The 55,869-nt window shown below is 72.1% G+C and carries 52 protein-coding genes, 3 tRNA genes and 2 pseudogenes (1 of these 57 only partly in view); 31 read left to right on the forward strand and 26 right to left on the reverse strand.

Annotated features, from left to right (window positions below; genetic code table 11):
* The coding region (locus tag ACFYO8_RS12160) for an RICIN domain-containing protein (protein ID WP_354866750.1) at window positions 1-701 on the reverse strand (701 nt) is incomplete at its 3' end.
* A 205-nt stretch (window positions 702-906) separates the two neighbouring features.
* Here ACFYO8_RS12160 and ACFYO8_RS12165 point away from each other — a divergent pair.
* The 6 genes and pseudogenes from ACFYO8_RS12165 (at window position 907) to ACFYO8_RS12190 (ending at window position 6,157) form a co-directional block, all read left to right on the forward strand.
* A pseudogene (locus ACFYO8_RS12165) lies at window positions 907-1,528 on the forward strand (class I SAM-dependent DNA methyltransferase).
* Between the two features lie 59 nt (window positions 1,529-1,587).
* Window positions 1,588-1,929: a DUF1330 domain-containing protein gene (locus ACFYO8_RS12170; protein WP_354866748.1), complete on the forward strand. Its 342-nt coding sequence runs from the start codon at window positions 1,588-1,590 to the stop codon at window positions 1,927-1,929.
* Window positions 1,930-1,931: 2 nt separating this feature from the next.
* The gene (locus ACFYO8_RS12175; RefSeq protein ID WP_354866746.1) at window positions 1,932-2,969 is read left to right on the forward strand and encodes a P1 family peptidase; all 1,038 of its coding nucleotides are present in this window, start codon (window positions 1,932-1,934) and stop codon (window positions 2,967-2,969) included.
* Between the two features lie 351 nt (window positions 2,970-3,320).
* Entirely contained in the window at window positions 3,321-4,028 is a 708-nt protein-coding gene (locus ACFYO8_RS12180) for an excalibur calcium-binding domain-containing protein (RefSeq protein ID WP_354866744.1), read from the forward strand.
* A 427-nt stretch (window positions 4,029-4,455) separates the two neighbouring features.
* A complete protein-coding gene (locus ACFYO8_RS12185) occupies window positions 4,456-5,523 on the forward strand; it encodes a polysaccharide deacetylase family protein (protein WP_354866742.1) in 1,068 nt (355 codons plus the stop codon).
* A 247-nt stretch (window positions 5,524-5,770) separates the two neighbouring features.
* Window positions 5,771-6,157, forward strand: a complete 387-nt coding sequence (locus tag ACFYO8_RS12190; RefSeq protein ID WP_354866740.1) for a hypothetical protein — start codon at window positions 5,771-5,773, stop codon at window positions 6,155-6,157.
* A 70-nt stretch (window positions 6,158-6,227) separates the two neighbouring features.
* Here the strand turns inward: ACFYO8_RS12190 and ACFYO8_RS12195 are convergent, their stop codons facing one another.
* Window positions 6,228-6,722: an NADAR family protein gene (locus ACFYO8_RS12195; RefSeq protein ID WP_354866738.1), complete on the reverse strand. Its 495-nt coding sequence runs from the start codon at window positions 6,720-6,722 to the stop codon at window positions 6,228-6,230.
* A 209-nt stretch (window positions 6,723-6,931) separates the two neighbouring features.
* On the opposite strand from ACFYO8_RS12195, the gene ACFYO8_RS12200 reads away from it, so the two are divergent.
* Window positions 6,932-7,498 carry a hypothetical protein gene (locus ACFYO8_RS12200; protein WP_354866736.1) on the forward strand — a complete coding sequence of 189 codons (567 nt, stop codon included), beginning with the start codon at window positions 6,932-6,934 and terminating at the stop codon, window positions 7,496-7,498.
* Window positions 7,499-7,629: 131 nt separating this feature from the next.
* Here ACFYO8_RS12200 and ACFYO8_RS12205 read toward each other — a convergent pair whose 3' ends face one another.
* The gene (locus ACFYO8_RS12205; RefSeq protein ID WP_355014933.1) at window positions 7,630-7,956 is read right to left on the reverse strand and encodes a hypothetical protein; all 327 of its coding nucleotides are present in this window, start codon (window positions 7,954-7,956) and stop codon (window positions 7,630-7,632) included.
* 39 nt (window positions 7,957-7,995) lie between these two features.
* Here ACFYO8_RS12205 and ACFYO8_RS12210 point away from each other — a divergent pair, with 39 nt between their 5' ends.
* The 4 genes and pseudogenes from ACFYO8_RS12210 to ACFYO8_RS12225 all read left to right on the forward strand — a co-directional run.
* On the forward strand, window positions 7,996-8,358 hold the full coding sequence (locus tag ACFYO8_RS12210) for a tyrosine-type recombinase/integrase (RefSeq protein ID WP_355014934.1): 363 nt from the start codon (window positions 7,996-7,998) through the stop codon (window positions 8,356-8,358).
* Between the two features lie 682 nt (window positions 8,359-9,040).
* Window positions 9,041-11,812 carry a DUF4132 domain-containing protein gene (locus ACFYO8_RS12215; RefSeq protein WP_387188596.1) on the forward strand — a complete coding sequence of 924 codons (2,772 nt, stop codon included), beginning with the start codon at window positions 9,041-9,043 and terminating at the stop codon, window positions 11,810-11,812.
* Between the two features lie 328 nt (window positions 11,813-12,140).
* Window positions 12,141-13,094, forward strand: a complete 954-nt coding sequence (locus ACFYO8_RS12220; RefSeq protein ID WP_354866728.1) for a DUF1963 domain-containing protein — start codon at window positions 12,141-12,143, stop codon at window positions 13,092-13,094.
* Window positions 13,095-13,349: 255 nt separating this feature from the next.
* A pseudogene (locus ACFYO8_RS12225) lies at window positions 13,350-13,484 on the forward strand (transposase); the annotation flags it as partial.
* Between the two features lie 62 nt (window positions 13,485-13,546).
* On the opposite strand, the gene ACFYO8_RS12230 reads toward ACFYO8_RS12225, so the two are convergent.
* A tRNA-Arg gene (locus ACFYO8_RS12230) sits at window positions 13,547-13,619 on the reverse strand.
* A gap of 36 nt (window positions 13,620-13,655) precedes the next feature.
* Window positions 13,656-13,746 (reverse strand) — tRNA-Ser (locus ACFYO8_RS12235).
* A gap of 1,190 nt (window positions 13,747-14,936) precedes the next feature.
* On the opposite strand from ACFYO8_RS12235, the gene ACFYO8_RS12240 reads away from it, so the two are divergent.
* The gene (locus ACFYO8_RS12240; RefSeq protein ID WP_354866726.1) at window positions 14,937-15,623 is read left to right on the forward strand and encodes a hypothetical protein; all 687 of its coding nucleotides are present in this window, start codon (window positions 14,937-14,939) and stop codon (window positions 15,621-15,623) included.
* On the opposite strand, the gene ACFYO8_RS12245 is transcribed toward ACFYO8_RS12240, so the two are convergent.
* A complete protein-coding gene (locus ACFYO8_RS12245; protein ID WP_354866724.1) occupies window positions 15,620-16,393 on the reverse strand; it encodes a CPBP family intramembrane glutamic endopeptidase in 774 nt (257 codons plus the stop codon). The genes ACFYO8_RS12240 and ACFYO8_RS12245 overlap by 4 nt on opposite strands.
* Before the next feature lie 121 nt (window positions 16,394-16,514).
* On the opposite strand from ACFYO8_RS12245, the gene ACFYO8_RS12250 reads away from it, so the two are divergent.
* Window positions 16,515-17,636, forward strand: a complete 1,122-nt coding sequence (locus ACFYO8_RS12250; protein WP_355014936.1) for a globin domain-containing protein — start codon at window positions 16,515-16,517, stop codon at window positions 17,634-17,636.
* A gap of 66 nt (window positions 17,637-17,702) precedes the next feature.
* Here ACFYO8_RS12250 and ACFYO8_RS12255 read toward each other — a convergent pair whose 3' ends face one another.
* Window positions 17,703-19,232, reverse strand: a complete 1,530-nt coding sequence (locus ACFYO8_RS12255) for a peptide deformylase (protein ID WP_354866720.1) — start codon at window positions 19,230-19,232, stop codon at window positions 17,703-17,705.
* A 318-nt stretch (window positions 19,233-19,550) separates the two neighbouring features.
* Here ACFYO8_RS12255 and ACFYO8_RS12260 point away from each other — a divergent pair, with 318 nt between their 5' ends.
* Window positions 19,551-20,333 carry a hypothetical protein gene (locus ACFYO8_RS12260; protein ID WP_355014993.1) on the forward strand — a complete coding sequence of 261 codons (783 nt, stop codon included), beginning with the start codon at window positions 19,551-19,553 and terminating at the stop codon, window positions 20,331-20,333.
* A gap of 4 nt (window positions 20,334-20,337) precedes the next feature.
* On the opposite strand, the gene ACFYO8_RS12265 is transcribed toward ACFYO8_RS12260, so the two are convergent.
* Window positions 20,338-22,116, reverse strand: coding sequence for a hypothetical protein (locus ACFYO8_RS12265; protein ID WP_354866719.1), 1,779 nt, complete (start codon window positions 22,114-22,116; stop codon window positions 20,338-20,340).
* A gap of 208 nt (window positions 22,117-22,324) precedes the next feature.
* On the opposite strand from ACFYO8_RS12265, the gene ACFYO8_RS12270 reads away from it, so the two are divergent.
* Window positions 22,325-23,035 (forward strand): class I SAM-dependent methyltransferase, encoded by a 711-nt coding sequence (locus ACFYO8_RS12270; RefSeq protein ID WP_354866717.1) that lies wholly within the window; start codon window positions 22,325-22,327, stop codon window positions 23,033-23,035.
* 32 nt (window positions 23,036-23,067) lie between these two features.
* Here the strand turns inward: ACFYO8_RS12270 and ACFYO8_RS12275 are convergent, their stop codons facing one another.
* The 3 genes from ACFYO8_RS12275 to ACFYO8_RS12285 form a co-directional block, all read right to left on the reverse strand.
* Window positions 23,068-23,601, reverse strand: a complete 534-nt coding sequence (locus ACFYO8_RS12275; protein ID WP_354866715.1) for a YbhB/YbcL family Raf kinase inhibitor-like protein — start codon at window positions 23,599-23,601, stop codon at window positions 23,068-23,070.
* Between the two features lie 40 nt (window positions 23,602-23,641).
* Window positions 23,642-24,331 (reverse strand): DNA alkylation repair protein, encoded by a 690-nt coding sequence (locus ACFYO8_RS12280; RefSeq protein ID WP_354866713.1) that lies wholly within the window; start codon window positions 24,329-24,331, stop codon window positions 23,642-23,644.
* Between the two features lie 179 nt (window positions 24,332-24,510).
* A tRNA-Ser gene (locus tag ACFYO8_RS12285) sits at window positions 24,511-24,600 on the reverse strand.
* A 309-nt stretch (window positions 24,601-24,909) separates the two neighbouring features.
* On the opposite strand from ACFYO8_RS12285, the gene ACFYO8_RS12290 reads away from it, so the two are divergent.
* Window positions 24,910-25,884, forward strand: a complete 975-nt coding sequence (locus ACFYO8_RS12290) for an NAD(P)H-quinone oxidoreductase (RefSeq protein ID WP_354866711.1) — start codon at window positions 24,910-24,912, stop codon at window positions 25,882-25,884.
* A 4-nt stretch (window positions 25,885-25,888) separates the two neighbouring features.
* Here the strand turns inward: ACFYO8_RS12290 and soxR are convergent, their stop codons facing one another.
* Window positions 25,889-26,341, reverse strand: a complete 453-nt coding sequence (gene soxR, locus ACFYO8_RS12295) for a redox-sensitive transcriptional activator SoxR (RefSeq protein ID WP_354866709.1) — start codon at window positions 26,339-26,341, stop codon at window positions 25,889-25,891.
* A 46-nt stretch (window positions 26,342-26,387) separates the two neighbouring features.
* On the opposite strand from soxR, the gene ACFYO8_RS12300 reads away from it, so the two are divergent.
* Window positions 26,388-27,071, forward strand: coding sequence for a transketolase (locus tag ACFYO8_RS12300; protein ID WP_387189235.1), 684 nt, complete (start codon window positions 26,388-26,390; stop codon window positions 27,069-27,071).
* 14 nt (window positions 27,072-27,085) lie between these two features.
* The gene (locus ACFYO8_RS12305) at window positions 27,086-27,961 is read left to right on the forward strand and encodes a transketolase (protein ID WP_354866794.1); all 876 of its coding nucleotides are present in this window, start codon (window positions 27,086-27,088) and stop codon (window positions 27,959-27,961) included.
* Between the two features lie 69 nt (window positions 27,962-28,030).
* Here ACFYO8_RS12305 and ACFYO8_RS12310 read toward each other — a convergent pair whose 3' ends face one another.
* From ACFYO8_RS12310 to ACFYO8_RS12335, 6 genes are all read right to left on the reverse strand, one after another.
* Window positions 28,031-28,741, reverse strand: coding sequence for a glycosyltransferase family 2 protein (locus ACFYO8_RS12310; RefSeq protein WP_354866705.1), 711 nt, complete (start codon window positions 28,739-28,741; stop codon window positions 28,031-28,033).
* Between the two features lie 79 nt (window positions 28,742-28,820).
* Complete coding sequence (locus ACFYO8_RS12315; RefSeq protein ID WP_354866703.1) at window positions 28,821-29,408, reverse strand: hypothetical protein; 588 nt, start codon at window positions 29,406-29,408, stop codon at window positions 28,821-28,823.
* A 58-nt stretch (window positions 29,409-29,466) separates the two neighbouring features.
* Complete coding sequence (locus ACFYO8_RS12320) at window positions 29,467-30,873, reverse strand: HAMP domain-containing sensor histidine kinase (RefSeq protein WP_354866701.1); 1,407 nt, start codon at window positions 30,871-30,873, stop codon at window positions 29,467-29,469.
* On the reverse strand, window positions 30,866-31,549 hold the full coding sequence (locus ACFYO8_RS12325) for a response regulator transcription factor (RefSeq protein WP_354866699.1): 684 nt from the start codon (window positions 31,547-31,549) through the stop codon (window positions 30,866-30,868). Before ACFYO8_RS12325 ends, ACFYO8_RS12320 begins: the two co-directional genes overlap by 8 nt.
* 65 nt (window positions 31,550-31,614) lie before the next feature.
* Window positions 31,615-32,127 carry a hypothetical protein gene (locus ACFYO8_RS12330; protein WP_354866697.1) on the reverse strand — a complete coding sequence of 171 codons (513 nt, stop codon included), beginning with the start codon at window positions 32,125-32,127 and terminating at the stop codon, window positions 31,615-31,617.
* Window positions 32,128-32,234: 107 nt separating this feature from the next.
* A complete protein-coding gene (locus ACFYO8_RS12335; protein ID WP_354866695.1) occupies window positions 32,235-33,407 on the reverse strand; it encodes an acetyl-CoA C-acyltransferase in 1,173 nt (390 codons plus the stop codon).
* 99 nt (window positions 33,408-33,506) lie between these two features.
* Here ACFYO8_RS12335 and ACFYO8_RS12340 point away from each other — a divergent pair, with 99 nt between their 5' ends.
* Window positions 33,507-33,941, forward strand: a complete 435-nt coding sequence (locus ACFYO8_RS12340) for a PH domain-containing protein (protein WP_354866693.1) — start codon at window positions 33,507-33,509, stop codon at window positions 33,939-33,941.
* A 3-nt stretch (window positions 33,942-33,944) separates the two neighbouring features.
* Here the strand turns inward: ACFYO8_RS12340 and ACFYO8_RS12345 are convergent, their stop codons facing one another.
* Entirely contained in the window at window positions 33,945-34,886 is a 942-nt protein-coding gene (locus ACFYO8_RS12345) for a rhomboid family intramembrane serine protease (RefSeq protein ID WP_354866691.1), read from the reverse strand.
* 25 nt (window positions 34,887-34,911) lie between these two features.
* Window positions 34,912-35,442: a peptidylprolyl isomerase gene (locus tag ACFYO8_RS12350; protein WP_354866689.1), complete on the reverse strand. Its 531-nt coding sequence runs from the start codon at window positions 35,440-35,442 to the stop codon at window positions 34,912-34,914.
* Window positions 35,443-35,526: 84 nt separating this feature from the next.
* Between ACFYO8_RS12350 and ACFYO8_RS12355 the strand changes: the two genes are divergently transcribed.
* Complete coding sequence (locus ACFYO8_RS12355; RefSeq protein WP_354866687.1) at window positions 35,527-36,366, forward strand: hypothetical protein; 840 nt, start codon at window positions 35,527-35,529, stop codon at window positions 36,364-36,366.
* 95 nt (window positions 36,367-36,461) lie between these two features.
* Here the strand turns inward: ACFYO8_RS12355 and corA are convergent, their stop codons facing one another.
* Together corA and ACFYO8_RS12365 are read right to left on the reverse strand one after the other, a co-directional pair.
* A complete protein-coding gene (gene corA / locus ACFYO8_RS12360; protein ID WP_354866685.1) occupies window positions 36,462-37,610 on the reverse strand; it encodes a magnesium/cobalt transporter CorA in 1,149 nt (382 codons plus the stop codon).
* 338 nt (window positions 37,611-37,948) lie between these two features.
* Window positions 37,949-39,043: a PLP-dependent aminotransferase family protein gene (locus tag ACFYO8_RS12365; RefSeq protein ID WP_354866683.1), complete on the reverse strand. Its 1,095-nt coding sequence runs from the start codon at window positions 39,041-39,043 to the stop codon at window positions 37,949-37,951.
* Window positions 39,044-39,241: 198 nt separating this feature from the next.
* Between ACFYO8_RS12365 and ACFYO8_RS12370 the strand changes: the two genes are divergently transcribed.
* Together ACFYO8_RS12370 and ACFYO8_RS12375 are read left to right on the forward strand one after the other, a co-directional pair.
* The gene (locus tag ACFYO8_RS12370) at window positions 39,242-40,120 is read left to right on the forward strand and encodes a 3'(2'),5'-bisphosphate nucleotidase CysQ (protein ID WP_354866681.1); all 879 of its coding nucleotides are present in this window, start codon (window positions 39,242-39,244) and stop codon (window positions 40,118-40,120) included.
* 100 nt (window positions 40,121-40,220) lie between these two features.
* Window positions 40,221-41,792: a hypothetical protein gene (locus ACFYO8_RS12375; RefSeq protein WP_354866679.1), complete on the forward strand. Its 1,572-nt coding sequence runs from the start codon at window positions 40,221-40,223 to the stop codon at window positions 41,790-41,792.
* Between the two features lie 58 nt (window positions 41,793-41,850).
* Here the strand turns inward: ACFYO8_RS12375 and ACFYO8_RS12380 are convergent, their stop codons facing one another.
* Genes ACFYO8_RS12380 through ACFYO8_RS12395 form a run of 4 tightly spaced genes read right to left on the reverse strand, consistent with a single transcriptional unit; the run spans window position 41,851 to window position 44,808 of the window.
* The gene (locus tag ACFYO8_RS12380; RefSeq protein ID WP_354866677.1) at window positions 41,851-42,765 is read right to left on the reverse strand and encodes a glycosyltransferase family 2 protein; all 915 of its coding nucleotides are present in this window, start codon (window positions 42,763-42,765) and stop codon (window positions 41,851-41,853) included.
* A complete protein-coding gene (locus tag ACFYO8_RS12385; RefSeq protein ID WP_354866675.1) occupies window positions 42,762-43,763 on the reverse strand; it encodes a sulfotransferase in 1,002 nt (333 codons plus the stop codon). The genes ACFYO8_RS12380 and ACFYO8_RS12385 overlap by 4 nt, the downstream gene beginning before the upstream one ends.
* The gene (locus ACFYO8_RS12390; protein WP_355014937.1) at window positions 43,760-44,335 is read right to left on the reverse strand and encodes a glycosyltransferase; all 576 of its coding nucleotides are present in this window, start codon (window positions 44,333-44,335) and stop codon (window positions 43,760-43,762) included. The genes ACFYO8_RS12385 and ACFYO8_RS12390 overlap by 4 nt, the downstream gene beginning before the upstream one ends.
* Window positions 44,332-44,808 carry a UDP-N-acetylglucosamine--LPS N-acetylglucosamine transferase gene (locus ACFYO8_RS12395; protein ID WP_354866671.1) on the reverse strand — a complete coding sequence of 159 codons (477 nt, stop codon included), beginning with the start codon at window positions 44,806-44,808 and terminating at the stop codon, window positions 44,332-44,334. The genes ACFYO8_RS12390 and ACFYO8_RS12395 overlap by 4 nt, the downstream gene beginning before the upstream one ends.
* A gap of 501 nt (window positions 44,809-45,309) precedes the next feature.
* Here ACFYO8_RS12395 and ACFYO8_RS12400 point away from each other — a divergent pair.
* The 9 genes from ACFYO8_RS12400 to ACFYO8_RS12440 form a co-directional block, all read left to right on the forward strand.
* On the forward strand, window positions 45,310-47,160 hold the full coding sequence (locus tag ACFYO8_RS12400; RefSeq protein WP_354866669.1) for a Wzz/FepE/Etk N-terminal domain-containing protein: 1,851 nt from the start codon (window positions 45,310-45,312) through the stop codon (window positions 47,158-47,160).
* A complete protein-coding gene (locus tag ACFYO8_RS12405) occupies window positions 47,157-48,164 on the forward strand; it encodes a DUF3048 domain-containing protein (protein ID WP_354866667.1) in 1,008 nt (335 codons plus the stop codon). Before ACFYO8_RS12400 ends, ACFYO8_RS12405 begins: the two co-directional genes overlap by 4 nt.
* The gene (locus tag ACFYO8_RS12410; RefSeq protein WP_354866665.1) at window positions 48,161-49,645 is read left to right on the forward strand and encodes an O-antigen ligase family protein; all 1,485 of its coding nucleotides are present in this window, start codon (window positions 48,161-48,163) and stop codon (window positions 49,643-49,645) included. Before ACFYO8_RS12405 ends, ACFYO8_RS12410 begins: the two co-directional genes overlap by 4 nt.
* Window positions 49,645-50,850 (forward strand): hypothetical protein, encoded by a 1,206-nt coding sequence (locus tag ACFYO8_RS12415; protein ID WP_354866664.1) that lies wholly within the window; start codon window positions 49,645-49,647, stop codon window positions 50,848-50,850. The genes ACFYO8_RS12410 and ACFYO8_RS12415 overlap by 1 nt, the downstream gene beginning before the upstream one ends.
* Before the next feature lie 17 nt (window positions 50,851-50,867).
* Window positions 50,868-51,731 carry a sulfotransferase domain-containing protein gene (locus ACFYO8_RS12420; protein ID WP_354866662.1) on the forward strand — a complete coding sequence of 288 codons (864 nt, stop codon included), beginning with the start codon at window positions 50,868-50,870 and terminating at the stop codon, window positions 51,729-51,731.
* Window positions 51,698-53,311 (forward strand): flippase, encoded by a 1,614-nt coding sequence (locus ACFYO8_RS12425; RefSeq protein WP_355014938.1) that lies wholly within the window; start codon window positions 51,698-51,700, stop codon window positions 53,309-53,311. The genes ACFYO8_RS12420 and ACFYO8_RS12425 overlap by 34 nt, the downstream gene beginning before the upstream one ends.
* 28 nt (window positions 53,312-53,339) lie before the next feature.
* A complete protein-coding gene (locus ACFYO8_RS12430) occupies window positions 53,340-54,272 on the forward strand; it encodes a sulfotransferase (RefSeq protein ID WP_354866658.1) in 933 nt (310 codons plus the stop codon).
* Between the two features lie 142 nt (window positions 54,273-54,414).
* Window positions 54,415-55,461: a glycosyl hydrolase gene (locus ACFYO8_RS12435; RefSeq protein WP_354866656.1), complete on the forward strand. Its 1,047-nt coding sequence runs from the start codon at window positions 54,415-54,417 to the stop codon at window positions 55,459-55,461.
* A gap of 188 nt (window positions 55,462-55,649) precedes the next feature.
* Window positions 55,650-55,869: the 5' portion of a malectin domain-containing carbohydrate-binding protein gene (locus ACFYO8_RS12440; RefSeq protein ID WP_357709933.1), read on the forward strand. The gene runs 2,867 nt beyond the window's last position; 220 of the gene's 3,087 nt are visible here — the first part of the coding sequence; it begins with the start codon at window positions 55,650-55,652; its stop codon lies off the right edge, out of view.

Raw genomic sequence — 55,869 nt, forward strand, 5'->3', positions numbered from 1 at the left:
CAGCCCGAGCGCGGCTGCGCCAACGCACCCGTGGACGACCACCGGTACGACGACGGCAGACTGCACGTACCACCCGGCGGCGGCGTGGTCGGCGGCGGCGTGGTGGGGTTGCCGCCGCCCCCGTCGACGCGGACGAGCTGCCACTGCTGGTTGGTGCCGTTCCAGTCGTCGTACTGGACGATGCTTCCGCCGTCGGCGGTCGAGGCGCCCTGCACCTCCACCGCCTTGTTGCTGTTGCGGTTGATCAGGCGGACGTAGCCGCTGTCGGAGTCGGCCAGCCGGAACTGCTGGTTGGTCCCGTTCGAATCGGACCACTGCACGATGTTGCCACCGTTGGCGGTGGAGAAGTTGTAGACGTCGAGCACCTTGCCGGACAGCCGCGACTTCAGCCGGTAGTAGCCGCCGCCGGAGTCGACGAACTGCCACTGCTGCTGGTTGCCGTTGTTGCGGGACCACTGCACGATCCGCGCGCCGTCGTTGGTGGCCAGGTTGTAGACGTCGAGCGCCTTGCCACTGTTGCGGTTCACGAGGACGTACCAGGCGTTCGTGTCGACGCTCGCGGCAGCGGCGGGCGCGGACACGGCCGCCACGGCGGCGGCGCCGACGAGGACCGCTGTGGCGCCCGTGGCGACGACTCGCGGCAACCATCCGCGCCGTCGCGGCGGCGACTCCGACGATGGGGACCTACCGAAAGCAAACATGTTCCTCCTTCAGGTCACACATGTTGTGAGCGCTAACAATGCGTCCTGGCGCGTCTACCCCGCAGCCGGCCTGCCCCGCAGCCGTCCGCGCCCGCCCGGTGAGCCATCTACGCCGCCGCCCGGTGCCATCGACTGTGAGCGATAACACGCCGTTCGTCAAGTCGTAACATTCGATGGACGGGTCGTTCACTCCTATGGTCGACGGGTGGACGACACGCAGGTACGGCACGCGTACGGGGCGGCGGCGAGCCTCTACATCGACCTGTTCGGCACCACCGCACAGGTGCACCCCGACGATCTCGCCCTCATCGAGCGTCACCTGGCCGGACGGGCCGGGCCCGTGCTCGACCTGGGGTGCGGGCCGGGCCACCTCACCGACCACCTCCGTACGCGAGGCGTCGACACCACCGGGATCGACATGGTCCCCGAGTTCATCGCGCACGCGCGGGCCACCCATCCGGACGGCGCGTACCGGCTCGGGTCGCTCGACGACCTCGCCGTCCCGACCACTCCGTCGCCGGGATCCTCGCCTGGTACTCGCTGATCCACCTGCCGCCGACGGATCTCGACCGCGTGCTGGCGGAGTTCCGCCGCGCGACAGTGCCGGGTGGGCCGCTCGTGGTCGGCATCTTCGTCGGCGACGAGGTGGCGCCTTCGACCACAAGGTGGCCACCGCGTACCGCTGGCCGGTGGACGAGTTCTCCGCACGGCTGCGACGAGCCGGGTTCGCGGAGGTGGAGCGCCTGCCGCGCCTCGACGACGACAACCACCGCCCGCACGCCGCCGTCGTAGCCGTCGCGTCCGGCCCTGAGCGAAAATCGGCGTGAACGAATACCGGCCGCTGTGCCAAGATCGGCGTTCGGAGCCCGACGGCCGGAAGGACGCCATGCCCGCGTACGCCATCGCCCATCTCCAGGACGCCGCCCCGCATCCGGACATCGCCGAGTACATCGAGCGTCTCCCGGCCACCCTCGCCCCCTACGACGGCCGTTTCCTCGTGCACGCCACGCCGCACGAGGTGAAGGAGGGCACCTGGCCCGGAGGCGTCGTGGTGCTCGGCTTCCCGGGTATCTCCGAGGCGCGGGCCTGGTGGGACTCGCCCGCCTACCAGGAGATCGCGCCGCTGCGCTCGCGGCACATCGAGGGCGACATCATCCTGGTCGAGGGCGTCCCCGACAACTACTCCCCGACCGGCATCGTGCAGGCGATCCGGGCGGCGGCCTCCTGAGCATGCCCGGCCGCCGCGCCCGCGATCTGGGGGTCGTCGTCGGGTCGCTGCCCACCGGGCCGCACAACGCGATCACCGACGTCCCCGGCGTGCTGGTCGGGCACACCACCGTCGACGACGGCGCCGACCTGCACACCGGCGTCACCGCGATCGTGCCGAGCGGGCTCGGCCCCGGCCGGTGGACGCTGCCCGCCGCCGTGTACGTCGGCAACGGCCACGGCAAGCTCGTCGGCTCGACCCAGGTGGACGAGCTCGGCGTACTGGAGTCTCCGGTCGTGCTGACCGCCACGCTGTCGGTGTTCCGGGCGGCGGACGCGCTGCTCGGGTATCTGATGGCGGGCCGGCCGGACGGGCTGTCGTTCAACCCCCTGGTCGGTGAGACGAACGACGGGCACCTGTCGGACATCCGCCGCCGCCCGATCACCGAGGCGCACGTCCTGGCCGCAGTCACCGGGGCGACCGGTGGGCTCCCCGCCGAGGGCTGTGTCGGGGCCGGTACCGGCACCACGGCCCTGGGCTACAAGGCGGGCATCGGCACCTCGTCCCGCACGGTCGGGGCCGCCGGCCACACCCGGACGGTCGGTGCCCTGGTCCAGTCCAACTTCGGCGGCGTCCTCACCGCGCTCGGCGTGCCGCTTCCAGTCGACGAGCTGGTGCCTGCCGTCGACCCGACCGAGCCGCCGGGCAACTCGTGCATGATCGTGGTGGCGACCGACGTACCCCTGGACGCGCGGCAGCTCCGGCGGCTCGCCCGCCGGGCCGTGTTCGCCATGGCCCGGGTGGGCGCGTCCTTCAGCAACACGAGCGGCGACTACGCGATCGCGTTCACCACGTCGGATCAGCCGCCGATCCCGGACGCCGCGATCGACCCGGTGTTCGCCGCCGTCCTGGACGCGGTGGAGGAGGCGCTGCTCAACTCGCTCTTCACGGCCGTCACCACCACCGGCGTGGGCGGTCGCACCAGTCATGCGGTTCCGCACCGGGCCGCCGTCGAACGGCTGGCGGCGGCGGGCCGGCTCACCGACCGGCCGCACGACTGATCCATAGTCGTCGGACGGCGGTGACCGACGGACGACAGTGGTGCTGACAGTGGTGATCGATGTGTCTTCCCGGTGCAGGCCGCCCTCAGCGGCGCGGCGGCATCGACGCGACGCTCACCGCCGCGGTCGGCCGACAGGCTGTTCACTCCACTGACCGCGTGAGCCCAGCCGCCGTCCCACTCCGGGCCCCCGCCGTCGGCCGTTCGGTGAAGGGCTGACTCCAATCATCCGCGGCATCGACACCGACCCTCTGCCCGGCACCGGCCGTTTCGTCGCTTGTCGCGCCGGCAACGGCCGGTCTGTCGGCTCAGCGACACTCCAGGTCGGACGGTTCGCTCCACACTGCCGGCTGTGACCCAACTCCCTCCCCAGAATCCCTGGCACGGGCAGGTGCCGCCGCCACCGCCCCATCGGCCCGGCCTGCCGTTCACACCGCCCCGGCCGTCGTGGTGGCGTCGCCAGCCCGCCGCGCTCAAGGTGCTCCTCGTCAGCGGCATCGCGGTGCTCACCTGCTGCGGCGGGCTGCTCGGCATCGGCATCGCCGCCGGTCCCGCCACCGAGCAGAGCACGTCGCCGGAGAAGGCCGTCGCCCAGGAGGTGCCGACCGTGGCGGCACCCGCCACCACCACCGCCGCGCCGACGGCCGAGGCCGGCTCCGTCTCACCGGAGCCGCCGCCCTCATCCACCGCTGCCGCGCCGACCACCGCGAAGCCCGCGTCGAAGCCGAAGCCGCGCAAGACCACGGCACCCGCCGTCTACTACAAGAACTGCGACGCCGTACGCGCAGCGGGCAAGGCGCCGCTGCGCCGCAGCGAGCCGGGGTACCGGACCGGACTGGATCGTGACCTCGACGGCGAGGCGTGTGAGCCGGGCGGGGGCAACGGCGACTCCGGCGGCGGCAGCACGGGCGGCGGCAGCACCGGTGGTGGCGGCAACGATCCGCGTTTCGGCACCTGCAAGGAGGCGAACGCCAACGGGTACGGCCCGTACACGCAGGGCAGGGATCCGGAGTACTACTGGTACATCGACCGGGACAACGACGGCACGGTCTGCGAGTGAAACCGACGCCGGGCGGACCGTACGGCGCCGCCCCGGCGGTCACTCCAACTCGGCGTCGAACGCCCGGCGGGCGCGCTCGATCCGGGCCATGTGGGCGTCGGCTCATTCGCGCGTCCAGCGAACCGGTCCTGCCCTCGGGTAGCTCCACGACCACAGCAGGTACGCGGGTGGCCAGTAGGTCACGGCGGCGACGGCGAGGTACCAGGGACGCCATCCGTCGAGCAATCCGCGGTAGCCGTGGGCATCGGTCACCCGATCCGCGCGGGGCGGTCAGCCGGCCTGATGGACCGGCCCTTTCCGGAAAACTTCCGGAAAATCATTGACGGGTTCGAAACGCCGCTGAAATACTCCGAACGCGTTGGCATCAATCTCTGTCGATTAGAGCCATGCGTCATCAGGTGTCGCCCGTCCCAAGGAGGACCTGCGCATGTACGCCAGCATCGGCGGCTCCCGCCGCCCGTCCGCCCCCCGAAAATCGCGTCTCACCGTCCGGTTGGCCGTGGTCGCCTCCACAGTGGCGCTGAGTGCCGCCGGTCTCGCGGTCGCCGCCACTCCGTCCAGCGCCGCCACCTGCAACGGGTATGTCGGCCTCACCTTCGACGACGGGCCGACAGGCAGCACCAGCGCCCTGTTGTCCGTGCTGCGCGCGAACAACGTACGGGCGACCATGTTCAACGTCGGCCAGAACGTGCAGAGCAACCAGTCCGCCGCGCGGGCCCAGGTCGACGCGGGCATGTGGGTGGCCAACCACAGTTGGAACCACTCGCACATGACCTCGATGAACCAGAGCCAGATGCAGTCGGACCTCTCCCAGACGAACTCGGCGATCCAGGCGGCGACCGGCGTCCGGCCGCAGTTGTTCCGCCCGCCCTACGGGGAGACGAACTCGACCCTCCAGTCGGTCGCCTCGTCGCTCGGCCTGCGCCAGGTGATCTGGGACGTCGACTCCCAGGACTGGAACGGCGCCAGCGTCAGCCAGATCGTCTCCAACGCCAGCCGCCTTCAGGACGGCCAGGTGATCCTGATGCACGACGGCATTCAGAACACCCGCGACGCGATTCCGCAGATCATGGCCAACCTGAGCAGCCGTAACCTGTGTCCGGGCATGATTTCACCGAGCACCGGCCGAGCGGTGGCCCCGGACGGCACTCCGCCGCCGACCACTCCGTCGCCGACCGGCACGCCGACCGCTCCGCCGCCGACCACTCCGCCTCCCAGCGGCGGGTGCACGGCGACGGCGACGACCCCCAACGTCTGGGGTGACCGGTACAACACCTCGGTGACGGTTCAGGGGGCCAGCAACTGGACCGTGGTCGTGGCTCTGACTCCGCCGCAGCGGGTCTCCACCACCTGGAACGGCTCCCCCAGTTGGGACAGCACCGGTTACGTGATGACGATGCGGTCCAACGGCGGCGGCAACACCTTCGGCTTCACCACGATGATGAACGGCAACAGCAGCGCCAGACCCCAGATCCGTTCCTGCACCACGGGTTGATCCCGGTGGCCCGCCCAGGCCACCGAAACGGCTCAGGTGGGTGTGGTCGACCAGGTGCCCCTACGGTGAACTCCAACTGACCCTGGACCGTAGGGGCGCCCCGGCCGACGCGGAGCAGACGGAACAGGCAAGGCCAGCACACACCGACCAGCAAGGCGGGTGATTGGGCTGGGCCACGTCCGTGGACGCAACCCTGGGGGCTAGCCGAGGATCTCTCCGGCTCACCGATGAACAAAGATGCGGCCCTATGAGCCATGAGCATCACGTCTTCCGCAACCCGCCACCGGCAACACCGGGCGAGGTGCGTGCGGCGTTCGATCGCGGCGAGCTTTTCAGCGCCCTGGACGCCATGGTCGGCGCCGTTCTGCATGGCGGTGGGGACTGGAAGGAGCTGCAGGAACTCTATCTTGGTCTACTCGATCACGAGGATCGCCAGGTGAGGCTCCTTGCCGCGACTTGCCTGGGGCACCTGGCGAGGGTCTATGGCCGACTGGACGAAGACCGGGTGGTTCCCGAACTGCGCCGCGTCGGGGCGACCAATGCGTTGGAAGACATTGAGATCTACCTCCATCCGCGCCGTGTACGTTGGCGCGGGCGCGTGTGGAAAGCCGTCCGTCCTTGGACGTGGATCTAATCCGGCGCCCGGGTTGCGCCTACCGTGCCTGCCGCGATCCCTTCTGCCCCGGACAACGCGGTCGCGATCGTTACGCCCAGTGCTGTCGCCTCTGTCGGCGGCCCTCGGCGTTGGCGTTCTGGGTGAGGTCGGCGCGTAGCTGGGTGCGGGTGCGCATCAAGATCCGTCCGAGCATGTTCTTGCCGGTGCCACTCCGGCCGCGTCCCCAGTAGTGGTCAGTGCTGGTGTCCTCGACGATCTCCTCGTCGCCGGTGTCCAACAGGATGGCGCGGATGTCGGCGTGGGCGGTGAACTTGGCCGTCACGGCCCGGCGCATCACGTCGTCTTTGACCCGTTCCCAGTCGCGGCGCAGCGGGCGGGACCGGTCGCGGCCCAGTTCGGCGGCCCGCAACGGGGTCGCCGTCCGCCGGATGAGCTCGGCGTGGCGGTTACCGGGGAACTTCTGGGCCTGGAAATAGTGCTCGGAGGTCGTCCACCAGTGGCCGTCGAGGTCGAAGCCGTGGCCGGAGAAGTTGGAGAAGCAGCCGTACGGAACCTCGTCGGCACCGTAGAAGTAGATCGTCATCTGGGCCTCGGAGCGGGGGGCGGATCTTCACCGTGTCACAGGCATCGACCGGGCGGCAATCGACTTCGCCGGCAAGATCCGTCAAGCATGTGGTGGGATGAAAGAGTCCACTTAACCGCAGATCCGATCGTTTCGGACGCGCTGTCAGCGGCTAGATGCGGATGCTGGCTTGTCCGTCGGCGTCGACGCCGCCCGACGATAATGGCGAGATGCTTGCGACCAGCGCCTGGTGGAATGCGATCGACCCGCAGTTGCTGAAGCAGATAGACGACCTGCTGTGCACACGTCGACTGATCCAGGCGGTCGTCCTCCTGCGCCAGGAAGGTGGACTGCAACCGCCGCCCGGCCTGTACGAGGCGCAGGATCTGCTGATCGAGCGACGCGCCGAGCTAGGCCGGCAGGGTCCCCTCGAGCCCCAGCCACCGCCACCGACGACCGCGCAGCTGATCGAGAAGGCGGACGCCATCACCGCACCAATCCTCGCCGTCGAAGCCTTTTGGGACGGTGACACACAGGGCTGGTTCGTCGTCCTGGTGGCGATCGTGAGCCGGCCGGGCCGACACCACGATCGCTTCGATGAGGTGCCGTTGACGGTGCTACGACACGGCGGAGACATCCGTCTGTTCACCGGGCAGGTACCGCCCTGGCCGGAGGCACAACAGGCGATCGAGCAGGGCCAGGCTGTCGCGCGACATATCGGCGTGCCGTTCCACTTCACCAACCCGGAAGCGCCGGACGTCGACCTGCCGCGCTGGTGGGACAAACAACCCACCTGATAGCCACACACCGCACCGTCGGCCGTCACCGGAGATCCGAGATGCGGGCGGGACCGTGCATGCTCATCGGCCATGACAGGACGTTCCGTCGGCGGCTCCTGCCGCCCTAGACCTCTGGGACCTGTCGCGCATCACCTGGCAGAGTTGCGTCGCGTAGATTGCCGTGGGCCGAAGAAGACTTCCTCGCCGTTGAGGATGTAGAGCTTGAACAGCGGCGCTGCGCGGTGCACGCGCACCTCTGCTACTGCGTCTTTGACCAAGCCAAGGTCTCCGAGTTCGCGCACCGCCTCGACAATGGCGTCCGTGTGCCGACGGGTGATCCGCTCGGCGCGCTCGCGCACGCCGGGATCGTCCGACTGGACGGCAGGCACGCTGCTGGTGTCGCACAGCGTCAAGCGGATCAAGGAGCGCGACCCGGCGGCCGACCGGCGAACCTGCCTGGTGGTCAGCGAACTCAAGACGCGACGCTCCCGCGAACCCTGTACCTCAGGCCCCAGTTGGTCGACCTGCTGCGCCGGCATCGCGCTCGGCAGGCTGAGGAACGACTGGTGGCCGGCGAGGCATGGCAGGATCACGGCCTGATCTTTCCGAGCGAGGTCGGCACTCCGCTGGATCCGGACAACTTCTCGCATCGGCTTTCGGCGCTGTGCAGGCGTGCCGGGCTCGGGCACTGGCATCCGCACGAGCTCCGCCATTCCGGGGCCTCGCTGATGTTGGCGCAGGGCACCCCGCTGCACGTCGTATCGGAAGTGCTCGGGCACACGTCAATTGCGATCACGAAGGATGTGTACGGGCATTTGATGGAGGACGACCGCCGCTCGACTGCGGAGGCCATGTCCCGGGCACTGTTCGGGAAGTGAGGCGGCCCGTGGCTCCCAGCGTGGCTCCCACAGCCGCTCAGAACGCGTGCCGGACGGAAATGAAAAAGCCCCCGACCCTGCCGTTCTGGCTGGTCGGGGGCTTCTCCCTGTGCTGTGCACCCGAAGGGACTCGAACCCCTAACCTTCTGATCCGTAGACAGCGCCCCAATCGGAAGAGCTCAAGGCCTTAATGGCCACGTCCAACTGCACCCGTTCCGCAACATTTGTCAGCTTTCGAGTGCGCTGAATCCTCCTCTCACAAATTGTGAAAACCATCCACCGATAAAAGGCGCGTCTGCCGCCGATCTGATCCGAGATGACGCGTTGTAGACCCGCTCGAATCGAACGAATCGCAGCCCCGCTCCGTCACCCTCAGGAACCGGTTCGATGACGGGAAGACCCTCGCACTTCCGCTGCGCTGCGGCTCCTGAAGTCTGTCCACTGGGGATGATCTGTGTCATAACGATGTACTACCCTCCCCGCGAACTGTGGACGAGGAGGCTTTATGCGCAGGTTCGTGATGCCGGACGAGGACGCCTGGCACATGCCGAAGGATTGGTCGGGCCGTGTCCATCCGCGGCGAGGTGGCCGGTGGCGGCCGGCAATCGCCGATCCGGCAGGCGCCGAGCAGCGGCTTCGGGACCTCCTCGCGACGGACCGGATCACGCAGGGACGTGCCCGCGTGCTGGGCCGCAACGCCGTCTTCGACACGGCGCTGGTCGCCGCCGGTGAGCGGCATCTGCGGACATCGGACGATGACCCGGTCGCCGCCGCGGTGGCGGCACTGCTGCTCGTCTATCGCAACGTGCCCGCCGACGCGCAGGCACTGGTGGACGCGTGGGTGGCCCGGGCCGGGCTGCTGTTCGCGGTCCGGGCCGTCGTGGCGGCGAACCAGATCTGCCACACCGGTGAGCTCTGGACCCGCGCCTCCGAGGGCAACACCTACGAGCAGGGGTGGCGCGGCGATGACCTCGGCGCCACGTACGCGGTGGCCCGGGCGGTCCGGCGTCACCTCGCGGTCGCGTCGGACCGGGATTACAGGGAGGCGGAATCCGTCCTGGCCGGGCATCGGAGCTTCCCGGCCGGCCGCATCTTGTCCTCCTACCTGATGCCGACCCGGCAGGACTGGGTGGACGAGGACTGCGCGGCGGCAGCGGCATGGTTCGACGAGCCCGGCCGGGAGGAGTGGATCCAGGCCGATCACCGCACGATGTCCGGGATCCTGTTACTGGCCGCGAGCCGCACCGAACATCTCGAGCAACTGCGCGGCGCGATCCGCCGGACGATGCTCGGCTTCGAGGAACCCGGGGACGCCGTCACGGTGCTGGACGGTGTGGGACCGGCCGCCGTCACCTTTCTGGCTGACGACTTCTATCTGAGACTGCTCTACCTGCACGACGGGAGCACCCTGGACAAACCGGCACGGCTCAACTCGGATGCGGCCCGGTTCGTCGCCGGCACACCCAGCGACGACGCGATGCGGATCCTGGTCCGCGACCACCTCGACGAGAAGCCGTGGCGGCCGGGGAACCTGCTCAAGTCGGGCGTGCTGACCCACTACCCGCTGCGGGTTCTGCGTGTCCTCGCCGAGCGCGACGACGCGGTGTCGCGTGACCTGTTCGGCGCGATGGTGCTCACCGAGCCGCGTTGGATCCCGCACCTGGCCGGGCCGGGCCGCGCCCGGGCCGAGGAGATCGTCGCGAACGGCGGGGCCGGGCTCGGCGCCGGATGGGCGACGATGCTGGACCAGCAGGACTACTACCGCCCCATCGACGGCGCGGACAACGTGAAACGGGCCGTCGCCGCGCTGGCCGCGATCCCGACCGAAGAGGCGTTCGGGCTCGTCGTGGACCGGGTCGAGCGCCAGTACTTCCGGCCGGCGTTGCTGGCGGCGGCCAAGCGCGATCCCGGGACGGCGCTGCGGGCACTGCTCACCGGCGCCACCGAGCCGCCCGTCATCGAGCTGCTGCGCGACCACGTTCTCGCATATCCCCAGTCGCTGGCGGCCCTCGACGACGACGGCCGGTCCCGCGTCCAGGCGATCACCGGTCTCCCTTCCTCCAGCCCGGAGGGCGTGGTGCCACCGATTCTGGCCGGCGTGCTGCCGCGGGAGCCGGACCTGCCGGAGTGGCTGATCCCCGCCAAGCTTCCCGAGGTCACCCTCCGCGACACCGGCGAGAGACTGGCCTCGGAGGCGGTCCACCGCCTGTGTGTGTTACTCGCCCTCTCCACGATCACCGAGCCGCGACCGGAGCTCATTGCCGCCCGTGACATCTGCGAGCCACGACAGCTGGGAGCTTTTGCCTGGGCCCTCCTCGAGCAGTGGCGCGCGGCCGAATACTCGCCGAAGAGCGCCATCGCGCTGGTGTCGATCGCCGCGTTCGGTGACGACACCACCGTCGCCGACCTGGTGGCCGTCCTGCCGCAATGGTCGTCCGTCAGCGCCCGGATCCGCGCTGCGATGGACGTGCTCGCCGCGATCGGCACCGACGTCGCCCTGACCCAGCTGCATCGGCTCAGCCGCAGAGCGGCAACCACCGGTCTGCGCGAGCACGCCTCCCAACGACTCGCCGGCACAGCCGCCGCCCGCGGCCTCAGCCCCGAGCAGCTCGCCGACCGGATCGTGCCGGACCTGGGTCTCGACGCCGATGGCCGGACGGTCCTGGACTACGGGCCACGCCGATTCACCCTGAACCTCGACGAGCAGTTGCAACCGTGGATCGCGGCCGGGGATGGACGCCGGTTGTCCCGGCTGCCGCGGCCGGCCGCCGCCGACGATCCGGTGCTGGCGCCGGCGGCGTACGCGCGGTTCGCCGACCTCAAGAAGGAGGTCAAGCAGATCGGCGGCGAGCGCATTCGGGCCATGGAGGACGCCATGGTCACCGGTCGCCGGTGGAGTGCGGCCGAGTTCCGCGCCCTGTTCCTGGATCACCCGCTGATGTGGCAGCTCACCCACCGGCTGCTGTGGGCGGCGTCCGGCGAACACGGCACGGTCTGTTTCCGGGTCGCCGAGGACCGTACGTTCGCCGACCTCTACGACCAGGCATGGCAGCTCGACGACACGGCCACCGTCGCCGTGCCGCACCCGTGGCATCTCGGCGACGACCGGGCCGCCTGGTCGGAGATCTTCGCCGACTACGCCGTCATCCAGCCCTTCCCGCAGCTGGGCCGCGAGCTGGCAACGCCGGGCGAGGTAGACCTGGCTACCTTCGCCGGCATGAAGGTCGATGCGCGGAAACTGTTCGTGCTCACCTCGAAGGGCTGGCGCTTCGGCGACGACCACACCTCGGTGCTGTGCGACTGGCCGAAGACGGTCGAGATCACGTATACGCCTGGATATCACTGGCAGGGACCGGACGAACCCAAGACCCTGACTGGAGTACGCGGGTGCGATGGCCTGGACCCCGTCGCGTTCTGCGAGGTGGTGCGGGACCTGCGCTATCTGACGAGCTGATCCGCGTCTCGGGGCGTGGCGACAACCCCCGAGCCCACCGCTGCCTCACGCCAGGTCCGAGCAAGTACGGGTGGTGAATCCCGCAGCCACCACCCGTACCCGGTCGGAAAGAGGCTCGAAATGAGGTTCACCCCTCTCGGCAAGCAGGCCGCCGTCGTCACCACCGCGCTCGTCGCCTCCGCCCTGGGCGACGCTCCCGCACAGGCCCGGCTCACGCTGCGTGCAATCGATCATGAAGCCACTCGGCGCGTGTGTGCGCGGATCAGCCGAAGAGCGGACACGGAACGCCTGCCGCCGCCGGTCGAATCAGAGCTGTCAACATAAGTCCGTGGATCACTACGGACTTTTGCGGGGAGCCGCGACCGACGCGGGCTTCACCGAGACCGAGACGGCGACGTTCGCCGAGCTGCTGCGCTTCGCCATCGGGACGAGTCAGCAGTACAACGGCGAGATCGCGGCCCATTCTCGGGATCTGCCGCCCGGGCAGCCCGCCGACCTGCTCGTCGGCCAGGCCGGCGGCCTGCCGAACCTTCCGGTCGGTATGCCGTGGCCCACCGACCCGGAGGGCTACCCGCTGCCGTTCATCGCGTCTTTCGACTGTGCCGCGCTGCCGCGGGTCGAGCGGCTGCCGCTACCGTCGGCCGGCTCTCTGCTGGTGTTCCTGCATCACGAAGAGGACTACGACGTCTGTGAGCGCAGCGACGAGCAGCAGTACGGGCGGCTGCTGTATGTGCGGGCCGGCGCGGAGACCGCGGCGCAGCTGCCGGCTGACTACGCTGCCCATCCCTACTACGCGGACCGTGACTTCATCGCTCCCGAGCAGGACCTTTTCGCTGTCGTCCAGGCCGCCCTGCCCTCGTGGTTGACTGCGGAGGATGCGGACCTGTCAGTCTTTCAGCAGCAGCAGATGGCTCGCGACATGCCGCATCGTCGGGAATTGTGTGCCCTGGTCGACCGGCTCTGGCCGGCCGCCAACTCCGCCGCCTTCCAGTTCGGCGGCTACTCGTGGCACACCGGTGGCGTGTCCTACGGCCACCTGTACAACGATCCTGAGCTGGAGATGGCGGAGAAGAAGCTTCGAGGCCGCCTGACCGGCATCGGCCACGCCCAGGAGGCCTTCCTCGTGGAACAGGAGTTGCAGCGGGTCCGCCGGGAGTGGCTCCCGTTGGTGCAGTTCGAGACCCGTGACGACGTCTACTTCGGCCGCTTCATGATCCGCGTTGACGACCTCGCCGCCCAGCGGTTCGACCACGCTGTCTCCTGGACCGAGTTCACCGAGTGAGCCAGGACGGGTGCTGCTCTCCTGGCAGGCGGCGCTCAGGTCCAGTCGGCGGGTGCGTGAGCGCACGGTGTCGACGACGACCACCTCCTGACCCAGCGTGTGACGCGCGGGGCGGGCGTGGGGGTCGGGCCGGCTGATTTTCCGCCCCGGGCGGCGGCTCCGCAGGAGCCGTTTGCCTTGATCCGTAGCCTCGGCCGAGCTGTCCGTGAGACGGCGCTACACCTGCATGGTCATGTCTGCTGTCGAGAGAATCGCTACGACCATGAGGTCCGCAAGGTTCTCTACACCACCAACATCATCGAGAGCCTGAACGCACGGTTCCGGCAGGCCGCTCGCAGACGCGGGCACTTCCCGACCGAGCAGGCCGCGATGAAGGTCCTCTACCTCCTCTTCCAGCAGAAAAGAAAAAGGCTGTGACCCCTGTTCTGGCAGGTCACGGCCTTGATCGTTTGTGCGCCCGAAGGGACTCGAACCCCTAACCTTCTGATCCGTAGTCAGATGCTCTATCCATTGAGCTACGGGCGCCTGGTGCTCGGCCAGTCTACACAACCGGCTTTCGCGCGGAGACTCCGGGATTCGAACCCGGGAGGGGCTTTAAGACCCCAACCGCATTAGCAGTGCGGCGCCATAGACCAGACTAGGCGAAGTCTCCCTGGTGACCGCGAGGTCACCGCGCCCGAGGATACAGGGCGTTACCCGCCCGGGGCAAAGCGACTATCGAACCCCACCCCCGTGACCGTGTCTTGGTCGTGTGCCAGATCACGCCCACGGCTACGCTCCATCGGTATGCAGGAGCAGCCGCCGAGCGATCCGCCCCGTCGCGAGCCCGCCCCCAAGGCCCGGCGGAGCCGCTCTCCACGACCGACCTTCAGCCCGCCGCCCGCACCGGACCCCGCTGCGGAGAACGCGGCGAGCGACGCCCCGGCGCCCCGGCGTCCGCGCCGGGCGGCGCCGACCGTCGTCTTCCAGCCACCGACGCCGGCCGCCGACGCGCCGCCGACACCGCGTCCGCGTCCGGCCGCCGATCCTTCACCTGCCGATCCGGGTACGACTGCGGAGCAGGCCGCCCCGGGGGCTTCCACTGGCGATTCCGGTACGCCGCCGGCTAAGCGGGCTGCCCCGGCTGATTCGGGTACGCCAGCCGCAGCGCGGACCGCCGCCGAGGCGCCCTCACCTGTCACCCGATCGGGTGCTGATGACACGGCCGACCCGCTCTCGGCAGGCGGAGAGCCGGTGCCGGCAGCGCACCGGCCCCAGTCGGCCGCCACGGCGGTGCCGCGGAAGGCCCGGGACAGCACGCCCTCGACCGATGAGACGCCCGTCACAGCGGAGCAGCATCGGGCCACCGAGCATCCGGCCGAGCCGGAGCCATCGTCGGCCGGAGAGGGGTCGCCGAAACGGACGCGCCGCGCTCCCGTCGCCAGGAAGACGGCCCCGGTCGCCGAAGAGGCCCCGGTCGCGGCGAAGAAGGCCGCCCCAGCGGTCAAGAAAACCGGTCGGAAGGCGTCGGCTACGCGCGAGACGGCGACCGCCGTGCCGGATCCCACAGCCGCCGAGCGGGAGCCCGACGGCGCCGGACCGATCACGGCGGAGCCCGGCACCGCACCTCGCCCCGGACGGACCCGCCGGCCCACCAAGACGACAACAGCGACCCCGACAACGGCGAGCCGGGCAACGGCAGGCCCGACGAAGGCGAGCCCGACAGCAGCGGCCCCGACAACGGCAGGCCCGGCGAAGGTAGGCCCGGCACAGAGGGAAGCGAGTCCGGCGGAGGAAAGCCTGACGGAGGCTGCGGCCGTCGACGAGCGGGCGCCTGGACGGCCTGACTCTTCGCGTACCCCGGTGGCGGGCTGGCGGGCGGTGGGGCCGAAGCTGCGCGACCACCCCGGGTTCGCGCCGGAGCTGCTGGCCCTGGCGGCCGTGGAGGTGCTCGGGCCGCGCGCCTCGGCCTGGGTGGAGCAGGTCCGGCGGGCCTACCCGGAGGCGGACGCCGACGGGGTGGCCCGGCTGGCGACCCGGCGGTTCGTCCGGATGGCCGGTACGGGTGGGGCGCTGGCGGCGGGCGCCGGGCTGTTCGCGCCGGTCGCGGAGCTGGCGACGGTGCTGTGGACGCAGGCGAACCTGGTGTTGCACCTGGCGGCGACGTACGGGCGGGATCCGGCGCATCCGGATCGGGCGGCCGAGCTGCTGGTGCTGACGTCGGTGCATCCGGACGACGGCACCGCGCGGGCGGCGTTGGCGGCGGCTCGGGCGGCCGACGCTCCGGCGGACGGTCCGTTGGGGCGGGTGGCGCAGGCGGCCTGGCGGCTGGCCACGCCGGTGGCCGCGCAGGCGGGTGGCTGGGTCGGGCTGCGGTTGGTGGCCCGGTTGCTGCCGGGCGCGGCGGCGCTGGCTGCCGCGACCGGCGGCACGGCGGCGGCCGAGCGGGTGGCGGCGCGGGCGATCGCCCGGTACCGGACCACCCGGCGCGTGACCGGCAGCGGCGCCGAGCCCGATCGGCGGCAGGACGGCGAGGTGACAGCGACCTAGAGCCAGTCGAACCAGGACTTCGGCAGCATCGCGTAGCCGACGAACGCGAACACGTCCAGCAGCGTGTGCGCGACGATCAGCGGGGCGACCCGGCGGGTGCGCAGGTAGAACAGCCCGAAGATCACGCCCATCACGGCGTTGCCGACGAACGCGCCGAAGCCCTGGTAGAGGTGGTAAGAGCCGCGCAGCAGCGCACTCGCGGCCAGCACCGCGCCGATCCGCCAGTTGAGCTGCCGCAGCCGGGTGATCAGGTAGCCGACCACGATCACCTCTTCCAGCACCGCGTTCTGCACGGCGGCGAGGATCAGCACCGGCACCGTCCACCACAGGTCCGGCAGCGCGGCCGGGACGAGCGTGGCGTTGACGCCGAGCTGCGCCGCCGCCCAGAACAGCGCCAGCCCGGGCAGGCCGATGAGCGCGGTCAGGCCCGCACCCCGGGCCAGGTCGGAGGCGGGCCGGCGGAAGTCGACGCCGAGTGTCCGTGCCGGGTCGCCGGGGTCACGAGCCAGCAGGTGTACGGCGAGCAGCACCGGCAGCAGCGCGAAGACGATCCCGAGCAGCTGGTACGTGAGATCGAGGTACGGCCGGGCCGACGCGGAGGTGTTCAGCGCGGCGGTCTGCTTGGACAGCCCTCCGGTCGCGGTCAGCTTGGCGATGAGCGACACGAGCGCATACACGGCGGACTGGCCGAGGGACAGACCGAGCACGAGCAGCGTCTCGGTGCCCAGCATCCGGCGGGAGACCGGGCGGGCCAGCTCGTCAACCGTCACCGGACCATGAAAGCACTTCGGCGTACCGGCCTGGCGATCGCACAGCCTGTGCGACCGGCACACACGCTCCGTGGACATTCTGTGACTGCCGATCCGCCGTCCGGAGAAGGAGCGTGCCCCCGTGGAGAACTTCGCGCGGCTGCTGAAGGAGAGCTGGGCCCTGGTCGAGGAGGACCGCGAGCGGCTCAGCCGCCACTTCTACGCCCGGCTGTTCCTCCTCGACCCGGAGCTGCGCAAGCTGTTCCCGGTGCAGATGAACGGGCAGGGGGACCGCATCCTGGAGGCCATCGTCACGGCCACGCAGACGGTGGGCGACCCGGAGAGCTTCGACGAGTACCTGCGCGCCCTGGGCCGGGACCACCGCAAGTACCACGTGGCGGCCGGGCACTACGCGACGATGGGCGTGGCGCTGCTCGACGCGTTGCGCAGCATCGCCGGGGACGGCTGGAACCTGGAGTACGACCAGGCGTGGCGGGAGGCGTACGCGAGCATCAGCGCGCGGATGCTGGCCGGCGCGGAATCGGACGGGAACCCGCCGTTCTGGCACGCGGAGGTGCTGACGCACGAGCGGTGCGGCCCGGACACGGCGGTGCTGACCGTGCGCGCGCTCCAGGATCCGCTGCCCTGGCTGGCCGGCCAGTACGTGAGCGTGGAGGTGCCCCGCTACCACCCGCGGGTGTGGCGGACGTACTCGGTGGCGAACGCGCCGAACGAGGAGAACGTGCTGGAGTTCCACGTGCGTACGCCGCCGGGCGCGGCCGGTTGGGTCTCCGGTGCGCTGGTGCGCCGCACCAAGCCGGGTGACCTGCTGCGGGTGGCCGCGCCGATGGGCTCGATGACGCTGGACCCGGACTCCACCCGGGACGTCCTCTGCGTGGCCGGCGGGGTCGGCCTGGCACCGGTCAAGGCGCTGGTGGAGGAGCTGACCCGGGTCAACCGGACCCGCTGGGTGCACGTCTTCTACGGTGCCCGCCGCCCGGACGAGCTGTACGGGCTGCCCGGTCTGGAGGACCTCGTCGCGTCCCACCCGTGGTTGTCGGTGACGCCTTCGTGCAGCGAGGACCCGGGCTTCGGCGGCGAAATCGGTGACGTCTCCGAGGTGGTCACCCGGTACGGCCCGTGGACCACGCACGACTGCTACGTCTCCGGCTCGGCGGGCATGGTCCGGGCCACCCTGCGGGCGCTCGCCGCCGACGACGTCCCGCCGGACCACATCCGGTACGACACGTTCGGCAGCCTCTGATCTTTCCTCCCCCCGAGCCGGGTCGCGTGCCCCCGCCCCCTGGGGCACGCGACCCGGCCCCCGTTCTCAGTAGCGCCAGGGGTTTCCGGTCTCGCGGTACTCCTCCACCGGGACCAGTGGCACGCCGGGCGCCATCCGGTCGACGTAGAGGCGCCCGTCCAGGTGGTCGATCTCGTGCGCGACCAGCCGCGCCATCGCGTACTCGAAGGACGTGATCACCCGGCTGCCGTCCCACAGGGCGTGCTCCACGTCGATCCGCAGCGGCCGGGGCACCAGGCCGCGGTGGTCGAAGAAGGAGAGGCATCCCTCGTACTGCTCGTCGGTCTCCGCGGCGGCGTCCACCACCCGGGGGTTGAGCAGCACCACCGGGTCGGCCGCGCGGTCGGCCGGGCGCACGAGCGCGGCGGACCAGCCGATGCCGAGCTGCGGGGCGGCCAGGCCGACGCCCTTGCTGAACGGGTGCAGCTCGTCCAGGCGGGCCAGCATCACGGCGAGCCGGTCGATCACCTGCCGGGCGTGCTGTTCGTCGGCCGGGAGGTCGAACTGGCGGGCCCGCTGCCGCAGCAGGTCGTCGCCGCGCTGCACGATGCCCACGGCCCGCATCCGGTCGCTGGCCCGCACCCGGGCGCCGCCGACGGGCGCGCTGTCCGGCTCGGCGTCCGGCTCGGGGCTGCGGAACCGCCACTGCATCCGGTATCGGGCGTTCAGCGGCGGATCGTCGGTCCCCCAGCCGAAGATCACCCGGTCGCCGTCCACGGCCCGCTGGATCGGGGTACGCAGCGGCCCTTCCTCCGCCGACAGCGAGGTCTCCGCTCCCCACACCTTGGGGTCGAGGTCCGCGGGCAGGTCGAGCCGCACCGCCAGGTGCCGGGTGGGCAGGCGTACGGCGCGCTGGAACCAGGGGCCCCACTTGTCCCGGCCGACGCGGTACGCGTACTCGATGGTGACCCGGTCGCCGGGATAGAGCGGAAAGCGTCCCTCGTCGTTCTCGAACAGCACCCAGATCTCCTTGAACGCGTCCCGGTCGTGCTTGGCGCGCCAGTGCATCGGTTCGCGTCCGTTCCCGTCGTCCCGATACGCGGTGAGCTGCAGTTCGGCGAAGGTGAGCGGGTGTTCCCGGTGGTGCCGGTTGGAGCGGCCCGGGTCGTTGGGGTAGCGGTCGACGGCGACCCGGACCAGGTAGCGGGTGACCGGTTCGGTGCCCGCGTTGTACAGCTCCCGGCTGATCGCGCAGTGGTAGCCGTCCCCGGTGTAGGTGAGCGTGGCCATCTCCTGTTCCACCACCAGGCCGGTGCCCGGGGGCAGCCACTGGCCGGGAACCGTGTCACGGTGCGCCGCGCCGGCCCGGCCGTGCCGCAGCTCGTCGTACTCCCGGAAGCGCTGCCAGATCGCGCCGCCGGCCTCCAGGACGGCCTCGGCCCGGCGGGCGAAGTCCTCGGTGGGGCGGTGCCGGCGCCCTTCGACGTGGCTGACGTAGGACGGGTCGAAGCCCATGAGCGTCGCCAGCTGCTTCTTGGACAGCCCTCGGCCGGTACGGTGCTGGGCGAGTGCCGTCGCGAACGAGTCGGCGGCACGCTCGATCGGTGAGGTCGTCATCAGCTTCCTCGCACGCGGGAAGACCATTTTCACGTTCGGTGGCCGAACGTGTACGGAAACTGCCTCGTATTCGACATTCACCTTGACTTTTCAGCGACGTACGTCGATCATTACGTCGTCTGCCGCCGGCCTCCGGCGGCGTTTTTCGTCTCCCGGGCCGGGTAGTCACCGACCGAGCGGAGTGACCGGGACCTCCCCGCGATGCCCGGACGCCACTTCCCTCCCGCCTGAGGAGTAGTTAGGCTAGCCTTAGCTTTGGTCGACGGCACGCGCCGACCGGTACGGCGAGCAGACAGGGGACGCCAGGTGACTGCGGTGATGCCGGGGCGCGACGCCGCCACCCCGCTCGCCCCGGTGACCGCGACCCTGCGCGCCATGTTCGGCACCGACGACCTGCCCGGGCTCGCGCCCGGCCTGCTGGTCCACGACGAGCTGGACCGCTGGTCCCCCGCCACCCGGCTGATCGACGGCACGCTGCTGGCCCAGTTCCTGACCGCCGCCGGCCGCCGCTGGGGAGGCACCCCGCACGCCTGCGCCGCGCTGGCCTGGAAGTCCTACAGCTACTGGACCGCGCTGCCCGCGGTGCTCGGCTGGGCGTCCGCGCGCCGGGTGCCGCTGCTCGACGCGACCGACGTGCTCGTGCACTTCGAGGACCACCACCAGCTCCTCACGCTGGGGCTGCGCGCCTCGACGCCGGTGGCGGTGCTGCCCGGCGACCCGCTGGCGCTGGCCGGCGCTCCGGGCGTACGGGTGGTCCCGGACGAGGCGGCGCTGCTCGGCGCGCTGCGCGCGTCCCTGCTCGACGCCCACTTCGCCCCGCTGATCGCGGCCATCCAGGGCGAGGTCCGGATCGGCACCCGTACGCTGCTCGGCTCCGTGGCCTCCGGCATCGCGCACGGCATCCTGCGCGCGTCGGACGCGCTGCCCGGCTCGTCCACGGCGACCGTCGGCACGCTGCTCGACGCGCTCGATCTGAGCGACCTGGTCGAGCTGGTGCCCGGCCCGGCCGGCGAGCCGACGGTGCAGCGGCGCACCTGCTGCCTGGCGTTCACGCTGCCCCGGCCCAAGGTGTGCCAGGGCTGCTGCGTCCGCCAGGGCTGACCGCTCAGTCGACCAGCGGCCGGACGTCCCACAACCAGACCCCGCCGGTGCGTCTCGGCGTGATCCCGCTCAGCTCCGTCATCGCCCGGCGCAGCGCCTCCGCCTGCGGCAGCCGGGGGTCGAGGAGCACCGCCCCGGCCCGCCAGTAGCGGAGGTCGTCCACGGCGGCCACCCGGTCCTGCGGCGTGATCGGCGGCACCGCGTCGGTACGCCGTACCGTCTCGAAGAACGTGCTGGTGGGACGCGGCGGCGCGGTGAAAAGGGCGATCCGGTCCCCGCCGGGGCGGGTGTCCGGGTAGAGGAAGTAGCCGCGGGCCAGCGGCATGTCCAGCCGGGTCTCGGCGGACCAACGCAGCGGGACCGCGTACGTGGTGTCCGGTAGCGGCAGCGTGACGACGCTCCGGCCGTCGGCGACGTACGGACGCCAGGCGCCGGAGGTGACGAACGCCGGGGTCGGGTCGAGGCGCTTGGCGGGCAGCGGGGTGGGCAGGATCGGCACGAGCGCCATGGCGAGCACGGTGACCGTGGCGAACCGGATCCGGCCGTGCGCGTCCGGGTGCCGTACGGCGAGCCGCCGGGCCCGGTCCGCGCCGAACGCGAGCAGCACGCCGATGATCGGGGTGAGGGCGAGCGACCAGCGGGTGGGCACCACCGAGTGCAGGACCGGCAGGTTCTCCAGCGCGGCCCACGGGCCGGGTACACCGGTGTCCCGCCCGTCGTAGCGGATCTCCCGGCCGAGGGAGAAGAGGGCGAACACGAGCCCGAGCGCGGCGAGCCCGAGCACCACCGCGTTGCGGCGCAGCCACCAGACCAGCGCGATCACCAGGATCACCAGCGGCCAGCCGAAGAACGCGTTCTCCTCGGTGGCGTTCTTGACGAGCGGTTCGCTGCCCCGGGCGTCGCCAGCTACCGACTCCCGGGACCAGGCCAGGTACGCGGCGAGGTCGGTGGAGTAGCCCCGGATCAGCGTGGAGAGCCCGCTGTACGAGCCGGGGCCGAAGAACTGGACCCAGAGCGGGTATGCGAGCAGCGCCCCGGCGACCACCGCGGCCACCCCGAGTCCGGCGGCGAACGGGCGGGCCGCCGAGCGCAGCGCGGGACGGCCGAGCGCCAGCGCGAGGACCACCACGCCGAGGCCGATGGCGGTCATCAGCAGGATCTCCAGGTTGAGGAACGCCTGCCAGACGATCACCAGGGCGAGCAGTACGCCGTTGCGCAGCCACCGGCCGGGCTCGGCCAGCCGCAGCGTCCGCCAGATGATCAGCGGCACCACGAACTGACTGACGATGTTGGGGTGCGAGTTGGCGTGCGAGACCATCGCCGGCGCGAACGCGCAGAAAGCGGCACCGAGCCAGGCCGGACCGCGAGACTTCACGACAACTCGGGAGAGCAGGAAATACCAGGCCACTCCGGTCGCGGCGAGCCCGAGTGTGAGGAAGATCAGGAATGACCAGCGCGGCCCGGCCCAGAGCGTTATCGGGGCCAGCGGTATGGATACGGATAATACGGACGTATTAGCCATCAGATTGACGACGTCCGGCACATTCATCCGGTCGGAGGTGAACGGATAGGCGAAATCAGTGACGACTCGCGCACCGTGCGCCATCATCCATTCGAATTGCGCCTGATCTGTCCGATTATCTCGAATGCCATTGCGGGGATCCGCCCACAGGCGAGCCGTCACCCAGAGTGCGAGCAGCACGAAGCTCAGCACGGCCAGCGCGTCGCTCCGCCCACCCCGCCCCGATTTCGCCGGTTCCACGTCCGCGTCCGGAGTAGTCATGACATTTCAGAGCGTAGTCACGGAATGGCGGCCCCGTGCGAGGTTCCGCGGACTCACGTACCATGTGCCGGGTTCGCCGACCCGCCGATCCGGCGCCCCTCCGGACCACAATTCGGCCACCTCCGTCCCCCGATTTCCCCAACAGGCATCCAGATGGTTGACTCTGACGGTCCAGGCGCGGGTCAGTCATATCGTGAGGAATCGACGCATGGCAGAAATCACTGGGGATCAGCGCGTCCAGTCCGAGGTACTCGAAGGCCTGGCGACAGCTGTCAACCACCGGCAGTGGTTCGTGGAGCTGGCGGTGCCCTACCTCGGTGACAACCCGATCGAGATCGGCAGCGGCCTGGGCGACTACGCCTCGGCCTGGGCCGCCCACGCGCCCCGGATCACCGCCACCGAGGCCGACCCGGACCGGCTGATCCAGCTCAAGGAGCGGCTGTCCGACCTCCCGCACGTCGAGGTCCGGCAGATGCTGCTCCCGCACCACGAGCCCGGCGACTACAGCGCGGCCGTGTCCTACAACGTGCTGGAGCACATCGACGACCACGTCGGCGCGCTGCGCAGCATGCGGGAGCTGGTCCGTCCCGGCGGCGCCGTGGTCATCATCGTGCCGGCGTTCCAGTTCGCCATGAGCCCCGCCGACGTCGCCACCGGCCACGTCCGCCGCTACACGAAGAAGACGCTCGCCGCGGCGATGACCGAGGCGGGCCTGACCGTCGAGCGGATCCACTACGCCAACGCGCTCGGCCTGATCGGCTACTTCATGGCCACCAAGGTCTTCCGGCTGATGCCGAAGGAGGGCCCGATGGTCAAGGTGTACGACACCCTCGTCCTGCCCGTCACCAAGGCCGCCGAGCAGCGCTTCCGGCCGCCGTTCGGCCAGTCCGTCTTCGCCGTGGCCCGCGTACCGGCCTGAGGCCGGGGGCCGCGACGGCCCCCGGCCGCCGGTCACTCCTTGATCTGGTACGTCGGGCGGATGACCGCCCGTGCCAGGGTGTGGAACGCCAGGTTGAAGCCGACGAAGGCCGGGCTGGCCCCGGCGGGGATGTCGAGGCGGTCCACGTCCACCGCGTGCACCGCGAACACGTACCGGTGCGGGCGGTCACCGGCGGGCGGCGCGGCGCCGCCGTAGCCGGTCTCGCCGTAGTCGTTGCGGACGCTGAACGCGCCGCCCAGGTCGGCCTCCCGCACGCCGCTGGGCAGCTCGGTGACGGACGCGGGGAGGTTCACCAGCACCCAGTGCCAGAAGCCGCTGCCGGTCGGGGCGTCCGGGTCGAAGCAGGTGACCACGAAGCTCTTGGTCTCGGCGGGGAAGCCCGACCAGGACAGCTGCGGTGAGACGTTCTCGCCGCCGGTGCTGCCGTGCGCGTACCGGGCGTCCATCGGCTCGCCGTTGTGCACGTCGTCGCTGGTCAGGTCGAACGACGGCACCGTCGGCAGCAGCTCGTACGGGTCCGGGGCGATCGGTCGTTCCAGGGTCATCGAAACGGTCCTTCCGGGTACGCGAATGTCCTGCGCCCCTTCATACCCCGTTGTCCGCGCCACCGTGCTGTCGGCGCACCATCTCGTTGATCCAGACCGGCGCGTACGGCGACGTGCACCCAGGTGACGTCGGATAGTCCTTCAGCACCCCGAGCCGCTCGCCGATCCCGATCGCGCGCTCCCGGTACGCAGCATGCTCGATCCCGATCTGCGCCAGGCAGTGGTTCATCGCCCACTGGAGGTGCTCCGGCGCGCCGGCCATCTCCGCCTCGATCACGTCGAGCAGGGCGGCCAGGTCCAGCCCGTCCGGGTTCCGCGCCACCCGCTCGGTGGTCAGGGCCCACCCGGCGCTCGCCACCACCGGATCCGGATCGGTCGACCAGGCCAGGCGCAGCGGCTCCGCGTGCGGGCTCTTCTTCACCACGTAGTTCACCAGCCAGTCGTGCACCTTGGGCGTACGCGCCTCCCGCAGCATCGCGTCCAGCTCGTCCCGCCCGTACGCCTTCGGCCGGCAGATCAGCAGTGCCAGCAGCCGGGCCGCACTGTCGCCGGTCGCCCACAGCTCGCGGGCCAGGTCCTGCTGCGTCTTCAGCCGCTTGGCGATCACCCGCAGCTTGCCCAGGTTGACGCCGTGGTCGTCGCCGTGCCGCTCGTTGACCGCGCGGATCTTCGGGTCGTCGAGCGCGGCCAGCTCGGCCATCACCCCGGCCACCGTCGTCGTCTCTGCCACCCCGGCCTCCCGCCGTCGCCGCGACCCGCAGCCTACGGGTGGTCCGGCGCTCCCGCGCCCCAGTTCTGGACACGATGCTCGCGGCGTCACCGGCCAACAAGCGCTGACGGATTCCCACGGTCAGATTCAAGCCGAGGAAACGGAACTGGCGCTGATCAGGAAGCATGTTGCTGTCCAGGTGGCGGAGGGTGTGGGATTCGAACCCACGAAGACATCGCTGCCTTACCGGTTTTCAAGACCAGCGCCATCGGCCACTAGGCGAACCCTCCCGGCACGCCCCCGAGGGGTGCGCGACCGGGGACCAGTCTGCCACGAACGCCGTACCGGGCAAGCCGCCGTCCCACCTCCGCTGCGAGAACGGGTGCGTGTGGGAGAGCCCGGCAGTGGTGCTGATCAGCGGAATCATGGCCGCCGACGAGTCCACTGTGGCCGACAGGGCTGGCGCGGCGGCCGCCCCGGGCGGTGCACCTTCGCGACGACGTGTTCCGCCGCATGATCGTCAGCGGGGGGCCGACATGAGGGTGACGGAGATCCTCGCCCGCGCGTGGACCGACGGGCAGATCGGGTAAGACTGAACCATGCGCGCGATCACGATCACGGAACCCGGCGGACCCGAGGCGCTCGTCTGGACCCAGGTGCCGGACCCGGAGCCCGGCCCCGGTGAGGTGATCGTCGAGGTGCGCGCGAGCGCGGTGAACCGGGCCGACCTGTTGCAGCGGCAGGGCCACTACCCGCCGCCGCCGGGCGCGTCCGCGTACCCCGGTCTGGAGTGTTCGGGGACGGTGCGTGCGCTCGGTCCCGGCGTGACCGGCTGGTCGGTGGGCCAGGAGGTCTGCGCGCTGCTGGCCGGCGGCGGGTACGCCGAGCAGGTGGCCGTGCCGGCCGGGCAGTTGCTGCCGGTGCCGGCCGGGGTGGATCTGGTCGACGCGGCGGCGCTGCCGGAGGTGGCCTGCACGGTCTGGTCGAACGTGGTGGACCTGGCCCGGCTGGCCGAGGGGGACACGCTGCTGGTGCACGGCGGTGGCAGCGGGATCGGCACGTTCGCTATCCAGCTCGGCGTGGCGCTCGGCGCGACGGTGGTGACGACCGCCCGAGCGGCGAAGCACGAGCCGCTGCGGGAGCTGGGCGCCGCGCACACGATCGACTACCGCGAGCAGGACTTCGTCGACGAGGTACGCCGGGTCACCGGCGGCCGGGGCGCGGACGTGATCCTGGACATCATGGGCGCGTCCTACCTGCCCCGGAACGTGGCGGCGCTGGCAACCGGCGGGCGGCTCGTGGTGATCGGCATGCAGGGCGGGCGCAAGGGCGAACTCGACCTGGGGATGCTGCTGGCGAAGCGGGCGGCGGTGCACGCGACGGCGTTGCGGTCCCGCCCGGTCGAGGAGAAGGCGGCGATCGTCCGGGGCGTACGCGAGCAGGTGTGGCCCCTGGTGGAGGCGGGCCGGATCCGGCCGGTGGTGCACGCCCGGGTGGACATGGCCGACGCCGCCGCCGCGCACCGCCTGGTGGAGACGAACGACCACCTGGGCAAGGTGCTGCTGGTCCGGTGAGGGGTCAGCCCTGGCCGGGGCGCGGGAGCATGAGGCGCGGGCCGGGGCCCTCGGTGGCGAGCGAGTCGCCGGGGTTGTAGAGCGTGCAGCGCTGCAAGGACAGGCAGCCGCAGCCGATGCAGCCGTCCAGGTCGTCGCGGAGCTTGCCGAGCAGCCGGATCCGCTCGTCCAGCCGGTCCCGCCAGGCGCGGGACAGCGCGGCCCAGTCGTCGGGCGTGGGGGTACGCCCCGACGGCAGCGAGTCGAGCGCCGCCCGGATCTCCTCCAGCGAGACACCGACCTGCTGGGAGATCCGGATGAAGGCCACCCGGCGCAGCTCGGTGCGCGCGTAGCGGCGCTGGTTCCCGCCGGTGCGGGCGGCGTGGATCAGGCCGAGCCGCTCGTAGTAGCGCAGCGCCGAGGGGGCGACGCCGCTGCGGTCGGCGAGCTGCCCGATGGTCAGTGTTGCTTCGTGCATCACACGGCCTTGAGTTGAAGTTCGCTTCAAGTCGGAGGCTATCGGTATGACGACGACCACCGCCACCGAGTTGGGCGCGCTGCTGGACCGGGTGCGCGCCGGCCGCGAGTTCGGCGCCAACGTGTACTCGGCGCTCGACGTGCTCCAGGTGCTCTACGACCGGGTGCTCCGGGTCACCCCGGCCACCGTGGCCGACCCGGACCGGGACCGCTTCCTGCTCTCCAAGGGCCACGCGGTCGCCGGTTACTACGCGCTGCTCGCCGCCCGCGGCTTCGTACCGCCCGAGTGGCTGGACGACCAGGGCGGCCCGGCGAGCCGGCTCGGCGACCACCCCGACCGCACGCTGGTGCCGGGCGTCGAGATCGGTTCCGGTTCGCTCGGCCACGGCCTCGGGCTGGGCGTGGGCACCGTGCTCGGCCTGCGGGCCCAGGGCCGCACCGGACCCCGGGTGTACGTGCTGCTCGGCGACGCCGAACTGGACGAGGGCTCCAACCACGAGGCGATCGCGTACGCGGGCGCGACCGGGCTGGGCAACCTGACCGCGATCGTGCTGGACAACCGCTCGGCCACGCACGGTTGGCCGGGCGGCGCGGCGAGCCGGTTCACGGTGAACGGGTGGAGCGCCACCACAGTCGACGGGCGCGACCACGACGCCCTGCACACCGCCCTCACCGGGCACGACGAGCACCGGCCGCACGTCGTCGTCGCGGTCGTCACGGACGGGGAGTGACGATGAGCAGCACCATGCGGGACGCGTTCGTGACAAGCACCGAGGAGGTGCTCGCCGATCCGCGTACGACAGTCGTGCTCGCCGACATCTCCGCCGACGCGTTCGAGCCGGCCGCCGCCCGGTACCCGGACCGGGTGATCAACGTGGGCATCCGGGAGCAGTTGATGATCGGGGTGGCCGGTGGGCTGGCGCTGACCGGGCAGCGGCCGATCGTGCACAGCTACGCCCCGTTCCTGGTCGAGCGGGCGTACGAGCAGATCAAGCTGGACCTCGACCACCAGGACGTCGGCGCGGTGCTCGTCGGCATCGGCGGCTCGTACGACCGGGCGGCGGCGGGACGCACCCACCTCGCGCCGGCCGACGTGGCGCTGCTCGACACGCTCCACTGCTGGACCGTGCACGTGCCGGGGCACCCGGACGAGGTCCGGCCACTGCTGCGAAACGTGGTGTGCGGGCAGGAATCGGCGTACCTGCGGTTGTCCGTCCAGACCAACGCGCAGGCGTACCCGCAGGCGGGCGACCTGCACGTGGTCCGGGACGCCGGGCCGGGCGCGCCGCTGCTGGTGGCGGTCGGTCCGGTGCTGGACGCGGCGGTGGCCGCGGTCGCCGGCCGGGCGGTCACCGTGGCCTACACCCACCGGCCGCGGCCGTTCGACACGGCCGGGTTGCGGGCGCTCGCCGGCACCGAGGTGATCCTGGTCGAGCCGTACCTGGCGGGCACCTCGGCGCGGGTGGTGTCCGAGGCGCTGACCGACCGGCCGCACCGGCTGCTCGCGCTCGGGGTGGGCCGCAGGGACCTGCGCCGCTACGGCAGCACCGAGGACCACGAGCGCTGGCACGGCCTGGACGCCGCAGGGCTGCGCCGCTCGGTCGATGCGTTCCTCACCTGAACGGCCCGGACACGACGGAACCCCGCGACCTCGGCTCGTGCCGGGATCCCGGGGTTCCGTCGGTGGGGCTCAGTGCGCGGCGGAGGGACCGGCCGGGCGGCGGCGGGCGCGCTCGCGGGCCAGGATCCAGATCGCCTCGACGCCGTCCTTCCAGGTGATCTTCTTGCCCTCCTCGCGGCCCCGCGCGCGGTAGCTGATCGGCACCTCGTAAGGGCGGATGCGGCGGCGCAGCAGCTTGCCGGTGACCTCGGCCTCCATGCCGAAACCACGGGCGCGGACCTCGAGCGAGCGGTACAGCTCCAGCGGCATCAGCTTGAAGCAGGTCTCCAGGTCGCCGATGTAGGAGTTGTAGAGCACGTTCGCGGCGAGCGTGACGCCCTTGTTGCCCATCACGTACCAGAAGCTGTACGAGCTGTGGCTGCCGAAGGTCCGGTTGCCGTAGACGACAGTCGCCCGGCCGTCCAGCACCGGCTCCAGCAGGCGCGGGATGTCCTGCGGGTCGTACTCCAGGTCGGCGTCGAGGATGACCATGTACTCGCCCTCGGCGCTGTCGACCGCCGTCTTGATGGCCGCGCCCTTACCGGCGTTGCGCTGGTGGGTGATCACCCGTAGGCGGGCGTCGTCGACCCGGCCGAGGACCTCGCCGGTGCCGTCCCGGCTGCCGTCGTCCACGACGACCAGCTCGATCTCGCAGGGGTAGTCGACGGCCAATGCCTGCTTGAGGGCATCCGCGATACGTTCTTCCTCGTTATAGACCGGCATGAGGATCGAGAGCTTCACGGAATCTCCACGGAGGCGATGGCAGGTCGGGGCATAGCGTAGCCTGGCACATTGCTCAGGTCACGACAGGCCAGGCACTCTATTCCTGGCGAAGCGGCACCACCACCAGTCGGGCCACGCTCTTGTCGCCGTCCTTCGCGCCGGCCACCCCGACCGTCGTACCGATCCTGATGTCGGTCGATCGGATCGTGGCCCGCCGCTCGACCACCCGCAGCTTCTCACCGAACGTCCACGTCGCTGTGAAGCCGTCGGTGGACTTGACGGTCATCGACCTGTCGTCGATCGCGGTCACCTCGCCGCGCTGAACCGCCACCGTCTTCGTACCGCCGTCCCTGGTCCGCACCACCGCCTCGCCGTGCAGCGTGTTGCGCCGCAGCAGCACCCGGGCCCGGTGCCGCTTGTGCCCCTCCTTCGCGCGCTCGCCCCTGCCGCCCGGCCCGGCCTGCGGCGTGCCCGACGGCGCCGGCGCGGCGACCGGATCCACGTCCAGTTCGCCGGCCTCCACGCCGAGCGCGGCGAGCGCCTGGCCGTCCACGCCCAGGGCGGCGCTCACCTCGACCGCCTCGCCGGGCGCCGGGCCGGACCGGGCCGCGCCGCACCCGGCGAGCCCGAGCGCCGCGACGGCGAGCAGTGCGGTGGCGCCGGTGACGATTCGCTGACGTGTCATCTGTGGTCCTCTCCTCACGGTGGTGGACCGAGCGTTCCGCACCGACGCGAGAGGACGGTCAAGCCGATGTTCGGGCCCGGTAAGGATCCGCGGGTACCCGGACCGTGAACGCGGCCCCGCCCTCCGGGGCGTGCCCGGCGGCGATGTCCCCGCCGAGCCGCCGGACCAGCCCGGCGGCGAGCGCAAGGCCGAGCCCGCTGCCCACCTTGCGCACCCCCCGGTACCGCTCGTGCAACGCGCCGCGCTCGAACGCCACCCTCAGGTCGTCGTCGGTGAAGCCGGGTCCGCCGTCCCGGACCTCCAGCACCCCGCCGCCGGCCGGGCCGGCCGTCCGCACCGCGAGCACCACCGGCGCCCCCGGGGGTACGACCCGCAGCGCGTTCTCCAGCAGCCCGTCCACCACCTGCCGGATCCGGCCCGGATCGGTGTACGCCGGCACCGGCTCACCCTGCGTCTCCAGCCGGAACGGCACCCCGAGCGCGGCGCACCGGCCGGACCAGGTGCGCTCCGCGTCGACGGCGATCCGGGTCAGGTCGACCGGCACCGGCTCCAGCGGGAAGTCGACCGCTTCCAACCGGGCCAGTGCCAGCAGGTCGCGGACCAGCCGGTCCAGGTGTTCGGCCTCGGCGAGCACGGTCCGGCCGGTCGCCGGCACCGCGTCGGCCTCGATCACCCCGTCGGCCAGCGCCTCGGCATAGCCGCGGATGGCGGTGAGCGGGGTACGCAACTCGTGCGAGACGGAGAGCAGGAACTCGCGCTGCCGTCCCTCGCTCGTGGCGAGCGCGGCGGCCAGGCCGTTCAGCGCGTACGCCAGGTCCGCCACCTCGTCGGGCGGCTCGACCGGCACCCGGACCGCCCGGTCCCCGGCACGCAGCCGCGCGGCGGCCGTGGCGGCGGTACGGATCGGCCGGGCCAGCCGGCGGGCGAGCAGCGCTCCGGCGGCCGCCCCGGCGGCGAGCCCGGCAAGCAGCGGCAGCCAGAGCCCACGCAGCACCTGCCGCCAGGGTCCGGTGCTACGGGCCCGGGTCAGCACCACCCCGTCCCGGCCGGGCAGCGCCCGCGCCTCGACCAGCCGGCGTTCCCCGTCGACCAGCCGCCGGCCGGAGACGTTCTCACCACCGGCCACCCGTGTCACGAGCGGTCTGGGCAGGCCCGGCCGGTCGGCCCGGCCGTCGCGGATCACGTACACCTCGATCTGCTGCTGTCGCAGTTGCCGGACGAGCCGGTCCCCGGCGCTGTCGCGCTGGCGGGCCGGCCGCACCCGGAGCACGTCGGCGGCGAGCCGGGCCTGGGCAGCGAGCGCCTCCTGGTCCCGGCGCTCCGCGCCGCGTACCGCCAGGGGCACCGCGACGAGCGCGGTGACGAGCACCGACACCAGCGCCACCGCGCAGGTGGCCAGCACGGCGCGGGCGGTGAGCGTCCGCCCGGGACGGCGCCGCGTCGGCCCGGTCCGTTGTTCAGGCATCGGCCGCGTATCCGACGCCCCGATGGGTGCGGATCACGCTCGCCGGGCCGAGTTTGGCCCGTACCTGCGCCACGTGCACGTCGACGGTCCGGGTGCCGGCGTGTGCCGCGTACCCCCACACGCCGGCCAGCAGTTCCTCCCGGGTGAACACCCGGCCGGGGCGGGCCATCAGGTGGGCCAGCAGGTCGAACTCGGTGGAGGTGAGCTGCACCGCCGTACCGGCGGCGGTCACCGTCCGGCGGCCCGGGTCGAGCGTGACGGCACCGAGCGTGCGGGGCTGGCCGGCGGGCGTGCCGGCGGTGCGGCGGAGCACCGCCCGTAACCGGGCGAGCAGCTCACGAGGGCTGAACGGCTTGGTGACGTAGTCGTCAGCGCCCAGTTCCAGGCCGACGACGCGGTCCACCTCGTCGTCGCGGGCGGTGAGGAAGATGACCGGCGTCCAGTCGCCGTCCGCGCGCAGCCTGCGGCAGATCTCGGTGCCGGCCAGGCCGGGCAGCGCGATGTCGAGCACGCAGGCCACCGGGCGCAGGCGCCGCGCGGCGGCCAGCCCGGCCTCGCCGTCACGTTCCAGGTGTACGCCGAACCCGTCCCGGGTCAGATAGAGCCGGACCAGGTCGGCGATGGCCGGCTCGTCCTCCACCACGAGGACGAGTCCGGGCGGGGCGGCGATGGTCACCGGCCCATGATGACCGACCGGTGGCCGCCCGGCGGCTCAGTGGATGTTCGGATCCGGTAAGGACGTCAGCGAGCCGTAGCCGGACGCAGCACCGGGGGCCGGGCGTCCGCGAGCGACTCACCGATGGTCGCCACCACCCGCTCGGCCGGGGTACGCAGGCGGGTCCGGAAGGCGTGGTTGAGCAGCGCGTCGAGCTGCCACACCTGCTTCGGATGACGGGTACGCAGGACGAAGCGCTCGCGTGCCCCGTCGATCGCGGTCGCCGCCAGTCCCACGCAGTGCGCGCGGGCGTCCGGGCTCCACGTCACGTTGCTCAGCTCGCGCAGTTCGGTGTTGAGGTGCAGGCGCAGCCGGTGCAGCACCCGGGTCTGCCGGGTGACCACCAGGCGGCGGTGGGTGAGCAGCATCAGGTAGTCGCCGCCGATCGGGTCGTCCGGGCGGCTGCATCGGGTGACCAGGATGGTCGCGTCGCCGGAGCCGACGCACCGGCGGAACACCGGCATGTGCCGGGTGACGGTCTGGGTCGCCAGGCCGGTGTCGGCGGCGGCCGGAAGGAACGTTCGCGAGAACACGTCCATGTCAGGTGCAACGAGCCGATGACCTGGGGTGATATGGGCCACGACCGATTTCTGGAACTTCCACACCTGCACGTCGCACCAGCGGTGCGACTCCGCCGCCGGTCGGATCAGAGCAGCTCGACGATCGTGGCGTTGGCCATGCCGCCTCCCTCGCACATGGTCTGGAGGCCGTAGCGGATGCCGTTGTCCCGCATGTGCTGGAGCATCGTGGTCATGATCCGCGCACCGGACCCGCCGAGCGGGTGACCCAGCGCGATGGCCCCGCCCCGGGGGTTGAGCCGCTCCGGGTCCGCCTCGGTCTCGGCCAGCCAGGCCAGCGGCACCGAGGCGAACGCCTCGTTCACCTCGTACACCCCGATCTCCTCGATGCCCAGCCCCGCGCGGCGCAGCGCCTTCGCGGTGGCCGGGATCGGCGCGGTGAGCATGGTGACCGGGTCGTCGGCGGCGACCACGGCGGTGTGCACCCGGGCCAGCGGGCGCAGGCCGTGCCGGCTGGCCCACTCGGCCGTGGTGACCGCGAGCGCGGCGGCGCCGTCGGAGATCTGCGACGCGGACCCGGCGGTGACCACGCCGTCGGCGCGGAACGGGGTGGCCAGCTCGCCCAGCTTCGCCAGCGAGGTGTCACGGCGGATGCCCTCGTCGGCGGAGAACTTGCCGCCGTCGGCGAGCGCCACCGGCGCCAGCTCGGCCTCGAACGCGCCCGCGTCCTGTGCGGCTGCCGCCTTCTCGTGGCTGGCCAGCGCGAACTCGTCGAGCTGAGTACGCGAGAGGCGCCACCGCTGGGCGATCAGCTCGGCTCCGACGCCCTGGTTGAACGGAAGTGGCGAGTCCGTGGCGACGCCCTCGACACCGCGGTAACGCTCCAGGATCGCCGGGCTGAACGGCATGCCGCCGGCGACGCTGGAACCCATCGGCACCCGGGTCATCGACTCGACGCCACCCGCGACAACCAGGTCGGCCTGGCCGGAGAGGACCGTCGCGGCGGCGAAGTGCAGCGCCTGCTGGCTCGACCCGCACTGGCGGTCGAGCGTGGTGCCGGGGACCGACTCCGGCCAGCCGGCCGCGAGCACGGCGTTGCGGGCCACGTTCCAGGACTGCTCGCCGACCTGCGACACGCAGCCCCACATCACGTCGTCGACCTGGCCGGGATCGATGCCGGTGCGCTCGGCGAGAGCGCGCAGCACGTGCGCTGAGAGGTCGACCGGGTGCACTCCGGCGAGGCTGCCCTTGCGCCGCCCGACCGGGGTCCGTACCGCGCCGACGATGACCGCGTCACTCATGTCTACTCCCGGGTAACCTCGCTTGCCCCGATACTACGTGCTGAGCCGACCGGTCGTCCTCCCCCGGCGTGCGGCCGGGGCGGCTGGCATGCTGGGCGGATGGATCCACAGTCGCCGCCGGCCCGGCAGTGGCGGGTGCCGCGCGAGGTGCCGGTGCTCAAGGCGCTCGGCGCGCTCGCGCTCGTCGCTCTGGGGCTGGTCTTCGCCGGCGGTGACCCGGTCCGTCCGGGGCTGGCCGGGCTGGCCGCCGCCGGTCTGCTCGGCTGGGCGCTGCGCGACGTGGTCGCACCGGTCCGCCTCACCGTCGACCCGGACGGGCTCACCGTGCTACGGGGGTTCGCCGGGCGACGCCGGCTGCCGTGGGACACGGTGGAGGCGATCCGCCTGGACCGGCGCAGCCGACGCGGGATCACCGCCGAGGCGCTGGAGATCGACGCCGGGGAGTCGCTGCACCTGTTCGGCCGCCGCGACCTGGACGCGCCGCTGGACGAGGTGGCGGCGGCGCTGACCGAGGCCCGCCCGACCGCGGGCTGACGCTCAGCCGAGCAGCGCGGCGGTGCGGACGAGGGTCAGGCCGATCAGCGCGACCAGCACGATCGCGCAGCCCGCCACCTGGAACACGGTCCGCCGCGACTGTGGCGCGTACGCCAGGACCAGCGCCACCAGCGCGCCGGCCACCAGGCCGCCGAGGTGCCCGGCCACCGAGATGCTCGGCACGGTGAACGTGAAGATCAGGTTGATCACCAGGATCGGCACGATCGCCGAGGTGTCCCGGCCGAGCCGCCGCATGATCACGAAGATGGCGGCGAACAGGCCGAAGACGGCGGTCGAGGCGCCGGCCGTGAAGCGGTTCGGCTCGGTGAAGACGTAGGCCGCGACGTTGCCGCCCAGCCCGGCGAGCAGGTAGAGCGCCAGGAAGCGCAGCGGCCCGAGCACCGCCTCCAGCGTCCGGCCGAGCACCCAGAGCGCCCACATGTTCAGCAGCAGGTGCAGCACGCCGTAGTGCAGGAACATGGCGGTGACCAGCCGGTACCACTCGCCGTCGGCCACCCCGCCGATGGTGTCGTCGGGGAAGCGCGCCAGGCCGAGCACCGCCCCCCACTCGGTGAGCGGGGTCCCGCTGCCCATCAGGCCGCCCAGGCCGCCACCGGCCACCGCGGCCCCGCTGCGGGCCGAGAGGATGGACAGCAGCATCATCGCCACGTTCAGCGCGATCAGCGCCTTCGTGACGTTGCCCCGGCGGCCGGCGGCACCGCCACCGAAGGCGGTACGCGCCGGCCGCACGCTGCGGCGTCCCTCGGCGACGCACTCCGGGCACTGGTGGCCCACGGAGGCGTCCCGCATGCACTCGGTGCAGACCGGCCGGTCGCACCGGCTGCACCGGATGTACGTCTCCCGACCGGGGTGCCGGTAGCAGACCGGAGTGGTCGGCACCGGACCCCCGGTGGCGTCGCCTGGCTGGCCGAAGCGCTCAGTCATGCGAGCAAAGGTACAGGCGTGCCGCTCAGGACTGCTTGCGCTCGATCTCGACCCGCTCGATCACCACGTCCTGCAGCGGCCGGTCGCTCGGGCCGGTCGGGGTGTTGGCGATCGAGTCGACCACCTTCACGGACTGCTCGTCGGCCACCTGGCCGAAGATGGTGTGCCGGTTGTTCAGGTGTGGCGTGGGCGACACCGTGATGAAGAACTGCGAGCCGTTGGTGCCCGGCCCGGCGTTCGCCATGGCCAGCAGGTACGGCCGGTCGAAGCGCAGCTCGGGGTGGAACTCGTCGGCGAACTTGTAGCCCGGACCACCGCGACCGGTGCCGGTCGGGTCGCCCATCTGAATCATGAAACCGCTGATCACACGGTGCGAGACGGTGCCGTCGTAGTACGGCCCGCTGCCCGGCTGACCGGTGCGCGGATCGGTGTACTCCCGGGTGCCCTCGGCCAGCTCCACGAAGTTGCGGACGGTCTTCGGCGCGTGGTTCGGGAAGAGCTCCAGCCGGATCGGGCCGGCGTTGGTGTGCAAGGTGGCGTAGACAGCCTCGGCCACGGGTACTCCTCACTCGTAGTTCAGTTCCTTGCGGATCCTCCCATGTGCCCGATCTGGCCATGCGGAGGCATTCGAAGGTGGAGGATGACGAAGGAACAACTCCCAGGAGGTGGGACCGTGTTTGGAATCGGGCGGCGAAAGACCCAGGGCCAGCTCGCCAAGGTCGAGTTGAACCAGGGCATCGGTCACCTGCGGCAGGCCGCGACGCACGCGGCGAAGGGCGCCGGCGCCACTGTCGGCCCGCGGGTCCAGGCAGCCCGGGTCGCCGTCGCGCCGACCGCGGTCATCGTGCGGGACCGGGCGTCCAGCGGCTTCGCGTCGACCGCCGCGGCGCTCGCGCCGGTGATGCTGGCCGTGCGCAACGCCCGGGTCGAGGCCGCCGGCAAGGCGTCGAGCGGCCGCAAGGTGATGGCCGCGAAGCAGACCGCGGTGACGAAGAAGGCGAAGAACATGAAGGCCGGAAAGAAGAAGCAGCGCAGGTCGCGGGGCATGACCGCAGGCCTGTTGGTGGCGGGCACCGTCGCCGGCCTGGCCGGTGCGATGGCCCTGCGCCGCCGTCGTGAGCAGCAGGAGTGGGCCGAGTACGACCCGACCGGCACGCTCAACTCGGCCGACACGCTCGGCGCGAGCGGTCGGGACAAGCTGGAGCCGATGCGGGAGGACGTGGACACGATCGTGGTGGAGACCCCGGACGCGAGCGCGAAGGTGACGCAGGCCGGCCCGACCGGCGCCGGTTCCTCGGCGGTGGCCAATGGCAGCAGCGCGTCGACCGCCACCTCCGGCAGCCAGCCGGTGATCCACCCCAACGACCAGGTCCCCTCCGTCGCCGAGGGTGCCCGGGACGTCACCGGTCGCCCGGCCGACGACATCACCAAGGCCGTGCAGGCCGGCAAGAACGCCGCGAAGGCCAGCGGTCGCCGCTGACCTCGTACCGTCGGATCAGCGCCGGCACGCGGGACACCCCGCGTGGCCGGCGCTTCCGCGTGTACGGGGAACCGGCCCGGCGGGGGTGACGTCGGTTACAGCCAGCCGTTGCGCCGGAACAGACGGTAGAGAGTGAAGGACGCCGCGAGCATCATCGCCCAGACGCCCGGATAGCCGTACGTCCATTTCAACTCGGGCATGTTGTCGAAGTTCATGCCGTAGATGCCGGCGATCGCCGTCCACACCGCACCGATCGCGGCCCAGGCGGCGATCTTGCGCATGTCGTTGTTCTGGTCGACGGTGACCTGGGCCAACCGGGCCTGCAGGATCGAGTTGAGCAGGTCGTCGTAGGAGTTCACCTGCTCGACCGTGCGGCTGAGATGGTCCTGCACGTCCCGGAAGTAGCGCCGCACCTCCTGCGGCACCGCGCGGTTGACCTGCGAGGTCAGCGTCATCAGCGGGCGCTGCAACGGCACCACCGCCCGCTTGAACTCGACCAGCTCCCGCTTCATCTGGTAGATCCGCTGGATCCGGCCGCTGCTCTGCCGGTCGAAGACGTCCGCCTCCAGCACGTCGAGGTCGTCCTCCAGCCGGTCGGCCACCTCCAGGTAGAGGTCCACCACACGGTCGGTGATCGCGTACGCGACCGCCCACGGGCCGTGCTCCAGCAGGTCCCGCTTCTCCTCCAGGTCGGCGCGGACCGGCGCCAGCCGGCAGGCGTCACCGTGGCGCACGCTGATCACGAAGTGCGGCCCGATGAAGAGCATCACCTGGCCGGTCTCCACCACCTCGGAGTTCTCGGTCAGCTCGGCGTGCTCGCAGTAGCGGGCGGTGCGCAGCACCAGGAAGACGATCTCACCGAAGCGTTCCAGCTTCGGCCGCTGCTGGGCCTTGACCGCGTCCTCCACGGCCAGTTCGTGCAGGCCGAAGGTGACGGCGATCTCGGTCATCTCGGTCAGGTCCGGCTCGTGCAGGCCGAGCCAGACGAAGCCGTCCCGCTCCTGCCGGGCGGCGGCCAGCGCCTCGGCGTAGTGAGGGCGGCCGGGACGGCGCTCGCCGTCGACGTACAGCCCGCAGTCGACGATCCCGCTGCGCTCCGGTCCGGCCGGCTGGGCCGTACGCGGGGAGCCGTCCGCGTTGAGGATGCGGGACATCGCGCGTACCGGGGCCGACCAGGCGCGGGGGCGCAGCGCCCGGTTGCTTTCGGCGCCGGCGGTGCGGTCGCGTGCCACCCGGTCCGTCATCTCTCGCCCCCTTCCCCTAGAGCTGCGGCTTGCAGGTTACGCCGACCGGCGGGAAGCGCAGTGCGGGCGCGGGACGGGCGGTTGCGACGGACGTCACGCGGCGGCGGCGCCGGGCGGGCCGGGCCGCGTCAGGGGGGTGAGGGGCGACACGGCCCACCCGGCACCCCTTGGGGGGCGGGAGTGATGCTGGGCGTACCGCCGGCCCGGCCGGTCGGGCCGGTGTACGGGCCGGTCACCGGCGAAAGGTGAATGGCACTCGCAGCATTGTGGGGTGTCGGCCGGTCCGGCGGGAGAGCCGGACCGGACCGCGAGCCGTTTTGTCAGAAACCCGATAGAAATCAGCCGCGCACGGCGGCCATCGCCTCGGCGAGACGCCGCACACCCTCGTCGATCCGGTCCGCAGTCACCGCCGAGTACGCCAGCCGCAGCGCGTGCCGACCGCCGTCGATCATGAAGTCGCTGCCCTTCACCACCGCCACGCCGCGCTCGGCCGCGGCCGGCGCGAGCCGGTCGACGTCGACGTCCTCCGGCAGCTCCACCCAGAGGAAGTAGCCGCCGTCCGGCTCCACGAACCGGGCCTCCGGAATGTGCCGGCGCAGCGACTCGGCCAGCACCGCCGACCGCTCCCCGAGCGCCGAGCGGACCGTCCGGATCGACTGCTCGATGGCGCCGGAGACGCAGAACTGGTGCACGATCGCCTGCGCCACCATGCCGGGCGAGATGTAGAGGTTGGTGGCCCGCTTGGCGATCGCCGCGATCAGCTCGGCCGGACCCACCAGGTAGCCGACCCGCACGCCCGGGCAGACCGTCTTGGTGAAGCTGGAGGCGTGCACCACCACGCCGCGCGTGTCCATCGACAGCATCGAGGGCAGCGGCTCGCCCCGGAACCGGATGTCCGCGTACGGGTCGTCCTCGAAGATCGTGAAGTCGTACTCGGCGGCGAGATCCAGCAGCTCACGACGCTTCTCCAGGGAGAGGGTCACGCCGGCCGGATTCTGGTAGTTGGGGATCACGTGCGCCAGCCGCGGGCGTACCCCGGACTCCAGCAGCTTGCGCAGCTCGGCGGTGTCCAGGCCGTCCGGCTGGATCGTCACGCCGTGCACCTCGCCGCCCATCTGCTTGAGGTTGAGCAGCGTGCGGTCGTACGTCGGGCGCTCGACCACCACCGCGTCGCCCCGGCGGACCAGGTGGTCGAAGAGGAACGCGTCGGCCTGCAACGAGCCGTTGGTGATCAGCACCTGGTCGGCCTCGACACCGTGCTTCTCGGCGATCCACTTCCGCAACGGCGGGTAGCCGACGGAGGTGCCGTACGCGGTGACCCCGGCGGGGTCGGCGTCGAAGGCGCGGACGGCGGCGGCCTTGAGCCCTTCGACATCGACGATGTCCAGCGAAGGCGCGCCACGGGCGAACGAGATCAGCTGCTCGGCGGTCATGCGCAGAGCCTAGGGCCTGGCTCGGCGGGTCCGACCGCGATACACGCGAAGTTCAACATGCGGGCGGCCGGCCGGGTCACCGGTGCGTCCGGGGGATCCGAGAACACCTCGCGCCTGTCTACGATCCGACGGACGCTGGCGCCGGTCCGACCGGACGCCGAAGGATGACGGGTCACGGCAGACCCGGGAGAACAAGGGATGGGGCTCGTGACCGAGGACGAGGCGGGACGGCTCGACGACCAGCGGTTCGCGCAGTGGCTGGCGGTCGAGGCCGGCGCGGTGCTCACCGCGCTGCGGGACCGGCAGGGCTTCGCCGACCCGAAGGCGCTCAAGGACGCCGGCGACCGCGCGTCGCACGAGCTGATGACGGCGGCGCTGGCCCGGCTGCGGCCGGCCGACGCGGTGCTCTCCGAGGAGGAGGCCGACGCGCGCCGCGCGTGGGCGGACGGCGAGCGCGCGCCCCGGCACGAGGCGGACCGGGTCTGGATCATCGACCCGCTGGACGGCACGCGCGAGTTCTCCGAGGCCGGACGCGACGACTGGGCGGTGCACGTGGCGCTCTGGCAGCGCTCCGCCGCCCCCGACGGCGCGCTGATCGCCGGTGCGGTGGGCATGCCGGCCCGGACCACAGGGGACGGTGCGCAGCTCGTGCTCGGCACCGACTGCCCGCAGCCGAAGCCGTCCGACGGGCCGATCCGGATCGCGGTGAGCCGCAGCCGCCCGCCGGCGTTCGTCGGCGAGCTGGTCGAGATGCTCGGCGCCACCGCCGTGCCGATGGGTTCGGCCGGTGTGAAGGTCTGCGCGGTGGTGACCGGCGAGGTCGACGCGTACGTCCACGCGGGCGGTCAGTACGAGTGGGACAGTGCCGCCCCGGTCGCCGTGGCGCTCGGTGCGGGCATGCACGCGTCCCGGATCGACGGTTCGCCGCTTCGCTACAACCGCGCCGACCCGCGCCTGCCCGATCTGCTGGTCTGCCGGCCCGAACTGGCCGATCAGTTGCTCGACGCGATCGCCCGGACCGGGGTCGAGATGCCCGCTTCGACCGTCACCGGCAGGCAGGGTGAAGCGTTCGGCTGAGTGTCACGGTACTAACGGCCGGGTGGATGAGGGTTATCGTCGGGCAGGGATGCATGACGATCTGAGCCCCGACACGGGCCGCCGACAGCCAGGGAGGGTCATGCCGGTCGACCGAGAGCCGCACAATGCCTTCGGGCAGCCGACCGGCCTGTGGCCGGGTCAGGACATTCCGCGCCAGGGGGGCGACCCTTCGCTGCCCTGGCCGGAAGCCGAGAGCACGCCGCCACCGCCGGCCCGCTTCGACGGTGACCTGCCCTGGCCCGAGCGGGACCGGCCCGACGCCGGTCACCACGGCGGGCCGGGGCACGACCCGGCGAGCTGGGAGCCCGTGCCCGCCACGGCGAACGGCTGGGCGCCGCAGCGTGAAGCGCACCACGACGCCTGGGCGGCGCAGGCCGGGCCGGCGCCGGACGGCTACGCCGGCTGGGCGCCGCACGACGAGCCCGGCCGGGTCGGCCCGGCCGGCGAGGCAGGCTGGGCCGCGGGCACCGCGGCGACCGCCACCCTGACCGGACCGCCCCCGGTGGACGTTCCGCACGGACCGGCCGCCGATGGGCCGGGCCAGCCGCCCGCACCGCCGCTCGCCCCGGCTCTTCCGCCATCATCCGGCGGCTCCCGGCGGCGCTGGCGCGTCGCCCTGGCGGCGGCCCTGGCGCTGGCCGTGGCCGGCAGCGGGGTCGCGGTGGCCGCGCTGCGGCCCGACGCCGCGAACCCGCAGGCCGGCGAGGCGCCGGGCGCGGTCGGGGCGGCGAGCTCGATGGGCCCGGGCACGCCCGGCGCGCCGAGTGCCTCCCCCGGCGCCGACCAGGGTCTCGGCGGTAAGCCCTCGGCTCGCCCGTCGGCCTCCGCGAACGCCGGGCCGGGCTTTGCCGGTACGCGACTGACGCTGCCCGGCGCCTCGATCGGCGTGCAGAACGGGGAGACTTTCGGCCAGGCGCTGGCCCGGTCCGACCGGACCTTCGGCAAGCTGCGGATGGCCCGGATCTTCTTCCCCGGCCTGCCGCCGGCCTGGTCCGGCAGCCGCGCCGACGTGGTGGACCGGACCGTGGTGGTGTCGTTCAAGGCGTCGCCGCAGGAGGTCAACACCGGCAAGTTCGACTCCCGCCTGACCTCCTGGTTCGCCTCGATTCCGCGCGAGCACAACGTCTACTGGTCGTACTTCCACGAGCCGGAGGACGACGTCGAGCGCGGCGCGTTCAGCACGGCGGCGTACCGGACGGCGTGGAAGCGGATCGCCGGCCTGGCCGACCGGACGGGCAACCCCAAGCTGATCAACACGCTGATCCTGATGTGCTGGACGCTCGACCCGAAGTCCGGGCGCAGCTTCGACGCGTTCTACCCGGGCGGCGACGTGATCGAGGCGCTCGGCTGGGACTGCTACAACTGGGGCAAGAAGTGGAAGCGGTACGCCCCGCCGCAGGAGATCTACGGCGCGATGATCAGCAAGTCCAAGGCGCTCGGCAAGCCGTGGGGCGTCGCCGAGACCGGCAGCGACCTGGTCCCGGGTGACGCGGGCGCCGGCCGGGCGGCCTGGATCCGGTCGATGACCGGCTTCCTCAACGGCCAGCGGCCGGAGTTCGTGGCGTACTACAACCAGACCGTCAGCCAGGGCGACTTCCGGCTGCTCGACCAGCCGAGCATCCAGGCGTGGAAGTCCTTCTGCACGGCCTGACCACGGCGGAACGACGACGGGCGGGCGACCGAGGTCGCCCGCCCGTTTCGCGTACGGCTCAGATGCCCCGGCCGCGCTTGTGCAGGGTGCGCAGCACCCGGTCGGCCTGTACCGCCCGGCTCGCCACGGCCAGCGCCAGATAGGCGCGCGGCTCCTTCGGGTTACGGGCCAGCGTGCGCCGGGCCCAGCGGACCGCGTCCCGCCGGTTGCCCATTGCGGCCTGCGCGAAGGCGATCTGACCGGCCACCCGCGCCTCGCCGTGCGGCACCGTGGCGAACTCCGGGTAGCGGCGCAGCAGCCACTGCAACGCGGTCGAGATGGTCTCCCAGCGCTGCGCGAAGTAGGACCGCTTGTGCCAGCGGACCAGCACGTACGGGCTCTCCACGTTCACCAGCGGGGCGTAACGGGCGGCGCGGAGCAGGAACTCGTAGTCCTCCGCGTAGCTGCCCGGGATCTGCTCGTCGACCAGGCCGATCGCGTCGAGCAGCGCGGCCCGGCGGATCAGGAACGTGGACGGGTGCAGCTCGGTGAGCCGGTCACGCAGCAGCGCCTCCAGCGAGATCCGGGCGCGGTCCAGTGAACGGTCCACCGTACGGTCGTCGTAGCTGACCCGGATGCCGCAGCTCACCAGCGCGCCGTCCGGGTGCGTGTCGAGCGCACCGAACTGGGCGGCCAGCTTGCCGGGCAGCCACTCGTCGTCGTCGTCGCAGAACGCCACCCAGTCGCCGACGGACGCCTCGATGCCGGTGTTGCGCGCGCCGGCCAGCCCGGCGGTACGGGTATTCGTGATCACCCGGACCCGCCGGTCCCCCCGGTCGCTCTCCAGCGACCGGTCCGGCTCGGACTGGTCGTAGACCACGATCGCCTCGATCAGGCCCGGGTGCGCCTGGCTGAGGATCGCCTCGAGCGCCGCACGCAGCAGCTCCGGACGGTCCCGCGTCGGTACGACGACCGAGATACTCGGCCCACTCATGCTCTCTCCACGGACTCGTCGGGTCCCCGCTGGCCCAGATAGCCGTAGCGGACCCGCAGGGGAAGCGTGGCCAGGCTGACCACGGCACGGCTGCGGCGCGGCAGGCGGTCCCGCCACGCCTCGTCCCGGCGCACCGTCAACGGCCCGCCGCTGAACCGCAGCGGGTTGCCGGCGACGCTGTGCGCGCGGAACGGCGCGGCCGGCTCGGACGCCACGCCGGTCCCGTCGGCCCCGGACAGGATGCGCAGCGCCGCCGGGTCGTCCGGCAGGCCGGCGAAGTCCCGCACCCCGCGTACGGTGCCGGCCGGGTCGGCGGTGAAGTCCTCGTACCGCAGCCGCAGCACCTTCGCCCGGGAGGCGAGCAGGTGGAACGCGGCGTTCTGCGCGGTCCACAGCTTGCTCACCTCGAACGGCGAGAAGGTCGGCATGAAGTCCTCGCCGTCGACCACCTCGGGGCGGCGCACCTGCTTGCCCCACGAGTACGCCACCGCCCGGCTGTCCCGGACCAGGTGCAGCACCCGCAGGTCGAGCCCTTCGGCCCAGCGCAACGCGAAGGCGAGCGAGGCGTGCTTGCTGGAGTCGACCACCACCCGCGCGCCGGTCGCCGAGAGCGCGGCCCGGTAGATCCGGGTGTACAGGTCGGCGTAGCGGCGCACGTCGGCCAGTTGGTCCGGCGGGAGCGCGTCCTTCGCCAGCCGGGGGATGTGCCGGGTCCGGTCGACCCGGTCCTTGAGGGCCAGCACGTCGTCCCGGTCGACAGCGGCCCAGCCGCCGAACGCCTGATCGCCCACCTGCCGCCAGAACGGGCAGGCGGTGAACCGCTCACCGCAACCGCACCGCTCGTCGGCGCCGAGCGCCCGCTCCCACAGGTGCACCACCTCGCCGACGGCACACACGTCGGCGCTCTGCGCCAGCAGCAGTTCCAGCAACGTCGACCCGCTGCGACCGAGACCGCCGACGAACAGGACCCGCGGCGGCGCCGGATCCGGGGCGCTCATCCGCGACGCCCGAGTGCTCGCTGTCGTACCCGGCGGGCCACCAGCTCGTCGATCACCGCGCCGACCCGGGCGACCGCCTCGGCGCGCGGGTCCGGACGGTTCGGGTCGGCGGCCAGCACGAACCGGCTCGGGTCGGCCAGCCCTTCGTCCAGCGCGGCGACCAGCTCGGCCTCGGACTCGCACAGCCGCACCATGCCCGCCGCGCCCAGCCGGCGGGAGAACATCTGCTGGTGGTTGTCGACGTGCTCGTCGTGCGTCGGGTCGCGGGGCACCACGATCGGCAGGTGGCCGTTGCGGCGGGCCTCGGTGATGGTGGCCGGGCCGCCGTGGCTGACCACGAGCGTCGACTCCGCCATCGCCCGCTGGAGTTCGTCGTGACCGAGGAACGGGGTGGCCTCGGGCAGGGCCGGGGTGCGGCTGTGCCCGTACTGGAGGACCAGCCGGACCTCGGGCCGGTTCGCGTGCCAGCGTTCCAGCCAGCCCACCAGCCGGTCGAAGCGGTGCACGTCGGTGCCGACCACGACGAGCACGTACGGCGCCGCGGAGCGCCGGTCCCGCTGCCGGGGGATCACAGGAGGTTCCCCACGACGGTCGCCTCCGGGTACATCCGGCGCTGCTCGTCCCACTGCACGAGCATCGCGGAGAGGAAGGGGCGGCAGAGCCGGGCGGTGAGCGTCGCGCTGTCGATCCGGTCGTACACCTCGATGTAGACCGTGGGGATCCTGCGCATCCGGGCCGCCACCACGAACGGCAGGGCGACCCCGGCGCCGGTGGTGACCACCGCGTCGACCTGACGACGGCGGATCACCTTGAGCGCGAGGAACGCGTTGCGTACCAGGTTCTTGACGTTGCGGGTGGTGGGGTGGTGCGCCCAGACCACGTCCTCACCGGCGAGCAGCGAGCGGGCGTCGGGGGTGTCGAACGTTACCCATGCGCGGCGCCGCTCCCGGTACCACGGTTCCAGGGCCAGGAGCTGGGCCAGGTGCCCGCCACTGGAACCCACCAGCAGGACCTGCCCCGAGTCCTCGGTTGACCCGCTCACCACAGACTTCCTCCCCGTACGCGGACGACCGCGTCCGGAATTTTGTGAATGCCCCTCGGACGCGTCCTGACAACCTACTGGCGCGGCCCTGGGCAACTGAAGGGGCCGTTGGACGGATACTGATGCGCCGGTCGGCTCACTCCTCGATTCCCGTCACTGGGACGTGCACCGACGGACCATCGACCAGGTCAGTCCGGTTCGCCCGGGACGCCGGGCCGGGCCACCGGAAGAAAGCGAGATGTGTCAGGATTCCGTCACCGCTCCGCACGAGGGCCGTCGGTGACGCCGGCTTGTCCGGGGGCAGGTCGGGCCCGACACCGGGAAACCCGCCAAATGGTCAGCGCCGATCGACCATTTCTACGCGGGCTGCCCACACCCGGGCAGGCTTACCGGAACGTGAGCAGACTTTCCCTCGTCGTTCGGATCGGGGACACTCAAGGCCACGGTCAGGTCCAGCTGTGCCGTGGACTGCCCGGCTCGGTCGAAAGGGAGCGACAGACTCTGATGCCCTCACCCCATTTGGCCGAGAGCGACGCTGACGGTCTTGCCCTGATGGCCTACCTGGGCTGGCTGCGCCGCCGCTGGTGGATCCTGCTGCTCGCCGCGGCCCTCGGCCTTGGTGGTGGGCTGGCGCTGAGCCAGATTCAGGAAGCGCGCTACACCTCGACCACCTCGCTGCTGGTGCGCCCGCTCGGCGCGGGGGCGGAGAGCAACCCCAACGCCAAGGTCAACCTCGACACCGAGGCCCAGGTGGTCCGCTCGCTCGTGGTGGCCGAACGGGCCAAGGCGCTGATGAAGGTCGACACCGGGGCCGACGTGCTCGTCAAGTCGGTGACCGTCAAGGTGCCGCCGAACAGCCAGATCCTCCAGGTGGTGTACGAGGCGAACAGCCCCGAGGGCGCCCAGTCCGGCTCGCACGCGTTCGCCCAGGCGTATCTGGACCTGCGCAAGGCCACCGCGCAGAAGGCGCTGGAGAACGAGACGAACGCGCTCAAGCAGCAGATCGCCGAGCTGAACAAGCAGCTCAGCGGCATCGCAGGGCGGATCGCGGCGGCGCCGTCCAACTCGCCGGAGCGGGAGCGGGCCGAGGCCGAGCGGAGCGTCGTGACCAACCAGATCACCGGCCTGAACAACCGGCTCAGCCCGCTGGTCTCGGCCGGCTCCGACCCGGGCGAGATCATTTCCGACGCCCGGCTGCCCGACTCGCCCAGCTCGCCGAACCGCACGCTCAACCTCGCCAGCGGCATGGGCGCGGGTCTGCTGCTCGGCATCGTGCTGGCACTGGTGCTGGACCGGCTGGACACCCGGATCCGGCGCGGCCGCGACATCTCCGACCGGGTCGGCCTGCCGCTGCTCGTGGAGCTGCCGTCGCGGACGCCCTCGCTCGCCGTCCTGCCGCCCACCCACCGGGTCTCCCGCGAGCTGGGCCGGCTGCGCAACGTGCTGCTGTCCGCCGTGCCCGAACCGGCGCAGGGCGGACGCGGCCGCCAACTGCTGCTCTGCGGCGCCTCGGCCGGCACCGCCGCCGGGTTCGTCGCCGCCAACCTCGCCGCCGCGTACGCCCGCACCGGCCAGCAGGTCGCGCTGATCACCACCAAGCCCGACTCGATGTTGGGCACCATCACCGGCGTGGCCGAGGGGCGGCACAACCTGGCCTCGGTGCTCCGCCGCGACGTCCCCCCGCTCAAGGCGCTGGCGCCGGTGCCGGGGCTGGGCCAGCTCCGCGTGCTGGTGCCGGGCGACCTGGACGCGGAGGTCGAGCTGCCGGTCGCCGGGCTGCTGGAGATCATGCACGAGCTGTCCGCGCGCTTCGACCACGTGATCATCGAGACCGCGCAGCCCACGTACGCCGTGGAGGCCCAGGCCCTGGGCCGGTACGTCGACGCGGTGATCATGGTGGCCGAGGCGGGCAAGACCCGCAGCGGCGAGATCACCGCCGCCCTGCAGCAGTTCGAGCAGGTGAACGCGCCGGTGATCGGCGCCGTGCTGGCCCCGCGCCTGCCCGCACCGACGGGCGGCACCGCCCGGCCGGCGGCCGGGAGCACGCCGAGCGGATCGAGCACGCCGAGCGCGCCGGCGACCCCGGCCAACCGGCCCAAGCCCCGGCCGAGCCCCGGCCCGTCCGCCGAGTCGACGATGGTCCTGCCGCGCATGCAGTCCTCCCGCCCCGCCCCGGCGAAGCCGGCTCCTGGCAAGGCCACCCCGCCGCCCGCCCCGCCGACCCCGCCCGCACCGGGCAGCCAGGGCCGGCCGGGTAAGCCGGCACCGCTGAACGGCACCGGCGGCACGTACCGCTCCCGGGGTGACGGCGACGGTCGCAGCTACGCCCTCGACTCCGGCGAGGACCTGGGGTGAACCGGCGGCAGATGCTCCGCGCCGCCCTCGCCCCGGCCGTCGTCCTCGGCGTCGGCACGGGGTGCAGCGAGCCCGAGCCCAAGCCGGGCAAGATCCAGGTGGTGGACCCGGGCGACGTCACCGCCTCGCCCTCGGCGGCCAGTGCCTCGCCGAGCCTGCCGGCCGGCCCGCTGACCGGTGCGCCGGTGAGCACGCCGGCCGCGGCGACCCGCCAGGCGGTCGCGGTGCCGCTGCGGGTGAGCCCCGCCACCACCCCGGCCGGCCTGGAGGCCGCCGACCTGGTGTACGCCGAGTTCGCCGAGTCCGACACGCTGCACCTGACCGCCGTGTTCCACTCCAGGGACGCCGCCAAGATCGGCCCGGTCACCGAGATCCGGCCGGTCGACATCCGGTCGCTCGCGGTGCTGCGCCCGTTCGTCGGGTACGACGGCGGTCCCACCGGCTTCCTCACCCAGTTCGAGAACTCCGACCTCGACGGCGTCACTCCCGACGACGACAGCAAGGTCTTCTCCGGCGACTACACGTCGACCGCCGCGCTGCTGAAGGCCGCCCCGAAGGGCGGCCAGCCGCCCACCCCGCCGATCGACCACGCCGGTGAGGGCGATCCGCTCGCCGTCCACGACATCGCGCCGGCCACCGAGCTGACCGTCACCGTCGCCGGTGGCCCGCCGATGGTCTGGCGGTACGACCAGGCGAAGTCCGTCTGGGCCGGCAAGGTCGGCAAGGTCACCGTGACCGCCGCCTCCGTCATCGTGCTGACCATGGAGTACCGCACGCTCGACGTACGCAACCCGTCCCCGCGCTCGCTGCCCTCGGCGAACGTCTTCGGTGAGGGCGCGGTGCTCGCCGTGTCCGGGCCGAACAGCGCGAAGGGCCGGTGGCGCAAGCCCGGCCTGGGCATGGTCTGCACGCTCGCCGACACCGGCGGCGACCTCCTGCGTCCGCAGCCCGGCAACGCGTGGGTGATCTACGCGCCGACCACCGCCAAGGTCTCCGTGAAATGAGCACCGCCACCCCGCCCCGCACCGCGCGCGGGACGGTCCCGGTCGGGGCGGTCTCGCCGCCGGGCGGGAACCGCCTCCGGCCGGTGACGGCACGGCCGGAGAGTTGGTCGTGGCGGCTGCCGACGGCATGGCCGCTGATCTCGCTCTTCCTGCTGTACCCGCTGTGGTGGGTGCTCGGCGTGTCGAGCTTCGTCTTCGTCATCTTCGCGGTGCCGATGGTGGTGCAGATGCGCCGGCGCGGCCCGGTCCGGGTGCCGCCCGGCTTCGGGATCTGGATGATCCTGCTGCTCTGGGTGTTCCTGTCGGTGCTCACGCTCGACCTCACCGCGCCGAACACGCTGTCCCCCGGTGGCAGCGGCAAGTACATCGGCTGGGGCATCCGGCTCGCCAACTACATCGCGATGACCGTGGCCATGCTCTATGTCTACAACCTGCGGCAACGGGAGCTCTCCCAGCGCCGGATGGTCCGGCTGTTCGGGTTCATGGGCGTGGTCGTGGTGCTCGGCGGCTGGATCGGCTCGCTCTTCCCGAACCTCAAGCTGGTCGCGCCGCTGCGCTTCGTCCTGCCCCAGTCGATCGCCGGCCACCCGTACGTCTCCTCGCTGATGGAGATCAAGTTCGCGCAGGTCCAGCAGGTGATCGAGGGGGAGGCCAGTTCGCCCCGCCCGTCCGCGCCGTTCACCTACACGAACTCGTGGGGCGAGAACACCGCGATCCTGCTGATCTGGCTGATCGCCGGCTGGATCGTGCTGGGCAAGCCGCTGCGCCGCACCGCCGGTTTGGCCATCGCCCTGGCGGCGATCTTCCCGATCGTCTACTCGCTGAACCGCGGCCTGTGGATCGGTCTGGGCATCGCCGCCGCCTACGTCGCGCTGCGGCTCGCCCTGCGCGGCCGGATGGTGGTGCTCGGCGGACTCGCCCTCGCGGTCGGGCTGATCGGGGTCCTGATCATCGCCACACCACTCGGCCGCACCTTCGACGAACGCCTCCAGAACGGGCACAGCGACGACATCCGCACCACGTTGTCCCAGGGCGCGGTCACCGCGGCGAACCATTCGCCGATCCTCGGGTACGGCGGCAACCGGGCACTGATCGGCAGCAACCGGTCCATCGCGATCGGCAAGTCAGACGACTGCAAGCAGTGCGGCAACCGGGAGCTGGGCAGCAACGGCCAGTTCTGGGCGCTGCTCGTCGGGCAGGGCTGGGTCGGCGCGATCTGCTACAACGCCTTCTTCATCTACGCCATCTGGCGCTATCGGCGCGACCACAGCGCGATCGGGATCGCCGGCACGCTCGTCCTCATCCTCATGCTGTTCTTCCAGTTCACCTACGGGGTGATGGAAGCGACGCTCGCCTACGCCCTGATCACGGTCGCCCTGCTGGCCCGCAACGACCGGATACGCCGGTCGCTCGCGCCGGCAGCACCGCAGGGCACGATCGCCGGGCTACGGGCCCGACTGGAAAAGACCGGTGACCGCTGATGGTGTTCCGCGTACCCCCGGACGGCGACGGCCGCGCCGCGTATCTCGGTGAACTGGCCGGGCTGATCTGGCCCGCGCCGGCGGAGCCCAGCCTGCGGCGTGGCGGCGCCGGCTGGGTGGTGGTGCCCTCGGCGGCCCGTCCCCGGCTGCTGGTGCCGACCGGCTCGGGCCGGGCGGCGGCGAGCGCCGTCCGGCACTCCACCGAGGCGGTCGGCCGCAAGGCCAAGCTGGTCCGGCAAGGGCTGGCCACCGCGTTCCGGCTCGGGCTGGGCCCGCTCGTGTTCCGCGACCGGTTGGTGGTCGACGGCGGCGGGCTGGACGCCCATCTGGCCGAGGTGCTCGGCGAGCCGGCGCTGGTGAGCCTGCACATCGGGCCGGCGCGGGCGAACCGCAAGCCGGTGCTGCAGCTGCTCGCCCCGGACGGCCGGGCCCTCGGGTACGCCAAGCTCGGCGTCGACCCGCTGACCCGCGCGCTCGTGCACGCGGAGGCCGACGCGCTGCGCCGCCTCGCAGAGGTGCCGCTCGGGCCGGTGGTCCTGGCCGGGGTACGCCATCACGGCGACTGGCACGGCCACGCGCTGCTGGTGCAGGAGGCGCTGCCGGTGCGGCTGCCCCGGGCCACCCCGGCCGCCGCGGAGGCGGCCGAACGCGCCGCCATGGTGGCGGTCGCCGGCTGTCTCGGCGTACGCAAGCAGTCGTGGGCGGGCAGCGGGCACGCGACGCGGCTCACCGCCGCGGTGGACGCGCTCGGCCCGCGGCCGGAGGCCGGCCGGCTGCGCGCGGCGCTGAAGTCGGTCGCGGACGCCGACCCGGTGGTGGCCTTCGGCGCCTGGCACGGGGACTGGAACGGCGGCAACAGCGCGGTGCTCGCGGACGGCCGGGTGCTGGTCTGGGACTGGGAACGGTTCGAGGCGGACGTGCCGGCCGGATACGACGCGCTGCACCTGGCGGTGCAGGGCGCGATGAGCCACGACGGGGTGGAGCCGGTCGAGGCGGCCCGGGCGCTGATCGCCGGCGCCGGGCCCACCCTGGCGCCGTTCGACCAGACCGGTGGGGGCGCCGATCTGGTCACCGTGCTCTACCTGGTGGAGCTGGCGGCGCGCTACCTGCGGGACCGGCAGGCGGAGGCGGGTGCGCGGCTGGGGCACGTCGACACCTGGCTGCTGCCCGCCGTTGAGGAACACCTGGCCCGCCGGGCCCGGTGAGAGTGAGGAGTGGGGACGTGACGGTAGCCAAGGAGCAGGCGCTCCGCGCGGTGAAGTCGGTGAGCCGGACGGTCGGACGGCTGACGGCCGGTTCGCGGATGGTGCCGGGATTCCTGATCGTGGGGGCGCAGCGCTGCGGCACCACCTCGCTGTTCAAGACGCTCTCGCAGCATCCCGGTGTGCTGCCGCCCGCGTACCACAAGGGCGTGCACTACTTCGACATGGACTACCACCGGGGGATGAGCTGGTACCTCGGGCACTTCCCCACCAACGGCAAGGCCGAGGCGGTGAAGGCCCAGATCGGGGTACGCGGGATCACCGGCGAGTCGAGCCCGTACTACATGTTCCACCCGCTGGCCGGGCAGCGCATCGCCCGGGACCTGCCGTCGGTGAAGCTGCTGGTGCTGCTGCGTGACCCGGTGGAGCGGGCCTACTCCGCGCACTCGCACGAGCTGGCCCGGGGCTACGAGCCCGAGGCGGACTTCGAGCGGGCGCTCGCGCTGGAGGAATCCCGTACGGCGGGCGAGCGGGAGCGCATGATCAGCTCCGCGTCGTACGCCAGCGAGCACCTGCAGCACAACGCGTACCTGGCCCGGGGCCGCTACATCGAGCAGTTGGAGCGCCTGGAGGCGCTCGTCGGCCGGGACCGGATGCACGTCATCGACAGCGACGACTTCTTCGCCGACCCGCGTCCCTCCTTCGACGCGGTCTGCGACTTCCTCGGGCTGCCCCGCTGGGCGGACATCGCGTTCGGCAAGCACAACTCGCGCTCCCGTTCGCCCATGTCGATGGAGCTGCGGACCCGGCTGGAGGACCACTTCGCGCCGTACGACGAGCGGCTGGCGACGTGGTGGGGACGCGTGCCGTCGTGGCGGCGGTAACCCGGACCGACGCCGGCGGCACCCCGACGCTCACCGCACCGCCCCCCGGGCCGGGCGCGGGGCTGGGCGGCGCGGCCCGGCAGGGCTTCGCCAACCTGGTCGGCGTCGGGCTGGCCGCGGTGGCCGGCTTCGGTCTTAACATCGTCATCGCCCGCGGCTGGTCGGTCAGCGAGGCGGGCATGTTCTTCGCGGCCACCAGCGCGTTCATGATCGCCGCCTCGGCGGCCCGGCTCGGCACCGACGTCGGCACCGTCTACTTCGTCAGCCGCCAGCGCACCCTCGACCGCCGCGACCAGATCCGGGGCACGATCCTGGCCGGGTTGCTGCCGGTGCTGGTGGTCGGCACGCTGCTCGGGCTGGCCGGCTGGCTGGCCGCACCGGCGCTGGCGCGGGCCACCATGCCGGAGGCCGGCCCGGAGGCGGTGACCGCGCTGCGCATCCTGCTGGCGTTCGTGCCGCTGGCCGCGCTCAACGACTACGCGCTCGCCGCCTGCCGTGGCTTCGGCCAGATGCGCCCGCTGCTCACAGTGGAGCGGCTGGGCCGCACGCTGGTGCAGTTCCTGGGCGTTGCGGTGGCCGCGTGGCTCGGCCTGTCCGCCACCGTCGGCCTGCCGCTGGCCTGGGTGGTGCCGTACCTGATCGCCGCGGCGGTCGCGCTGCTCTGGCTGAGCCGGCTGGTCGGCCGGGCGGGGCGGCAGGTGACCCGGCCGGTGCCGGCGCGCGAGCTGGCCGGGCCGTTCTGGCGGTTCACCGGGCCCCGGGCGATCAGCAGCCTGGCCGCGATCGTGGTGCAGCGGCTGGACATCGTGCTGCTCAGCGCGTTGCGCGGGCCGGCGGACGCGGCCGTCTACACGGCCGCGACCCGGTTCCTGGCGCTCGGTCAGCTCTCCAGCGTCGCGCTGTCCAGCTCGGTGCAGCACCGGCTGGCCGCCGCGTTCGCCCGCGACGACCCGGCCGAGGCGCGCCAGCTCTACCAGGCCGCCACCGGCTGGCTCGTGCTGCTGTCCTGGCCCGCCTACCTGATCTTCGCGGCGTTTGCCACGCCGATGCTGGCGTTGTTCGGATCCGGGTACGGCGACGGCCGCCGGGTCGTGCTGCTGCTGGCGCTGACGATGCTGCTGGCAACCGGCTGCGGCATGGTCGACATGGTGCTCAACATGGCCGGGCGCACCGCGTGGACGTTCTACAACGCGATGACCGGCACCGTGCTCAACGTGGTCGGGAACCTGCTGCTCATCCCGCGTTACGGCATCCTCGGCGCGGCCCTGGCCTGGACCGTCTCGATCCTGGTCACCAACCTGGTGCCGCTGACGCAGCTCTGGTGGTCGATGCGGCTGCACCCGTTCGGCGCCGGCACCCGTACCGCGATGGCGCTGGCAGTGGTCGCGCTGGGCGTGCCGCTGGGCGCGGCGAGCCTGCTCGGCGCCGATCCGCTGGTGCTCGCGCTGGTGGCCGCCGCCGGCTTGGCCGCGTACGCGGCGGGTGTCTGGCGCTGGCGGCGCACCCTGCACCTCGACGCGCTGCGCGCCCTGCGCCGTGGCCGCAACCGGGCCGGGGCGGACCCGGCCGCCCAGTCCTGACCGATCCTGCGCACCGATGGGACCTTCGATGACAAGCGACTCCCCCCTCACCTCGCCCTCCGGGCTGTCCACCGTGAAGGCCGCGAAGCTCGCCGCGGTCGGGCTGCTGGCCGACCGCAAGGAGCGCCGCGAGCTGGAACGGCCGGTGGAGGCGGGTGGCCGCCGGCTCACCCTGAAGGTGGAGCGGCCGATCTTCATCCTCGGCGCCCCGCGCTCCGGCACCACGTTCCTCGGCAGTTGCGTCGGCGCGCTGCCGGACGTGTCGTACCACTTCGAACCGCGGCTGACCAAGGCGGTCGCCCGCTGTGTCTACGAGGGAAGCTGGACGCCGCAGCGGGCCGCCCGCTACTTCCGCGGCTACTACGGCGCGCTGCTCGCCGCGTCCGGACACGGTGGACTGCGTTTCGCCGAGAAGGATCCGGAGAACTGCTTCATCGTGCCGTTCCTGACCGAGGTGTTCCCCGACGCGGTGTTCCTGCACGTCTACCGGGACGGGCGGGACGTGGCGGTGTCGCACGCCGAGCAGCCCTGGCTGAACGCGGCGTCCACCGGGAGCGGCCGCAGCGGCCGGGGCGGCACGCCGTGGGGCGCCGCGCCCCGGTTCTGGGTGGAGCCGGAGCGGCGCGAGGAGTTCACACAGGTCTCCGACCTGGGCCGGTCGGCCTGGATGTGGCGGCGCTTCACCGGCAGCGCGCTCACCCAGCTCGCCGAACTGCCGGCGGACCGGGTGCGGCACCTGCGGTACGAGGACGTCGTCACCCGCCCCGCGGAGGCGGCCGAGATCGTGGCCGACTTCCTGGAGGTCGGCGACCCGGCCGGGCGGGAGGCGCTGCACGCCCGCTTCGCCAAGGCACGGCCCGGCTCGGTGGGCCGCTGGCGGCAGCGACTGACCGAAAAGGACCTGGCCGACGTGATGGCTCAGGCCGGGCCGCTGCTGACGGAACTCGGCTACCCCGCCTGAGCGCCGCGTCACAGGTAGAGTGCCAGGGGTCGCCCGCCAGGCCCGGCGTGCCTCTCCGCCCCCGCGGATCGCAGGGCCCTCATGCCGTGGTCGGCGACCGTCCTGGGGAGAGGTTGCGGTGGTACGACGGTTACGACTGACGATGGCTGCCGTGCTGGGCCTGGCATTCCTGGCTCCGGCGGTGGCGGCCTGCGACTTCGGTTCCGAGCAGCCCGACGGGACGGCGACGACGGCAGTGCCGCCCCCGCCGACCGTGACACCGCGGACCGCGCCGGTCCGCACCACCGGCCGCGGGCCGGAGCTGCCGGAGGAGGGGGCCTGGCTCGGCGCCTGGGTCAAGCCGCAGTACCACAACGCCACCGGACGGGCCGCGGCGTTCGACGCGTTCAACCAGGCGGCCGGCGGCAAACTCGCCATCGCGCACATGTTCCACGAGTGGAACGAGCCGTTCCCGGGCAACACCGAGAAGTTGTTCCAGGCCCGGGGCAAGCTCCAGATGATCTCGTGGCAGGGCACCGACACCCGGTCCACGGTCAGCGGCGTCTACGACACGCTGATCCGGCAACGCGCGAAGGACGTCAAGGAGTTCGGCGTTCCGGTGCTGCTGCGCTACCGGTGGGAGATGGACCGGCCGAACCTGGCCGCGAGCATGCACTCGCCGGAGGACTACGTCGCTGCCTGGAAGCACGTCCGCGCCATCTTCACCGAGATGAACGTCACCAACGCCGCCTGGGTCTGGTGCCCGCACGCCGACGGGTTCGCGGAGCCGCAGCGCCGGGCCGCCGACTACTACCCCGGCGACGACCAGGTCGACTGGCTCTGCGCGGACGTCTATCCCAGCCCGGAGTGGAACAGCTTCACCGACCGGATGGACCACTTCATGGACTTCGCCAAGAAGCACCCACGGCCGGTCATCATCGGCGAGTACGGCCTGACCCAGGACGGGCGGCCGGGCCAGCGCGCCGACTGGATGAGCGAGGTCGGGCCGTACCTGAAGAAGCACCCGCAGATCAAGGGCGCGGTCTACTTCGCGGCCCGGCAGACGGAGAAGCCGCTGTACGACAGCACGTTCGGCGACGACCCGGAGAGCGAGCGGGTCTTTCGGGAGATGGCGACCGACCCGTACTTCCAGCCGCCTCTGCCCGACCTGAGTGTTCCCTCAGGGCAACCCTCTGTGTCCACCAGGTGATCGTCGCTCGTCTTTTCGTGTGACCCGGGCCGTTTCCTCGGCCAAAAAGGCCGAACCCGGGTGGACGGGCGACGCCTGAATGCGAGAAGGTATTGCTCTCACGTCTGCGGTCGGTCGAGTGACGCCCCGCCTCATGTCGGCACCGACCACGATCGCAGCGCCTCCGACGTTTCCCCCCGGAGTAGCCTGTGGCTTCCTCGATCCTGAGACACCGCTCGGTGTCCGCCTTCGGCGCTGCCGTGCTCGGCATCGCCACCCTGTTCACACCGGTGCCGGCGCTCGCCGCGCCGGCCTCGGCACCCGCGCCCGACCACAGCACGATGGTCGGCGAGGTGCCCTCGGACAAGACGCCGAACATCAACGACGGCAACGTCTTGGCCATCTACGACGCCGGCAGCAAGGTGATCG

It is taken from the genome of Micromonospora sp. NPDC005257 (assembly GCF_042872445.1).
In the GTDB taxonomy this organism is placed as follows: Bacteria; Actinomycetota; Actinomycetes; order Mycobacteriales; family Micromonosporaceae; genus Micromonospora.

Bases quoted from the DNA above. Each gene is read 5' to 3' on its own strand.
- ACFYO8_RS12170 (WP_354866748.1), top strand. From the start codon at position 1,588: ATGCCCGCGTACGCCATCGCCCATCTCCAGGACGCCGCCCCGCATCCG.
- ACFYO8_RS12175 (WP_354866746.1), top strand. From the start codon at position 1,932: ATGCCCGGCCGCCGCGCCCGCGATCTGGGGGTCGTCGTCGGGTCGCTG.
- ACFYO8_RS12185 (WP_354866742.1), top strand. From the start codon at position 4,456: ATGTACGCCAGCATCGGCGGCTCCCGCCGCCCGTCCGCCCCCCGAAAA.
- ACFYO8_RS12190 (WP_354866740.1), top strand. From the start codon at position 5,771: ATGAGCCATGAGCATCACGTCTTCCGCAACCCGCCACCGGCAACACCG.
- ACFYO8_RS12195 (WP_354866738.1), bottom strand. From the start codon at position 6,722: ATGACGATCTACTTCTACGGTGCCGACGAGGTTCCGTACGGCTGCTTC.
- ACFYO8_RS12200 (WP_354866736.1), top strand. From the start codon at position 6,932: ATGCTTGCGACCAGCGCCTGGTGGAATGCGATCGACCCGCAGTTGCTG.
- ACFYO8_RS12255 (WP_354866720.1), bottom strand. From the start codon at position 19,232: ATGACGACCTCACCGATCGAGCGTGCCGCCGACTCGTTCGCGACGGCA.
- ACFYO8_RS12260 (WP_355014993.1), top strand. From the start codon at position 19,551: ATGCCGGGGCGCGACGCCGCCACCCCGCTCGCCCCGGTGACCGCGACC.
- ACFYO8_RS12265 (WP_354866719.1), bottom strand. From the start codon at position 22,116: ATGACTACTCCGGACGCGGACGTGGAACCGGCGAAATCGGGGCGGGGT.
- ACFYO8_RS12270 (WP_354866717.1), top strand. From the start codon at position 22,325: ATGGCAGAAATCACTGGGGATCAGCGCGTCCAGTCCGAGGTACTCGAA.
- ACFYO8_RS12275 (WP_354866715.1), bottom strand. From the start codon at position 23,601: ATGACCCTGGAACGACCGATCGCCCCGGACCCGTACGAGCTGCTGCCG.
- ACFYO8_RS12290 (WP_354866711.1), top strand. From the start codon at position 24,910: ATGCGCGCGATCACGATCACGGAACCCGGCGGACCCGAGGCGCTCGTC.
- soxR (WP_354866709.1), bottom strand. From the start codon at position 26,341: ATGCACGAAGCAACACTGACCATCGGGCAGCTCGCCGACCGCAGCGGC.
- ACFYO8_RS12300 (WP_387189235.1), top strand. From the start codon at position 26,388: ATGACGACGACCACCGCCACCGAGTTGGGCGCGCTGCTGGACCGGGTG.
- ACFYO8_RS12305 (WP_354866794.1), top strand. From the start codon at position 27,086: ATGCGGGACGCGTTCGTGACAAGCACCGAGGAGGTGCTCGCCGATCCG.
- ACFYO8_RS12315 (WP_354866703.1), bottom strand. From the start codon at position 29,408: ATGACACGTCAGCGAATCGTCACCGGCGCCACCGCACTGCTCGCCGTC.
- ACFYO8_RS12320 (WP_354866701.1), bottom strand. From the start codon at position 30,873: ATGCCTGAACAACGGACCGGGCCGACGCGGCGCCGTCCCGGGCGGACG.
- ACFYO8_RS12330 (WP_354866697.1), bottom strand. From the start codon at position 32,127: ATGGACGTGTTCTCGCGAACGTTCCTTCCGGCCGCCGCCGACACCGGC.
- ACFYO8_RS12335 (WP_354866695.1), bottom strand. From the start codon at position 33,407: ATGAGTGACGCGGTCATCGTCGGCGCGGTACGGACCCCGGTCGGGCGG.
- ACFYO8_RS12340 (WP_354866693.1), top strand. From the start codon at position 33,507: ATGGATCCACAGTCGCCGCCGGCCCGGCAGTGGCGGGTGCCGCGCGAG.
- ACFYO8_RS12345 (WP_354866691.1), bottom strand. From the start codon at position 34,886: ATGACTGAGCGCTTCGGCCAGCCAGGCGACGCCACCGGGGGTCCGGTG.
- ACFYO8_RS12355 (WP_354866687.1), top strand. From the start codon at position 35,527: ATGACGAAGGAACAACTCCCAGGAGGTGGGACCGTGTTTGGAATCGGG.
- corA (WP_354866685.1), bottom strand. From the start codon at position 37,610: ATGACGGACCGGGTGGCACGCGACCGCACCGCCGGCGCCGAAAGCAAC.
- ACFYO8_RS12365 (WP_354866683.1), bottom strand. From the start codon at position 39,043: ATGACCGCCGAGCAGCTGATCTCGTTCGCCCGTGGCGCGCCTTCGCTG.
- ACFYO8_RS12370 (WP_354866681.1), top strand. From the start codon at position 39,242: ATGGGGCTCGTGACCGAGGACGAGGCGGGACGGCTCGACGACCAGCGG.
- ACFYO8_RS12375 (WP_354866679.1), top strand. From the start codon at position 40,221: ATGCCGGTCGACCGAGAGCCGCACAATGCCTTCGGGCAGCCGACCGGC.
- ACFYO8_RS12380 (WP_354866677.1), bottom strand. From the start codon at position 42,765: ATGAGTGGGCCGAGTATCTCGGTCGTCGTACCGACGCGGGACCGTCCG.
- ACFYO8_RS12385 (WP_354866675.1), bottom strand. From the start codon at position 43,763: ATGAGCGCCCCGGATCCGGCGCCGCCGCGGGTCCTGTTCGTCGGCGGT.
- ACFYO8_RS12400 (WP_354866669.1), top strand. From the start codon at position 45,310: ATGCCCTCACCCCATTTGGCCGAGAGCGACGCTGACGGTCTTGCCCTG.
- ACFYO8_RS12410 (WP_354866665.1), top strand. From the start codon at position 48,161: ATGAGCACCGCCACCCCGCCCCGCACCGCGCGCGGGACGGTCCCGGTC.
- ACFYO8_RS12415 (WP_354866664.1), top strand. From the start codon at position 49,645: ATGGTGTTCCGCGTACCCCCGGACGGCGACGGCCGCGCCGCGTATCTC.
- ACFYO8_RS12430 (WP_354866658.1), top strand. From the start codon at position 53,340: ATGACAAGCGACTCCCCCCTCACCTCGCCCTCCGGGCTGTCCACCGTG.
- ACFYO8_RS12435 (WP_354866656.1), top strand. From the start codon at position 54,415: ATGGCTGCCGTGCTGGGCCTGGCATTCCTGGCTCCGGCGGTGGCGGCC.